This is a genomic window from Pedobacter rhizosphaerae (assembly GCF_900111155.1).
GTDB classification, from domain to species: Bacteria; Bacteroidota; Bacteroidia; order Sphingobacteriales; family Sphingobacteriaceae; genus Pedobacter; species Pedobacter rhizosphaerae.
Genome location: NZ_FOGG01000041.1, coordinates 1 through 43322, shown reverse-complemented (window position 1 = coordinate 43322; position 43322 = coordinate 1). Strand labels below are relative to the sequence as shown.

General features: G+C 40.2%; 33 protein-coding genes and 1 tRNA gene. 9 read left to right on the top strand and 25 right to left on the bottom strand.

The features are described from left to right. Window positions 1-854: 854 nt before the first annotated feature. The 3 genes from BMX11_RS21310 to BMX11_RS21300 form a co-directional block, all read right to left on the bottom strand. The gene (locus tag BMX11_RS21310; protein WP_090888627.1) at window positions 855-2066 is read right to left on the bottom strand and encodes a bifunctional 3,4-dihydroxy-2-butanone-4-phosphate synthase/GTP cyclohydrolase II; all 1212 of its coding nucleotides are present in this window, start codon (window positions 2064-2066) and stop codon (window positions 855-857) included. A gap of 127 nt (window positions 2067-2193) precedes the next feature. Continuing rightward, the gene (locus tag BMX11_RS21305; RefSeq protein WP_245738734.1) at window positions 2194-3564 is read right to left on the bottom strand and encodes an LptF/LptG family permease; all 1371 of its coding nucleotides are present in this window, start codon (window positions 3562-3564) and stop codon (window positions 2194-2196) included. Window positions 3565-3663: 99 nt separating this feature from the next. Beyond that, entirely contained in the window at window positions 3664-4044 is a 381-nt protein-coding gene (locus tag BMX11_RS21300; protein ID WP_090888623.1) for an START-like domain-containing protein, read from the bottom strand. 619 nt (window positions 4045-4663) lie between these two features. Here BMX11_RS21300 and BMX11_RS21295 point away from each other — a divergent pair. Next, window positions 4664-4737: transfer RNA gene (locus tag BMX11_RS21295), tRNA-Met, on the top strand. A 344-nt stretch (window positions 4738-5081) separates the two neighbouring features. After that, window positions 5082-6134 carry a DUF5694 domain-containing protein gene (locus tag BMX11_RS21290; RefSeq protein ID WP_090888621.1) on the top strand — a complete coding sequence of 351 codons (1053 nt, stop codon included), beginning with the start codon at window positions 5082-5084 and terminating at the stop codon, window positions 6132-6134. Window positions 6135-6898: 764 nt separating this feature from the next. Here the strand turns inward: BMX11_RS21290 and BMX11_RS24435 are convergent. Beyond that, window positions 6899-7162 carry a hypothetical protein gene (locus BMX11_RS24435; RefSeq protein WP_090888619.1) on the bottom strand — a complete coding sequence of 88 codons (264 nt, stop codon included), beginning with the start codon at window positions 7160-7162 and terminating at the stop codon, window positions 6899-6901. 1008 nt (window positions 7163-8170) lie between these two features. Beyond that, a complete protein-coding gene (locus tag BMX11_RS21275; protein WP_090888618.1) occupies window positions 8171-9157 on the bottom strand; it encodes a 2-hydroxyacid dehydrogenase in 987 nt (328 codons plus the stop codon). Window positions 9158-9584: 427 nt separating this feature from the next. On the opposite strand from BMX11_RS21275, the gene BMX11_RS21270 reads away from it, so the two are divergent. Further along, entirely contained in the window at window positions 9585-9809 is a 225-nt protein-coding gene (locus tag BMX11_RS21270; RefSeq protein ID WP_090888617.1) for a hypothetical protein, read from the top strand. A gap of 89 nt (window positions 9810-9898) precedes the next feature. Here the strand turns inward: BMX11_RS21270 and BMX11_RS21265 are convergent, their stop codons facing one another. The 15 genes from BMX11_RS21265 to BMX11_RS21195 all read right to left on the bottom strand — a co-directional run bounded on the left by BMX11_RS21265 (window position 9899) and on the right by BMX11_RS21195 (window position 26439). Next, window positions 9899-12100: a response regulator gene (locus BMX11_RS21265; RefSeq protein ID WP_090888616.1), complete on the bottom strand. Its 2202-nt coding sequence runs from the start codon at window positions 12098-12100 to the stop codon at window positions 9899-9901. 29 nt (window positions 12101-12129) lie between these two features. Then, complete coding sequence (locus BMX11_RS21260; protein ID WP_217643893.1) at window positions 12130-12846, bottom strand: LytR/AlgR family response regulator transcription factor; 717 nt, start codon at window positions 12844-12846, stop codon at window positions 12130-12132. Between the two features lie 166 nt (window positions 12847-13012). Continuing rightward, on the bottom strand, window positions 13013-14686 hold the full coding sequence (locus BMX11_RS21255; RefSeq protein ID WP_090888614.1) for a sigma-54-dependent transcriptional regulator: 1674 nt from the start codon (window positions 14684-14686) through the stop codon (window positions 13013-13015). A 365-nt stretch (window positions 14687-15051) separates the two neighbouring features. After that, on the bottom strand, window positions 15052-15681 hold the full coding sequence (locus BMX11_RS21250) for a TMEM175 family protein (RefSeq protein ID WP_090888612.1): 630 nt from the start codon (window positions 15679-15681) through the stop codon (window positions 15052-15054). Between the two features lie 7 nt (window positions 15682-15688). Further along, window positions 15689-16303: an alpha/beta hydrolase gene (locus BMX11_RS21245; RefSeq protein ID WP_090888610.1), complete on the bottom strand. Its 615-nt coding sequence runs from the start codon at window positions 16301-16303 to the stop codon at window positions 15689-15691. Window positions 16304-16312: 9 nt separating this feature from the next. After that, complete coding sequence (locus BMX11_RS21240) at window positions 16313-16615, bottom strand: GNAT family N-acetyltransferase (RefSeq protein ID WP_090888608.1); 303 nt, start codon at window positions 16613-16615, stop codon at window positions 16313-16315. A gap of 5 nt (window positions 16616-16620) precedes the next feature. Continuing rightward, window positions 16621-17556 (bottom strand): ring-cleaving dioxygenase, encoded by a 936-nt coding sequence (locus BMX11_RS21235; protein WP_090888605.1) that lies wholly within the window; start codon window positions 17554-17556, stop codon window positions 16621-16623. A gap of 251 nt (window positions 17557-17807) precedes the next feature. Beyond that, window positions 17808-20093, bottom strand: coding sequence for a tetratricopeptide repeat-containing sensor histidine kinase (locus BMX11_RS21230; protein ID WP_090888602.1), 2286 nt, complete (start codon window positions 20091-20093; stop codon window positions 17808-17810). A gap of 2 nt (window positions 20094-20095) precedes the next feature. Then, on the bottom strand, window positions 20096-20785 hold the full coding sequence (locus BMX11_RS21225; RefSeq protein WP_090888598.1) for a YoaK family protein: 690 nt from the start codon (window positions 20783-20785) through the stop codon (window positions 20096-20098). Window positions 20786-20796: 11 nt separating this feature from the next. After that, window positions 20797-21270, bottom strand: a complete 474-nt coding sequence (locus BMX11_RS21220; RefSeq protein WP_090888595.1) for a Dps family protein — start codon at window positions 21268-21270, stop codon at window positions 20797-20799. Window positions 21271-21296: 26 nt separating this feature from the next. Beyond that, the gene (locus BMX11_RS21215; protein WP_090888592.1) at window positions 21297-21731 is read right to left on the bottom strand and encodes a DoxX family protein; all 435 of its coding nucleotides are present in this window, start codon (window positions 21729-21731) and stop codon (window positions 21297-21299) included. Window positions 21732-21733: 2 nt separating this feature from the next. Beyond that, the gene (locus BMX11_RS21210) at window positions 21734-23626 is read right to left on the bottom strand and encodes an amidohydrolase (protein ID WP_090888589.1); all 1893 of its coding nucleotides are present in this window, start codon (window positions 23624-23626) and stop codon (window positions 21734-21736) included. A gap of 28 nt (window positions 23627-23654) precedes the next feature. After that, window positions 23655-24398 (bottom strand): M17 family peptidase N-terminal domain-containing protein, encoded by a 744-nt coding sequence (locus BMX11_RS21205; RefSeq protein ID WP_090888587.1) that lies wholly within the window; start codon window positions 24396-24398, stop codon window positions 23655-23657. A gap of 11 nt (window positions 24399-24409) precedes the next feature. Next, window positions 24410-25789, bottom strand: a complete 1380-nt coding sequence (locus BMX11_RS21200; RefSeq protein WP_090888584.1) for an alginate export family protein — start codon at window positions 25787-25789, stop codon at window positions 24410-24412. Window positions 25790-25806: 17 nt separating this feature from the next. Further along, window positions 25807-26439, bottom strand: coding sequence for a hydrolase (locus BMX11_RS21195; protein ID WP_090888629.1), 633 nt, complete (start codon window positions 26437-26439; stop codon window positions 25807-25809). Window positions 26440-26889: 450 nt separating this feature from the next. Here BMX11_RS21195 and BMX11_RS21190 point away from each other — a divergent pair, with 450 nt between their 5' ends. The 4 genes from BMX11_RS21190 to BMX11_RS21175 all read left to right on the top strand — a co-directional run bounded on the left by BMX11_RS21190 (window position 26890) and on the right by BMX11_RS21175 (window position 35323). Next, the gene (locus BMX11_RS21190; protein WP_090888581.1) at window positions 26890-28575 is read left to right on the top strand and encodes a sigma-54 interaction domain-containing protein; all 1686 of its coding nucleotides are present in this window, start codon (window positions 26890-26892) and stop codon (window positions 28573-28575) included. An 87-nt stretch (window positions 28576-28662) separates the two neighbouring features. Then, complete coding sequence (locus tag BMX11_RS21185) at window positions 28663-30579, top strand: sigma 54-interacting transcriptional regulator (RefSeq protein WP_090888578.1); 1917 nt, start codon at window positions 28663-28665, stop codon at window positions 30577-30579. A 229-nt stretch (window positions 30580-30808) separates the two neighbouring features. Further along, entirely contained in the window at window positions 30809-32761 is a 1953-nt protein-coding gene (locus tag BMX11_RS21180; RefSeq protein ID WP_090888575.1) for a sigma 54-interacting response regulator, read from the top strand. A 93-nt stretch (window positions 32762-32854) separates the two neighbouring features. Continuing rightward, window positions 32855-35323, top strand: a complete 2469-nt coding sequence (locus tag BMX11_RS21175; RefSeq protein ID WP_090888572.1) for a sensor histidine kinase — start codon at window positions 32855-32857, stop codon at window positions 35321-35323. A 17-nt stretch (window positions 35324-35340) separates the two neighbouring features. Here the strand turns inward: BMX11_RS21175 and BMX11_RS21170 are convergent, their stop codons facing one another. The 3 genes from BMX11_RS21170 to BMX11_RS21160 all read right to left on the bottom strand — a co-directional run bounded on the left by BMX11_RS21170 (window position 35341) and on the right by BMX11_RS21160 (window position 39095). After that, entirely contained in the window at window positions 35341-36060 is a 720-nt protein-coding gene (locus tag BMX11_RS21170) for a YoaK family protein (protein ID WP_090888569.1), read from the bottom strand. Between the two features lie 714 nt (window positions 36061-36774). Then, on the bottom strand, window positions 36775-37818 hold the full coding sequence (locus BMX11_RS21165) for a cupin domain-containing protein (RefSeq protein WP_175474637.1): 1044 nt from the start codon (window positions 37816-37818) through the stop codon (window positions 36775-36777). Between the two features lie 107 nt (window positions 37819-37925). Then, window positions 37926-39095, bottom strand: coding sequence for a sensor histidine kinase (locus tag BMX11_RS21160; protein WP_090888563.1), 1170 nt, complete (start codon window positions 39093-39095; stop codon window positions 37926-37928). Window positions 39096-39489: 394 nt separating this feature from the next. Here BMX11_RS21160 and BMX11_RS21155 point away from each other — a divergent pair, with 394 nt between their 5' ends. Beyond that, window positions 39490-40308: an alpha/beta fold hydrolase gene (locus BMX11_RS21155; RefSeq protein ID WP_090888559.1), complete on the top strand. Its 819-nt coding sequence runs from the start codon at window positions 39490-39492 to the stop codon at window positions 40306-40308. Between the two features lie 522 nt (window positions 40309-40830). Then, a complete protein-coding gene (locus BMX11_RS21145; protein ID WP_090888553.1) occupies window positions 40831-41421 on the top strand; it encodes a GIN domain-containing protein in 591 nt (196 codons plus the stop codon). A 147-nt stretch (window positions 41422-41568) separates the two neighbouring features. Here BMX11_RS21145 and BMX11_RS21140 read toward each other — a convergent pair whose 3' ends face one another. Both BMX11_RS21140 and BMX11_RS21135 read right to left on the bottom strand, forming a co-directional pair. Then, window positions 41569-42420: a hypothetical protein gene (locus BMX11_RS21140; RefSeq protein ID WP_090888550.1), complete on the bottom strand. Its 852-nt coding sequence runs from the start codon at window positions 42418-42420 to the stop codon at window positions 41569-41571. Window positions 42421-42437: 17 nt separating this feature from the next. Continuing rightward, window positions 42438-42830: a hypothetical protein gene (locus tag BMX11_RS21135; RefSeq protein WP_139180246.1), complete on the bottom strand. Its 393-nt coding sequence runs from the start codon at window positions 42828-42830 to the stop codon at window positions 42438-42440. Window positions 42831-43322: the final 492 nt, after the last annotated feature.

The following is a 43322-nucleotide window of genomic DNA, read 5'->3' as shown; positions in this document are numbered from 1 at the left end:
GAGTCTTGGGCGCATAATAGTTTGGAGTTGAGAGCTTGGAGTTAGGAGTCCTCTCGCCTAACCTATTCCAACGTCACCCTGAACTTGTTTCAGGGCCTTTACATCAAACCATTCGAAATTTATACTCAGAAGGCTGTTGATTTAGTCCTCAGTCTGGAGTCGTTAGTCTGGAGTCCTCTCGCATATCCTATAGATCCGTCACCCTGAACTTGTTTCAGGACCATTACCTGCCCTGTCCGTAGAGTTAAGCGCAGCGTCTCTACGGATTACAACATACCGTTGAGTTTCATAACTCAACATTACTTAAACCGAGTCAAAGACTCTCCTCCATTAAACAATCCGTAGAACTCCTGCGGAACTCGACGGACAGGATTGAAAAAGCTCTGTTTGGATACAAAGAATACAGACCACAATACCAAATGACATTGTTTAAAACATAGAGCAGGGGGGCTTACTTTTATCTAACGGGAAAAATATGCCTTGAAAATTCTAGGATGAACTTTTTTAACTAATTCAGAATTTTACCGGACAACACTGATTCTGGAGTCGTTAGTCTGGAGTCTTGGGCGCATAATAGTTTGGAGTTGAGAGCTTGGAGTTAGGAGTCTTCTCGCATATCCTATTGATCCGTCACCCTGAACTTGTTTCAGGGCCTTTAACAATAGATTCGTGGTCTGGCTAACCACCTAACCCCTAACCAACTCGACACTTTCGTGATCGCAACAAAAAAGGAGTTTCAAATTCGGACGCACTGCGTTCCAAACTCAAAATTCCTTATTGTTAACCGAGTAAGTAAAACTTATAGCTTAGTACGGATCAACACCCGTAACCACAACTCGTAACTTGCAACCTTATTAGCCTTTCATAATCGAATGCCCCATCTTATCCCTTTTGGTTTTCAGATAGCGTTCGTTATGTACGTTACTTTCTATTTCAATCGGAATGTTTTCTACTACCTCTAAGCCATAGCCAATTAGGCCTGCTCTTTTGGTAGGGTTGTTACTCATTAAGCGCATTTTGGTTACACCTTCTGATCTTAAGATCTGTGCACCTACTCCATAGTCGCGTTCATCGCCTTTAAAGCCCAACTTAATATTCGCTTCAACGGTATCAAAGCCAGCATCTTGTAAGTTGTAAGAACGAAGTTTATTAATCAATCCAATGCCGCGGCCTTCCTGATTCATGTAAACCACTACGCCTTTTCCTTCTTTCTGGATCATTTCTAAAGCTTTATGCAACTGCGGTCCGCAATCGCATCGGCAAGAACCAAAAATATCGCCGGTAACGCAAGAACTATGAACCCTGGCTAAAATAGGTTCATCTGCATTCCATTCGCCTTTAGAAATGGCTAAATGAGTGGCATTATTATCCAGCTGGGTATAGGCGGTCATTTTAAAATCGCCCCATGCTGTTGGTAAATCAATGGTAACTTCTTGTTTAATTAAGCTATCGATTTTTAACCGGTATGCGATTAAATCCTCGATAGAAATAATTTTCAATTGATGCTGTTCTGCGATTTTCAATAAATCAGGGAGTCTGGCCATTTCACCATCCTCTTTTAAAATCTCTACTAGCAATCCTGCAGGTTTCATTCCAGCTAATCGGGCTAAATCTACTGCGGCTTCTGTATGACCTGCACGACGGATAACTCCGCCATCTTTAGCAATTAAAGGAAAAATATGGCCTGGTCTGCCCAACTCTTCCGGATTAGTCTTAGGGTCTACCAGCGCCAACATGGTTTTTGATCTATCGCTAGCAGAAATACCCGTTGTACAGCCATGCCCTACTAAATCTACCGAAACGGTAAAATTGGTTTCGTAAGCGGCGGTATTTTTACCAACCATCAAATCCAAGTTAAGCTCTTTGCAGCGCTCTTCTGTTAATGGAGCGCAGATTAAACCGCGACCATAAGTAGCCATAAAATTGATTACCTCTGGTGTGGCGTTCTCTGCAGCTGTTAAAAAATCGCCTTCGTTCTCTCTGTTTTCATCATCTACTACGATAATTACTTTTCCGGCTTTTATATCAGCTATTGCTTCCTCTATGGTATTTAACTTTGTTTGCATTTGTTATGAACAATATTTTTGTTGCTAAAAAGGGATTTATCTCCAAAACCATGCCTTTTCAGCTATACAAAGGTACGACCTATTTTAAGCATTATGGAGCTCCAAATATCATTTGGAAGTTAAATGATTATGATCCGACGGCCTTCTCTTTTTTCTTGAATAATTTATTAAAAAACAGCTTATAGGCATTAATATCAAATAATGCAGAATCTACAGTCGCCTTATAAGTTAAGAATACTGCCAGGGGCGATAACACAATGACGGCAATCCACATGGCAAATATCGGGTTCAAATTTCCTTCCCGTGCCGATTTCTCTGCTACAGTAGTAATAATGTGATAAACCAGGAAGAAGGAGATAGCCATTACTACCGGAAGTCCCATCCCGCCCTTGCGGATAATAGCTCCCAATGGTGCTCCAATAAAAAACAACAGGATACAGGAGGCTGCCAGTGTAAACTTACGCTGATACTCAATACGGGTAAAAATAATCTCACCCTTCACATCCTTATCTCTGGGTACCCAATTAGGTAAGTGTTGCATAATGCCCGCCACCGTATTGGCGGCATTCTCCAGGCTGGTTTTACGCGACCCATTGGGAATATCTCTCAATATCACATCATGTATTTTCTTAGGCTGTATTTTTTTTACTTTAGAATAGCCTGCAACTGCATTATACTGCCTGAAATTGCTTTTTAGGTTTAACATGGTATTGCGCTGAATGGTATCTAACTGCCGGCGCAGTGAATCGCCTTTTCTTTCAATCCCTTTCAGGTTAAGCATGGGTGTACTGTTCCCAAAGGCATTTTCGTCGGTACGGTTTAACTTAAACGATGATAGATCAAAGCGTGGGGCTGTTGCCTTAAAACGTCTTCTGGAAAAGGTTTGCCTCGGGTTGTACGTACCACTATTGCTTGATCCTTCTTCATATTGCACACCGTTTTTTAACTGCAGCACTAAAAATTCTCCATCATCTGTTTTCTCCATCTTCCCTTCCTTGGCGATGATAATTTTCGGGATCCCATTGCTGTTCTTCCGGTCGTAAATCATAATGCCATGTAACATCCCATCATTATCCTTACTATCTACCCGGATAGAATATTCGGGAATGCTGTTGTTAAATACTCCGGGTTTAATTAAAAAGGCCAGCTTTTTATTTCGGATATCGTAAAGCAGGGAGTTAAATTTAAGGTTGGCTTTGGGGAGCATATAGTTCGAAAATAGAAACGAACCTATGGTGAGCATGATAATCACCACAAATAAGGGCCGCATGGCTCTTTGTAAGGAAATACCTGCAGATTTGATGGCTACCAGCTCATAGTTTTCGCCGAGCGTACCGAAAGTCATGATAGAAGACAGCAGTACCGATAGCGGTAAGGCCATAGATACATTTGCCGCAGATGCATAGGCCATCAGTTCTAAAATGGTATACCATTCAAACCCCTTGCCTATTAAATCATCGATCCATTTAAACAGGAAAAACATTAAAAGAATAAACATTACCACAAAAAATGTGGCAACGAATGGCTTTACAAATGCTTTTATTAATAGAAAATGTATTTTTTTCACCCTACAAAGGTACGCAAAAGCGCAAGATTTTTAGGCACCCAAAACACTGATCAGATAATCGATCTGATTATCCCAAATCTGCTTTTTCTCTGCCAACAAATCGTCTGTAGTAAAATCGGTAATGGCCAGAGCCACATCGTTGGTTAATTCATCCTGCACAATTTCCATTTCGAAATAGCATTGTGGCTCGTCATCAATCCACTTAAATTTAACCGATTTATATTCTTTTATGGCTACCAGCTTTGCCTTTTGCTGTTCATCATCCCAAGTGAAGGTATATACCTGATCACGGAAATTTACGTCATCGGCAAACCATTGCGATAAACCATTAGGTTCACTAATAAAACTATATAATATTCTTGGCGACGATTTCACCTCGTACTCAAGCGTAAATTTCTTCTTTTCTGCCATGTCTAGTCGCTCCCAGAGCCCCTCTGGATTAATTTATTTGGTTTTTCTTTTTCTAAAGAAAGGTAATTTATTCTAAATCTGCAACTCTTCCAAATATCCACGATTATTTTTCCTGTTTCTTATTGAAACCTTAGTGCAAAAACCGCATTTCTGGCTCGCCTATAGGGTTTTTAGCGGTAATAATATTTGTTGGTAGAAAGGAGAAAAGGAAGCTGAAAGCTAAAACACGAAAGCTATACGCAGAAAGCAGGAAGAGGGTAAAGCCATCGCCATAAAATCAAAAGCCTGAAAGTTAAAAATTGAAAAGATCGTGCTATGCTAAACCTCGACTTTGGGTTAGGCAAAATAAGTAAGCTAAATGATAAAGAATAGCGAGAAGCATTGTGGAGTTAAAAAGATCGAGAGGCCAAATCAGAATACGGGCTTGATGTCTCTTGTTTAAAATAGCATGAATTATTTTAAGAATTGAGCCAGCCATTACCTGCTAGTGTTTATCTACCATAATTTATTTTCATTGATATTGAATGGCTTATGTTATTTTTTAAATTTCTTTTTTAAAAAACAATTTTAGTTATATCTTTGCAGTCCGAAATAACCAGTGTCGCTTTGACACACCCTTGGCGGGGTAGCTCAGATGGTTAGAGCGCAGGATTCATAACCCTGAGGTCGGCAGTTCGATCCTGCTCCCCGCTACATCAAAAGCCTCGAGAAATCAAGGCTTTTTTCGTTGTAAGGTATTTTGGGTGGGGTCTTAACGAGATGCATCTAGCGCAAGCGTCTCGCTTGTGTGTTTTTAAACTAAAGGCCGGCTATTATAAAAACGTATTTAGCTTTCTATTTACAATATTAAAGTTATCCAAATAATTCAGTTACTCACAAGCGGGGCGCTTGCGCCAGTGTGGGCGGCATCAGCCTACAGATCGCAAGAATATCAACAACCTCTTCTCTTTTAATTTTGCATGGCAAATTAATTTTTGTTCTTTTTTGTGCAAGCCAATGCTTAAATTGGCAGGTATCCAATAACATAATCTACCAATATGAGGTACGCTTTATTTCTCATTTTTTTCTTTCCCATTATTGTTAATGCCCAAAAGGTAGAAGTGTTGCTGATCGGTGTGTCACATAATTATGGTAACTACCCACAGCAGGATTTTTCAGGCATCCACAACAAAATCAAAAAATTTAAACCGACTGCTTTTTTTGGCGAATTTCTGAGCAAGAAGGATGAGCAGAATGTTATGGACTATTGGTGTAAAAAGGAAAATCTCAGGCGCATCGAAATCCTTAAAAAAAACAGAGCTATAGCTGAAGAAGCACTACCCAAAACAATAGACAGCTTAAAAAAACTGGCAATCTACAATCCAAAAGATTATCGGTTGAAAACAGATCTGGCCCATGTCTATTACCTCAATCAGGATGTTGCAAATGGCCATTATCAATATTGGCAGGTGTTTGATTACCTTCAAAAATCAGCAGACATTAAACTGGAAGATTATGTAAATAAAATACTAAGCCCGAAACTAGATACCGTTGGGAGAAGTATGAAAAGATTAAAAACCTCCGAATATGCCTTTATTGCATTCCCAATGATGAAGGAGCTGGGAATAGGCGAATTGATTGCCATGGACTGCCAGGATTATGATTTAAATTGGGGAGCGTCTTGGGGAGCTTTCGATGCAAAGTTCAATGTATTCAAAAAAGATACTTCAGCTATTTTCAGGAATGAACTGAAAGCAAATCTAAATGCCATTCAAAAAGGTTTCGAAAAATATGATAGTATAGAAAAAACTTCAAAAAATGTTACCGAATGGCTAAATACCGACGAAGCAGCCAAGATTTCCGCATCTGGAGATTTCTATCTGCCGGAAATGTATACCATGAAGAATTTCCCGAAACAAGAGATGCTTTCGAAAATCCACTGGTGGATGATGAGAAATATAGCCATGTGCAACAATGTAGTCAATCACGCCAGGGCCCAGAGGGCAGAAAAAGTTGTTGTTATAGCGGGAGCCAACCACAGAAAGTATATGCAGGATCTTTTCGAGAAAATGCCGCATGTAACCGTCAGAAATATAAACGAGATTAAATAACCATTTGACATATCCACTTCTTGTGCAGGCGTGTAGATTGTGTTTTTTAAACTGCGCATCAAATTAAGCTTTAGTCGCAAGCGGGACGCTTGCGCCGGAGGCGGAAGATGAAGGCTTGGATAAGTTATGGGATCGATTAATTATGAAAGGTGGAACTGAAGGTAAAACTTTCTTAGAGACATTTGGGCGCATAACTCCGGTTCAAAAACAAAAACAAGATATGCTAGATGCATTTCGTTATCGTTTAATCTCATAATAATTTGTTCTATAACTTTAAAATGAAAATACTCCACGAATTTTACTTTTATGCAATTTATAAGATCTATGGTAAAATATTTGGCATACGATGGGCATACGTAAAAAGTCCAAGTATTGTGCGAATAACTGATAGTATAGCAATTCTAAACTTGGCGTTTATTTTCTTGATCGTTCGAAAAATCACACCAAAAATATCTATAGTAGAGATTATAATTTGGGTTATATTATTGTTTTTAGAATTTTTTTATGCGGACAAAAACATACGAGGCGATAAGCATTTACAAGTAATCAATGAAATTGATTCAATACGAAGAAATAAGAATTACTTTCCTTTTATAATGATTTACTCAATTACTCCAATTCTAGTTTTAAGCTATTTTTTATTGCCAAGATATTTCTAATTAGACAGCATTTTTTTCAGCTTAATATTCCACTCTTTTTGCTTAGCTTGATTAAGGCTATGATTGGTCTCATCATCATACTTTAATTCAAATAACTTAAATTCATCAAATATTTTTTGAAATATTTTTTTTTGCCTCGATAATATAGTTTCCGTAATAAACTTTGCTCATTTTTTCTTCCAATTTTTTAGCAAGAATATTCGCAATTACTACATGACCTCTTTCATGTTCTGATATTTGTGATAATCGTTTCTTATCATTAAAAGACGTTTGTCTTGCCATGATCTTTCTTTCCGCATATCGCTTGTAATTTATACTTAACCATACCCCCCCTCCTGCTAACGGCTTAGTATTTTCAACATCATACAAGACGCTACAAGTAGTATGAGCTAGGATAGATTGGATTTATCTGGAGCATTGCCTTTAAAATCAGCTATGATAAGAGCTGGGATTCCGTGGCAAATTAATACCAATTCTATCCATGAAGTTTCCCCACCTGCGCGGGAATGATGGTTGGCAGAGAGTGTATAAAAATAAAACCACCCCCGCCTACGCACTGGCTAGCTCACCCCCTCCTTGAAAAGTAGGGGAGCTGGATTTATGATACGGGCGAGATGCAAAATGGTTGTGGCTTGCGTGTTGTGGGACTGGGTGCGCTAAACCGCTCTCCTTTCTCTGTGTAAATCTTGGTGATCTTTGTGGTAAAGTTTTTTATCACATCTAGCGCAAGCCCCCTCGATTGTGTTTTTTTAAACAACGCTTTGGTCACAAGCAGGACGCTTGCGCCAGAGAGGGGATTTACCACATTTTTTTCACCATGTAAGACATTTAAGCGATGGAAATTCACGCTTCCTGACACATAACTTATAACACTCAAATTATTTTTACCATATAAGCCAAATAAGAAAGATAAGTGCAGGCGGCTATGCTCCAAGCACATCTAACACAGAAGGCGTGCACTAAACCGCTCTCCTTTCTCTGTGTAAATCTTGGTGATCTTTGTGGTAAAGTTTCTACCAAACTAGCCACTAGGATTTTCCGTGCTTTCAGTGGTTCCGTGGCAAATTAATACCAATTCTATGTATGAAGTTCCCCGCCTGCGCGGGAATGATGGTTGGCAGAGAGTGTATAAAAATAAAACCACCCCCGCCTACGCACTGGCTAGCTCACCCCCTCCTTGAAAAGTAGGGGAGCAGGATTTGCGATACATGCATGAACCAAAAATGGTTATGGGTTGCGTGTTGTGGGACTGGGTGCACCGAACCTCTCCTTTCTCTGTGTAAATCTTGGTGATCTTTGTGGTAAAATTTCTAATCACATCTGGCGCAAACCCCTCGATTTAGTCACAAGCAGGACGCTTGCGCCAGAGGCACCACTTTAGGGTTTGATTTCATTAGGCATAGGTTTTCCATTGGCAAAAGCATCTGCATTTGAAAAGGTGATTTCGGCAATTTGTTGCATGGCCTCACGGGTGAAGAAGCCCTGATGGGAAGTAATGAGCACATTAGGAAAGGATATAAGACGGGCGATTAAATCATCCTGAATAACTTTTTCTGAAAGATCATGAAAGAATAGTGCCGATTCCTGCTCATAAACATCGAGCCCGAGATAACCCAGTTGCCCTGATTTAAGCGAATTAATCACATCTGCGGTGTTAATCAGTGCACCTCTACTGGTGTTGATCAGCATAGCGCCTTTTTTAAAATATTTAAGGGTTTGCTCGTTAATTACATGGAAAGATTGGTCTGTTAATGGGCAATGTAAGGAAACGATCTCTGCATCGCATAGCACCTCCTTTAAACTGGCATAAACAAGGCCTTCAGCACGTAATGTATCATCAGGGTAGGGATCATAAGCCAATATGCTACACCCAAATCCCTTCAAAATTTTATACAAAGCTTTTCCGATATTACCGGTACCAATCAAGGCCACCTTAGCATGGTTCAAATTAAACCCCATTAAAGATGCCAAAGAAAAGTTACCATCTCTAACCCGGTTATAGGCTTTATGGGTTTTACGGTTCAGCGTTAAAATCATGGCCATGGCATGTTCTGCTACTGCTTCTGGTGAATAGGCCGGAACGCGAAGGATTTTAATCCCGAGTTTGGCTGCGGCCTCCAGATCAACATTGTTAAATCCGGCACAACGAAGTAGGATAAGCTTTACACCGTTTTCTACTAAGGCGGAAAGTACCTTTTCATCTGCGCGATCATTTACAAAAAGGCATACGGCATCAAACGCTTTCGTCAATGCTACATTGTCAAAATTCAATGCCTGCTCAAAGAAAACAAGCTGATGGTTAGTATTATATTTTTCGAGAAATTCCTGATCATAGACACAGGCACTAAAAACAGCAATTTTCATATGGAGTTGAGATTTAATGTAAGATAGTGATAATTAAGTTGGAATTTGGATGGGTTATGTGTTGCGGGGCCTGGGTGCACCAAACCTCTCCTTTCTCTGTGTATAGCTTTTGGCCTTTGTGGTAAAGATGGATAAAAGAATGGATATCAATAGAAACCACCCCCGCCTACACACTGGCTGGCACACCCCCTCCTTGAAAAGTAGGGGAGCTGGATTTGCGATACAGGCGAGATGCAAAATGGTTGTGGGTTACGTGTTACGTGTTGTGGGACTGGGTGCGCTAAACCGCTCTCCTTTCTCTGTGTAAATCTTAGTGGCCTTTGTGGTAAAACTTTTTAATCGCTTTAGTCACAAGCGGGACGCTTGCACCAGAAGGGAGCATCTGGATTAAAAAATGATATTTTTTTAACCAAATGATCGATAAAAAATGCCTTTCACATTTGATAAATGGCTATCTTTAAATAAAAAAAACATGATCATAGACCCGAATAAAGAAGAACTTTCTGATGATAAGGAAGATGCATTAACCAGTGAGGAAGATGCACTGAATCAAACTGAAATCATCAGCGACAAAATGGCTAGCGAACACGATGTTGATTTGTTAGACCAGGCAGACAAGGCCTCCAGATCATCGTTCGAACTGGACATTTAGGCCAATTGTTATTTTAAGAGAAGGGCGCAACCGCTGAACCAGATTCAGCAGTTGCGCCTTTTTGATATACGCTAAGGTATGATGCGAATTTACTTACCTTTTAAAGTTTTTAAATAGCCATCTGCTTCTGCAACGGCTCCTTTACAAACCATTTCTAAGGCCGAAATCAATTGTTCAAAGTTTCGCCTGTCATTTTGAGGAAACTCCAATTCATCTAAGATCTGAACCGTCCTTTCTAAAACCCCCATAATGGCTAATGTGGTGCGTAAGCTATGGGCCACTTCTCTAATTTTTTGATAATCTTCAGCCTTCAATGCACTTTGCAAAGCAATCATATCTTCAGGTATCCGTTTGATAAAATGGCCAGTCACCTTCCTTTCGTAAGCCACATTGCCTTTGCCCATATCTTTAAGATAATCCAAATCCAGATATACAAAAGCTGAGGATGTATTTCCTACCACTGGATTTGGAACGGTTACTTTTTCAATAAGTCGTAAAAGTTCCTGCTCATTAACTGGCTTCGAAATATAATCGTTCATACCTAAAGTGATACATTTTTCGCGTTCTCCAGACATGGCATGGGCAGTCATGGCTATAATTGGAATATCAGATTTCAGCTCCTTCCGAATTTGGATTGTTGCCGAATATCCATCCATTTCAGGCATTTGAATATCCATCATCACCAAATCAAAATGCCCGGTTTTAATTTGCTCAACGGCCTCTTTCCCGTTTGATGCAATGGAGAATGAAAAGCCCCAATAGGCCAAAATATTAGCCATTAAATCCTGGTTCATCATATTATCATCTACAATGAGGATATGAATGGAGCGGCCAATCCATTCTGGCTCTACCACCTTGTAACGCACCACTTCACCTGCTGTCTGATCATTCGAAATGAGATAAGGAATTTCGAAGGTAAATGTAGTACCTAAACCTACATTACTGCTTACCTCAATGGTTCCCTTTTGAATTTCCAATAAATCTTTTACTATTGACAGCCCTAAGCCAGTACCGCCATAATTCCTGGTAATGGAATCATCGGCCTGATTAAACCGCTCGAAAATGCGTTCGAGTTTTTCAGCACTAATCCCAATACCCTCATCAGATACGATAAACTTTACCCTTATCGAATTATTATTTACCGAGGCAACAGAAACACCAACTTTAAGCCAGCCTTTCTCACTAAATTTTAATGCATTGCCTAATAAATTAACCATAATTTGAGTTAAACGGGTGGCATCTCCAATAAGTGTATCGGGAACATTGTCGTCTATTTCAGTCAGATAATTTAACCCTTTAGCTCGTACCCTTTCCGAAAAAAGCACTTCTACCGAATGTAACAAACCGCGCATACTGAAAGGTTTATTCACTATGCGCATCATACCGGCTTCAATTTTAGAAATGTCGAGAATATCATTGATAATAGCCAATAGGTTTTCTCCTGCCTGTTGTATGGAGGTAATGAAGTGCTGCGATTGGCGGTCTACCTCTTGCCGCTGCAAAAGGGTTGTAAAACCGAGTATAGAGTTAAGTGGTGTTCTAATTTCATGGCTCATATTGGCCAGAAAATTCTCCTTAATTCCCAGTGCCGCTCTTGATTTTTTTTCCGAATCATTTAATTGATCAATTAAAAGCGTTCTATGCCTAAATTGACGGGTAATAAACCAGCAAAGCGTTCCGCCACTTAAAAGAAGCAGGACAATTAGGGCATTTCCGTAGGCCCTGGCTTTTTGTCCACTCTCACTGATTTTTTGGGTAAGCGCCTGCATGCGTTGTTCCCGGCTATTGTAAATCTTGTGGGTGGTACCTGTAATTTCATCAGATGTAATTCTGGCCTGCGGATTTCCAATGGAAGTGGTATCATTCATCCTTCCCGTTCGGCGATAGAGATCCATCAGGTGATTTTTGGTTTTTACCTTTTCCTGAGCAAGAAAGTTTAGCCGGTCCAGATATTTTTTAATGGCCGGCTCCTCGCTACCATCATCTAAAGAATCAAGATACATACTCACAGCCTGGATTTTACCTTCTACCCCTTCCAGGTGGGTGGTATCGTCTGTTGCAATGGCCGCCCTAATTCTGCTTTCCACACCCAAAATGTCGCGATCTATTTCACGCAAATGGTTACTGGTACGCAACTCATCTAAAAGTTCCTTATTTCCCTCTATGAGGGTATTCATATTTCTCGATGAACTATATTGAACCAGAATCAGCAATCCCATACCAACCACAAAGGCCGAAAAAATAAGGTAATTGAAACTGCTGTCGGGCATTAGCGATTTATTTTTTTCCATAAATAACTGGTAGAATCTTTTCCTCGTTTTTAAATAATGTTCATCATTCGGTACAGATTTTTACGATAGCTATCGGCAATAGGCAGAAAACAACCATTAATTACCATGCCCCCCTCTTGTAGCGTACTAATGTGTTGAAGTGATACAATGTAAGATCGGTGGATCCTTATAAATTTATTTTTAGGAAGCCGTTCCTCCACAGATTTCAATCGGGTATGGATGGCAAAAAGTTTATCACTGGTATGAAACTTCACATAATCGCCCATCGCTTCGGCGTATAAAATATCATCAATACGTAAACGGCGAACAATATTACCATCCCGAACGAAAATAAACTCATCGTTTGCCAGCTCAACTTCTTCCGTTTTACTGCATAAAATATCGCGGGCTTTATCAATGGCCTGCAGAAAACGTTGAGAAGAAAATGGTTTAACCAGATAATCGGCTACGTTAAGGTCAAATGCCTCAATGGCGTAATCTTTATTGGAGGTGGTGAAAATGATGAGATTCTTTTTTCCGTTAAGGTTCCTGGTAAGTTCAATTCCCGTCATTTCGGGCATTTCGATATCCAGCAGAATCAGATCTACCTCGTTATTTTGCAAATAATTGTAAGCTTCGAAAGCATTTTCGCAATCGTTTAATACTTCTAAATCATCAATTTGTTGGGCAAGCATCATCAGGCTTTCCCTTGCAATTGGATTATCATCAACAATGATGCATGTTATTTTCTGCCCGTTTGGTGCCATTTGAGATTGCGGTAAATTTATTCGGTAACTATCTGAATTTTATGGTAATCAAAAACAATACCTTTAATCAAAACGCTAAAAAACAATGCATTACATCAAATCCCTGAAAATTCAATTACGTTATATCGTCAATTTACGCTCGAAGAAGGCACGAATATCGTTTAATTTAAAAAACGTGCCTTTTAGCTAAGCCCAATCTTTTAATTTTAGAATTGAGCGTTGTTGCAGGAACCCCCAATAATTTTGCAGCGCCATTAGCTCCTGATATTTTCCCATTGCATAATTCTAACACTGCAAAAATGTGATCTCTTTCGTTCTCGAAAATGGTTTTTACGGGCGCAATGACTGATAAAGATTGCTCAGTGTTTCCAGGGATTTCCACCTCTTTAATGATCGCTCCTTGCGCCATTACCACGTGTCTTTCTACAAGATGCTCAAGTTCCCGTACATTGCCAGGCCAGCTGTAAGCCATCATGGTGGAGATAGCCTTCTTAGAAAAGCCCTCTAAAGTTCTGTTCGATTTTTGGGCAAATTTCTTCAGGAAAAAAGTTGCGAGCAGGGCGATGTCGGTTTTCCTATCTCTCAATGCCGGCAGAGACACCGGAAAAACATTCAGTCTGTAAAATAAATCACGTCTGAATCTCCCCGCTTCAACTTCTGCCAATAGATTCCTGTTGGTGGCAGAAATAATGCGCACATCGGTTGAAATCGTAGTTTTACCACCAACCCGCTCTATTTCCTTCTCTTGCAAAACACGCAACAACTTTACCTGTAAATCGAGCGGCAGTTCACCAATCTCATCCAAAAAAATTGTACCCTTATGCGCTTGTTCAAACTTGCCAATTCGTCTTTCTGTAGCTCCAGTAAAACTTCCTTTTTCATGACCAAAAAGCTCTGACTCTATCAGGTTTGGCGGAATAGCCGCACAATTCACCTTAACCATCGCCTTCTGGCTCCTACCAGAACTATCGTGTATCGATTTGGCAATCAGTTCTTTTCCTGTTCCGGTTTCCCCTAAAATTAAAACAGTAGTTTCTGAATTGGAAATCCGATTAAGCAATTTGTAAACCTGCTGCATTTCGGGGCTACTGCCAACAATGTGCGTATGATTGTGTATTTCTGAAGCTTCTTCCGGCTTAAAAACCTGGAACTCGGCCAGTTGTTCCTTTAATGCTTCAATTTCATTTTCCAAAAGCCTCGTTTTCTCTTCAAAAATGGATGCCGATTGTAAAGCAATTATATTTTCTGCTGCATGATGCTTTGCAGGTGCCGGATCTGCCATATTTTTATCGGCCATTACAGCGAGCAATCCGGCAAGGAAATCGGCCATGTTACAGCAAAAGGTTAACCCTTCTGCACTTAATTCGCGATTATGGTTGTGCAGCTCGAAAGTTCCCCATATGCGGCCATTATGTTCTAAGGGAATATAACAATGAAAATGGTATTCGATAGGATGATTGGTTAAGCAATGATTCTCTCCAAAATCATCTATCCAGTCTTGTCGCGATTTGAGGACTGGAAAATCAAACCCAGAAATTTCTTTGGTAATAAGCGAAAGGCTAACCGGATCAGAAATGGTTTCGACACAAGAAATTTTACCCGAAACTAATTCCGAAAGATAAGCTCTTGTAATGTGGTTCATTTCTTCATTGTAAAGAACCAAGGCAGCGCAATCTATAGAAAACAATGGGCCTAACTTAGCAAGAACGCCTTCAAATAGCGCTCTTAAACTTATCTTTTTTTCAACTTCTGCTGTTGCTCCCGCTTGTTCTTCGAAATAAGAATTGGCCTTTGCATCAACATTCACGCTGGAAGTAAAATCGGATTCCTGTTGTCTCATTCTTTTTCAAAATTGATCTTCCACGAATAACTTACCCGGGGATGAGGGTGATTAAATCCACAGAAATCCTCATAAATATCAATTCGGCAATGAGGGTAATCATTACGGAGCGGCAGTGAATTGATTGAATAGGGATGACCTGCTTATTAAAATCCGCAATTTCAAAGAACATGCCAAAGGCAGGAATATGGCTTCAATCTTGGTTCAAGCGACTTTCTAAAACAAATCACTCACGATATTTCGCCAAAGAACGATTTCTTGATACGAAATATAGTAGTGCAATGAGATAATAATTGATTGAGTGAATTATTGAATTATTGAATGGTTAATTATTGACTGAATGAATCAATGAGGGGATGAATAATTTATATTAAATCCGAAACTTCAGTAAAATTTATTTTTCTGGAAGAAACTGCCCAGAAAATCCAAAGCAATACACAGATTACTAAAGCGAAATCCGGATAAAAGAATGAGAGTATAAAAGCGGCTAAATAAGTAGGGAAACCATAAAGATAATTGTTCCTCAATTGCCTGATGGCCTTGTTACTTATTCCTGGCCGCAATAAACGCTTATCTCTGCTGGCTTGCTCCCAGAGCAAGTTAAACGCCAGGTTAATTAAAACGAACAGCCCGGTGTAAATGGTTACGGAAAGCTGCCTGGAGTCGCTGAGAAAAAACCGGGCCAGCAGGGCACTTGGGTACGAAACAAGCGAAACCAGGAACAGAATGAGGCCATTGGCAAACATGAGCCCTGTATTTCGCTTGTAAATTTGTTTAAAAATTTTATGGTGATTTACCCATATTATGAAGATGCTGAAAAAGGAAATGATAAAGGCAATATAACCGGGCCACTGAAGTTGCAACTCCTGAAGCAACTGAGTAGGATTTTCTCCATTCTTCAATTCTGGAATATGAAGTTCTAGAACCAATAGCGTAACCCCTATTGAAAATACGCCATCACTAAAAGCTTCAATTCTGCCTGTTTCCTTTTCCATCTTATCGTTAATCTTTAAAAATCAACTTATTTACCTGGGCTATTTCTGCATGACTGATGGTATGTCCCATATTTTGGTAAATAATCTCGGTTACTTCTGCTCCCATCTCTTCTAACAAAATGGTCGATTCTTTTACCCTTGATACGGGAACATGCATATCGGGATCGCTACTACCTATGAAAACAGGTGTTCCGTCAAAGTTACCCTGATAGTTTCTATGGTCTACCCGGTCGCCAATTAGCCCTCCGGTAAAGGCTACCACCCCTCCATAACGGGCAGCATTAGCCGCCACGAAATCGAGCGTTAAACAAGCACCCTGCGAAAAGCCCAGAAAATAAATCTGTTCTTTTGAAAAGCCTTGCTTCTCTACATAAAGAACCGTATCCTTTAGGGTTGTTAAAGCTTTGGAAAGTGCCGGTTCATTATCGGTACGCGGTGCTAAAAATGAATGTGGATACCAGGTATTGCCCGAAACCTGTGGCGCTAGCAGTGCATAATCGGCAACATGTAGATGTTCGGCCAAGCTCAAAATATCTTGTGCAGTGCCCCCTCGGCCGTGAATCATGATCAGCACTTTTTCTGCCTGATCAAAGTTTTTTCCTGCTTTTATAATCTCTTCCATAATTTCCCCTTATTTTTTATCTCCCTTATTCCAGATATCTCCATATAAATCTTCGTGGCGGGTAAATTGCATATGTACATAAGGACACATGGCAATAACCATTAAATTATTTTCACGAACATGGGCTACCATCGCGTCGAGCAGCATTTTCGCGTACCCTTTTCCCTCTTTTTCAGGATCAACCTCGGTATGATAGACGGTTAAGTCCGAACCCTTGATATCAAAAATCATTTCACCAACTTTACCGTCTTCATCATAAATATCGAATGAATTAGGTTCGCCTTCCTGAATGTTTAATTTTACTTGTGCCATCTTTTTTAATTTAATTTTGGAAGCAATTTGTCTAAATCTTCACGTAAATGTTCATGCTGATGAGGCAATTTTAAATGCGTTCCCAACTCATTTAGCGGTTCATCTACCGTAAAACCTGGATTTTCGGTAGCAATTTCAAAAAGTACGCCTCCAGGTTCACGGAAATACAGGGAGTAGAAATAATCACGATCAATTTTTGGGGTGATCTGTAAATTTTTACTCAGAATCTGCTCCCTCAGTTCCATTTGAATTTCCTCGTTTTTAACACGGAAAGCCACATGGTGATTTGTACCCGCAGCATTTCTGCCTCTCTGCCCCGATGGATCTTCCAGTAAATCTACAATGGCCGCATTTTCCACCGTATCGGTAATGAAACGATAGCGGTTTCCCTCTTGCGCAAGCAATCTATAACCAAACAAATCGGTTAATACCTTAGCCGTTTCATCAATACTTTGCAAGGTTAAGGTAGTGCTGTGAAAGCCTCTTGTTGCTGTATCTTTTTTAATTTCGCTCGTTTCCCATGGTGTTCTGGCATCCGCGATTGTTGGCACAATTAAACTCAGTGATAGTCCATCAGGATCTTTAAAAGCCAGCACCTGTTCTCCAAAGCGTTCTGTAAGGGCACCCGATTGAACATTCGTTGCGCTAAATCTTTCTATCCAGAATTCATGACTGCCAGCAGGCACTGCATAACCGATTTCAGTGGCCATTCCAACACCTTCCGTTCCTTTCCCAATTCCATCCCAGGGGAAAAAAGTAAGAATTGTTCCAGCCGATCCGCTTTCATCGCCATAATACAGGTGATAAGTACCCGGGTCATCAAAGTTTACGGTCTTTTTAACCAATCTTAACCCCAGTTGTTGAGTATAAAAATTGAAGTTTTCTTTTGCATTTCCTGCTATCGCCGTAATGTGATGCAAGCCTAAAATATTATTTTTCATATCGTTCGATATTTATAGTTAACGATTATTTATTTAACTAAAATTGGTCCTCAGTCTAAAGTCCTGATTTTTTAGTCCTTATTTTATAGTCCTGAGTCTGAAGTCCTGAGTCTGGAGTCGCCACCGACAATAAACTTTTCATCGATTTATGCGCCCAGTCTTTGTTCCTTGCTCTTTGTATCTCAATACTTGATACTTATATCTTGCTACTTGCGTCTTGATACTAAATACTAAATACTTGATACTAAATACTAAACACCAGCATCCTGATACTCCCCATGTCTCACAAAGGAAACCTCCAGGGTCAAACCATCATCATTCCACATATCAATCTTTCCGTTAAGCTGATCTGTTAGCCCGGTCATTAAGCTCATCCCCAACGATTCTGTATCCTCGGGATTAAAATTTTCAGGTAGTCCTATCCCATCATCAGAAATACTGAGTTTGCAGGCATTGTTTTCCATCTCAACAAAGGCAATTCGCACATTCCCTTTTCTATCGTCGGGAAAAGCATATTTAATGGCATTGCTAATGGCTTCATTCAGTATTAACCCCAGTGGAACAGCCTGTGCTACATCTAGTTTAACTTCATCAGTAATTAATTCGAACTTGATTTTACGCGCTGTTCCAAAACATTCAATCATGTATTCTACCAATTCCTTGATGTACCATTTCATATCAATTTCGGCCAGGTTATCCGATTGATAAAGCTTTTGGTGTATGAGCGACATGGCATGCATCCGGTTCTGACTATTTCTAATGGCCACCAAAGCATCTTCATTGTCCAAATATGCCGACTGGGTATTGAGCAGGCTGATCACAATTTGCAGGTTATTTTTCACCCGGTGATGTATTTCGCGCAGGAGCCACTCCTTTTCTTCGAGAATTTTCCTCAGCAGCTCGTTCTGGCTATTAATTTCCGCTTGCTTTTGCTCCAAAACTAAATTACTCTGCTTTTTTAAGCGATAGCGGTTATAAATTAAACCAACCACCAAAACAGCGATAAAAAGACCAGCAATAAACATGTATCTCAGCCGGCCTTCGTTTTCAATCCGCACCTTTTGCAATTGATTTTTCTGGTTTAGCAGCGCAATGTCTTTATCTTTTTTCTCCGTTTGAAATTCAATTTCTAAACCCGCAATCTGCTTGTTCTTTTCATTGTTCCAAATAGAATCGGTTAGTCTTTTGTAGGTTTTATAGTGTGCTACGGCCGACCAGGGTTTATTCAGAGCAGAATCAACATCAAACCAAAGCCGGTGTAACTGAGAAAGGGCAAGTAAGTTTTTCTGTTCTATGCTCTGTTTTTCATGAGCCTTTAAATACCCGTCAGCAGCTACATACTGCTTATCGTGAATCAGCTTCCTGATAATACTTCGGTATAGATAAATTTGGTTCGGATCTTCATTGGGTAAATCACGATGAAATTTCATTAACACCTTAAAATACGGCGCAGCCTTGGCGTATTGTCCAATATCATAGTAAGTATTAAACAAAATATAGGGTATACGAAGTTTCATTTGAACATCCGTAGGCGGATATTTACTCACCATTTCTTTTAAAACGGTTATACCCTCGTCAAACCTTTTCATCCTCACCAAAATGGTAGCAACATTGGCAATAACCGTTTGCATGTAACCAGGATCTTTATATTTCTCTGCTATAGTTTTAGCTTCTAACCAATAATCCAATGCTTTCTGATCATTGCGTAAATAGTAATAAGTAAGGCCCAGATGGTTGCATATCGAACTTCTTTGCAAACTGGTATCACTCAGCTGCGCTGCGGTTTTCTCGGCCAACAAGCCATATTTTAATGCGTTAGAGAAGTTACCCAGGCTAATATTGGTAATACACATATTGTTGTAAACACCCTGCAACTCCTTAAATCCAATCGCCTTGTAAACAGAAAGGGAAGTATCCATTAATTTGATGGCATAAGCAGCTTGTCCCTTTATGTTGTAGTAGTCGCCCAGGTTTTTAAGTGAATTCCCTTCCTCTAGTTTGTTGCCTGTTTGGCGATATAATGCCAACGATTTTTCATTATAACTGATCTTCCTATCCAGATCTTTGCCTTCATTACCAAACAGATAGCCCATAGCCGAATAAGCTTCGGCCAACTCATCTTTTAGCCCCATCTTAGTGGCATAAGCAATGGCTTGTTCGTACATTTTTGTACTCTTAGGCTTATCGCCCGATTCGCGAACAATATTACCCTGAAGCACCATACTTTTAGCTATTCCTTTGGGGTATTCGATTTTTCCGGCAAGTGCAAAAGCTTGTTCGCGGATATTCATCGCTGTGGCTAAATCGGTTTTCAGTTCACCAGGCAGGTTCAGGTAATAAGTACCCAAATCAATCAATACATCTACCTTCCGCTCTGTTTGTCCTAGCCTTCTAAGCTGTTTATCTGCCTCTTCTGCCTCCAATTTAGTCCTAATGCCCTGTCCTTTGCTAAGAACAGGGCTTATTAGAATGACAATGATAAACAAGAATCGAAGATTCATACTTAAAATACTAATGGGGCTATTTCTGTTTAACATGCTTAAAGTTTAATCTCACTTTTACTTGAGTAGGTACTGTAGTAGCAAATAATCATGGCTATGCCGGGCAATACAATGCCCACCAATCCGAAAAGTTGCCCTACCCACGCACCAAGTACACAGCCAAGTAAAAAGCCGCCCAGCGTAATTAATCCTTTATTTACCCCAGAAAGGAAATCGGTATTTTTAAATCCAGAATTGCAGTAAGACCTGATGTCGAGTGCAAACTGGGTTACATTTCCGGTCATCATGGTTGTTGGCCCATAGGTTTCTTTAGCAAACAGTTTCCCGAAAGCATTTTGTAAGCCCATAGCAAAAACTACGATCATGGTAACCAGGTACATGGGCCAGGTAATTTCTCCATTATCAATGTAGCCTAGCGAATATGCTATTGCTCCACCAACCAACAGGATAATTCCCTCGCATAAAAGCAGAAAATGCCTGTTCGAAAATCTCGCCGATATCCAGCCACCAGCCATTACTGAGAGCATAAATATGGGAAAAGTTAGCAGCTTGATCCATGCATCACCACTAGAGCCTTTAATAATTTGATAGGCAAATACAATAAAGTTTCCTGTAACATGTGCCGAGAAAATTTTATCGGCAGCTACAAAGGTTATACTATCGCAATAGCCTGCAATAATGGTTAATACGAGGGTTACAAACCAGATATTGTTCTGTTTTTCTTCCATTTTTATGTTGATTATGATAAGTGAGCCCTTAGCATCCACGCCATTGTTTCATGCGTTTCCATTAAACCTGTAATGTAATCGCTGGTTCCGGCATCTTTTAATGTAGCCGCAAAAGTGTCGATATTTTCCCTTAAATGAATTAAAATACTTTCATGATCGGCAAGGAGGATTTTGATATAAGTTTGGGCATCATTTTTTCCTCGATCATCTTCAGTTAAGTGCGTTAATTCTAAGAATTGCTTAAGCGATGCAGGTGCATAATGTCCTAGCTTACGGATACGTTCGGCTACCGCATCAACAATATCTTCCAATTGTGTATACTGCTCTTCGAAAAATTTGTGTTTATTATAAAAATCTGGCCCTTCTACGTTCCAGTGTGCTTTTCTTGTTTTAGTATATAAAACGTATTCATCTGCAAGAATTTTGCTTAATGAATGTGCAACCTCGGCAAGGTTGTCTGAGCTGATTCCAATTTTAGCTTCCATGATATTGTTATTTTGATGTTTATGTATTAATTAAAAATTGTGTTGATTAAATAATGATCTACGGAATAAGTTCCGGGGCCAATTACCCACAAAAAAAGCATCGCCAGGGTGTACATATAGGGTACATCGCGAACTTCTATTGAATCTTTTCGGTGAACAACGAAGTAACCAATTGCTGTTACCCCAATGGAGGGCAAAAGGAACAACCTGGTTCCGAAACCTAAAGCCACCAGAAAAGGCACAACAGTATCTGAAAAAGTTGCTACAAAGCCATTTAACTTATCGGGTAAACCCAAAGGATTAGGCACATGTTCTTTCTCTCCGTTTTGAACGCGAAACTTTTTTAAACCATGAACCCTGAAAAGTTCGAGCATGAGCAGTACCCTGAAAACAAGAACAGCCCAGTTATTAATTGCTGATCCCAGATCAGAATAAAGCAGGTATTTGATAATGTTTTCCATGATTAAAAAGCAAAGCATGAGCAACCCAGCGCTCCCCAGAATGCGGTATAATTGTTTACAGGCAGGTTACTTGTTCGCACAGCATCGTGATTATGGTTGTGTACGTTACAGCTCCCTACACAAGAATGCACCATGGCCAGCACCGAACTGGCACCATTTGCACCTTTGGTTTTTCCTTGTTGATTGCTTTTATGACTGGCTGCAGAGTAATAACCATTGTAGCTATTGGTTGGCGACCAATCGGGTAAAATCGGAATCTTGGGTGGCGAGAATGAAGAAAAATCGCCCTTGGCATAAACAATTTTACCATCCACAAGGGTCAAATCAGATTCAATACCTTTCAGCTGTTCATCAGATACTTCAAAGTAATCATGGTTCAGAACTGCCAAATCGGCAAGCATCCCCACTTCAATATCGCCCTTTTTCTGCTGTTCATTCGAAAACCAGGCACTCCCCCTGGTATAAAGTTCTAAGGCTGTTTCACGCGATAAAACAGTTTCTTCATTATAGATCTTTAAACCACCAACGGTTTTACCTGCAGTGAGCCAAAACATAGAAACCCAGGGATTGTAGCTGCTTACTCGGGTAGCATCAGAACCTCCGCCAACCGGCACTTCCATTTCGAGCATCTTTTTAATGGGTGGCGTTTGTAGAGCCGCCTTTGCACCATAACGTTCGGTAAAATACTCGCCCTGATAGGCCATTCTACTTTGAATAGCTATACCACCACCCAATGCTTTTACCCGTTCAATGTTTCGCTCATCAATGGTTTCAGCATGGTCAAAAATCCAGGGTAAACCGGCAAAGGGAATATCTTTGTTTACTTTTTCAAAAACATTTAAAAACCTGCCAATACTTTCATTGTAGGTAGCATGAAGCCTGAATGGCCATCTTTTTTCTACCAGTAAACGCACAACACGTTCCAATTCCGGCTCCATATTATCAGAAAGATCTGGTCTTGGTTGCAGGAAATCTTCGAAATCTGCTGCCGAGAATACCAGCATTTCGCCTGCACCATTATGGCGGTACATATCATCGCCCTGGTAAAGTTTAACCGAGTTAGTCCAGTTTTCAAAATCTTCAAATTCTTGCTTTGGCCGTTGGGTAAACAGGTTATACGCAATGCGAACGGTCAATAGTTTTTGTTCGTTAAGTTCATTCACCACCTTATAATCGTCAGGAAAATTCTGGAAGCCTCCACCTGCATCAATTACGCTGGTAATCCCAAAACGGTTCAATTCTGTCATAAAATGACGGGTAGAATTCACCTGATGTTCGTAAGAAAGTTTCGGTCCTTTGGCCAATGTAGAGTATAAGATCATGGCGTTCGGACTGGCAATAATTAGTCCTGTTGGCTCACCGTTAGCATCCCGCTGAATTTCCCCTCCCGGAGGCGCGGGTGTATCCCTTGTATAGCCTACGGCCTTCAGGGCAGCACGGTTCATAAAGGCACGATCGTATAAATGAAGAATAAATACGGGTGTTTCTGGTGCAATGGCATTGATTTCTTCCAAAGTAGGCATGCGTCTTTCGGCAAATTGAAATTCAGACCAGCCCCCAACAACGCGTACCCATTGTGGCGAAGGCGTAATATCCACCTGCTCCTTCAGCATCCGCAATGCATCGGCAAGCGAAGGAACACCATCCCAGCGTAACTCCAGGTTAAAATTTAATCCGCCACGAATCAAGTGAATGTGGGAATCGTTAATCCCGGGAACTACGCGCTTTTTATTTAAATCTATAATTTTTGTCGATGAACCCGAAAAGGCCAGAATATCACTATCATTTCCTACGGCTATAAATTTGCCATCTTTAATAGCAACGGCGGTAATTTTCTCTTTACGCTGCGCAATGGTATGTATTTTACCATTGAACAAAATCATGTCTGCAGTCATTTTTTTCTATATTTAAATTGAAATAGCATTAATTTTTGATGGCACTAAGGGCTTCTTGTATACCTTCTCCCGCAGTAGTAAAAAATGCAGGGCCAGCCAAAAGAATTACTTTCGAAATGGGCTTAACAGTAGCCATTTGCTTGTCTTTTAACCACATCTGTGCGCGGTAAGCCTCAAAAACCCCTTTAACTACATTGCCGGCAACCAATGCTGTTGGCGAATCAATTCCGGCATCCTTCAGGTCGCTCGCAAAAGAAAAATTGCTAACCCCCAATTTTAATGCTTCTCGCATCGCCACACTGCCTACACCTGTCATCAGGTCGGGCGTAAATTTATTTCTGTCGCCAAGGCCGATTAATAACAAGCGCTTACCGCCGATGGTACCTTTTGGGGGTGTAATTAATAATGTTTCGTTAGCGTGCCCCAGAAATTTACCGCTTTTACGGATTTCGGTTAGCAAGCCTTTCATGTCGTGATCTAAATGAACCAGGCCATTTAATGCCGCTGGAAGTGCCGGTGGAGCGTTAAAAATATCTCCCTCAGTATATTCAAAAACGCAGGCTACCTGTAAATCGCTAACCTGTGCCGATGGCCCCTGAACAACGCCCTCAATAGAAACGCCATCTACTGTACCCCAAACCTTTGCGGTGCCAATGGCGGTAGTTTGTTGCGCAAATGCCGCTGTTCCTGTAATCCATACAGAAAATACAACCATGGCTATCCTTATACCTCGAATAACAGCTGATGATTGCTTAGTAAAGTGCTTTTTCATATTCCTATTGTTTAAAATTTGTATGATACCTGAGCATTAAAAAATTGTGAATCATCCCAGAGCGGAACAATGTCCTTAATAAAATTCCCAACCCTGAAATATTGACCTCCACAACTAAATGAAAGGTTATTGTTAAATTTATAATCTGCGCTTAACAGATATGTGGTACCGATAAACCGGTGATCGGATATGGAGCCCGCTGTGTTAAAGTTTCCTCCCGGCCGATAAATTCCATCGCCTGGCGCATACCTCCAGTTAAAAACCACATCGGCCTGCATACTTAATTTATCTGTTAAAGAAAGGGTTAAGTATGGATGTAGGTCAATTAAGTTAGCCGGACCAATGAGGGGATTAAATCCGAAATAACCACCTTTTGGATACAAAGGATTAAATGTTTGCAGCTTTCCGTCTCCAGCCTTTTGATCTCCGGAGATGTAATCATTGCGAAGGTTAATGGATGGTTTGAATTTGATTTGCTCAAAGGTATACCCCAACTCAATGGCCATGGTCCAGGCATCAATATTCCCCTTTCCAAATTTTCCGAATTGGTACGCCGCCTCTAAATTGTAAATAAAACCACCACCACTTTTCCAGTATCGGGTAGCTAAGGTATGTCTGATTTCCTTTTCTATACCCTCTTCAAACTCCGCACCATCTCGTCTTATTCCCAGATAATAGAAATCGAAGTTACCCCCTTTTTGGATATTGAGATTTGAATAAGCACCCCAAAGGTTTGCCTGGTGGCTGGGACGATTATCGAATACCCCAAAATTAACTTCATCGGCTTCTAAAACAAATGCGTCCAATGTAAACCGGGGTGTAGCATACATTAATTTAGCACCTGTAAAATATTGCCTAACCGTAGTGCCTTCTCTTACAGAAATGAGCCTGCCCGATCCATAGTTAATCTCCTGCCGCCCTATCCGGATAGCCAGTTGATGGGTGGTATCTTTAAGTATCCGATATTCGGCAAAGAGATTTTGAACTGCAAGCTGGTCTTCATCAACCGGAGCCGGACCATATTTACTCCCATTTTCCAGTCCACTGTTTAACTGGGCAAAAAACCTAAGCCTGTCGCCCATATGTATATCGGTGTAAATCGAGTAACGCTGTAAAAAAGAATAATTAAACCCCTGATCTTTAATCCAATCTTCGTTTATTTTCCCGCCATACTCCGCTCGAAGTTCCCCACCAAACGTGATGTACATCTTTTTATTAGCCGAAAGCGGCAGGAACTTTAGTGTGTTGTAGAAGTTCCTGCTCGAATCTTTCAGTTGGCTATAATCCTCATCGTAGCGCATAAGCTTGATGCCCTGGCCAAATACCGTTGCCGTTAAAAGGCAAAAACAAGTGGTCAATAAAATCGCCGAATGGGGATAATTAAGGCTCATTTTATTGCAAATGGAAATTAGTGTTTTACCATTTTATGTGCGTATTGGATACCAATTCCATATCCAGCACCATATTTTTTCATCAGGTTGGTTACCGGAACATAAGTTTCTGTTCTGGCCCAGTCTCTTTGAAGTTCGAGAATGTATTGAACAGAAGTTACGGGTTTTACACCTGCATGTACCATTCGCTGCACTGCACGTTCATGCGCTTCATCGCTAACATCACCGCAAGCATCGGTAATTACAAAAACGTCAAAACCTTCTGCCAATGCAGATAAAGCAGGGCCAACAATACATACACCTGTCCAAAGTCCAGCTAAAACAATTTTTTTCTTTCCAGTTCCGGTGATTGCCTTGTAAGCAGGTTCGTCTTCCCAGGTATTCATCGAAGTTCTATCGATATAATTTGAAGTGGCCTGAGGATAAAATTCTTCAATCTCTGGAAAAACGGGGCCAGCAAATGATTCTTCAGCAACTGTAGTTACAATAGTTGGAACATTGAAGATTTTAGATGCGCCACAAACAATGGCTACATTGGTACGAAGTTCGGTAATGGAGATGCTTTTCGTTGCAAAAGCCATTTGTCCTTCAAAATCAATTAATACTAATGCATGATTTTCTGGAGATAATAAGTCTGGTGATGGTTTCATAATTAAATTATTTTTTGTTTCCCCCACTGTTCCAAGAAACATACCATCCGTCAAAATCCTAACAACCAATTACTTAACACAAATTCAGAAAAATAACATTAACCATATATCGTTGATTTACGAATTGAGCCTGCTCCTGCCTTTACGAAACCGACTCGAAACCACCTTAGGCTTATTAGGCACCTCAGTTTACCTTCTGCCAAATTCGGCAATAGAAAGGTTACAGGCCAAGCCACCAAGCCAATAGCTCCTAACGCATAACAACCTAATTTCCTTCATCCTGGCTATTTTTTCTTTTCTAGTAACGAATTTAAATCAGCTACTACACTCAGCCAAAAACTATTCAAAACACTAATAATGAGACAAATAAATATCCAATTAACGAAATTTCGTGATCTATTTATTTCATCTAAAGTGATTTTTTAAAATTATAAACCCTACTTTTGCTGCATGGAAAGCAATGGCAATTTATCTGAAATTGAAAATCAAGAACATGCCTGCCTGGAGGATAAAGAAGAGAAGGGCTTAAACAAGAAAGAATTAATAGAAAAACTTGAGCAAAAAGAAAGAGAGAACAAAGTACTGCTTTCTTTAAGCAACTCTATTGCCTCCATACGAAACAAACTCGACCTCTTTGATGTAATAGACCAGAAACTCAAAAAGTTATTCGATTTTGATGATTTCGTGATTTGCCTCATCAACGATGATCAGCAAACACACAGCGCCTTCATTTACAACCAAAAAGAAGATTTCCTTAAAACAGCGGGCATTGCACCAGCATCTTCAGAAAAGTACACCCTTAACGATGGCATGTGCAGGGCAATGATCTCTTCCGAAAAGCCAATTGTTTTCAATGTAGAGGCTGTTTTAACCTGGCATGATGCGCCAGCCTGGCTCGGGTTTTGGCACAACAAAGGAATCAAAGAAATGATAGGGTTAAAAATGGTCGATCGTTCCAGCTGCATTGGCTTCTTCTACCTTTACACCAAAAATACCAATTCCGTTTCCAATGTTTATTTTGATTTACTTCATGGTATATCCCTGCAAATTTCTGTAGCTATATCCAACATTAAGGCCAACGAAAAAATCGAACAACAACTACAGGAAATCAATACTTATAAACAGAAACTCGAAGATGAAAAAACTTATCTTCAGGAAGAGGTATTACATAAATACAACCACTCAGAAATTATAGGCCAGAGCCATTCTCTAAAGGGAGTTTTCCATCTCATTGATCATGTAGCCAGTTCAGATAGTACCGTACTTATTTTAGGAGAAACCGGCACCGGAAAAGAATTAATTGCCCGGGCTTTGCACAATGCCTCTCCGCGCCACAAGGAGTTAATGGTTAAGATAAATTGTGCCGCATTACCACCAACCCTGGCCGAAAGTGAGCTTTTCGGTCATGAAAAGGGAAGTTTTACAGGAGCAACCGAACGCCGGATTGGCAAGTTTGAACTGGCACATAATGGCACGCTTTTTCTGGATGAGATTGGCGAACTATCGTTGGATTTGCAGGTAAAATTACTCCGGGCACTGCAAGAAAAGGAAATCGAGCGCATAGGTGGCAAAACAGTAATCAAAACCAACGTTAGAATTGTAGCGGCCACCAATAGAAACCTGTTAAAAGAAGTAGAAAAAGGAAATTTCAGAAGCGATTTATACTACAGAATAAACGTTTTCCCAATTTCTATTCCTCCATTAAGAGAGCGTATAGATGATATTCCTTATTTAGTATCTCATTTTATAGCCCGAATATCAAAAAAAACAGGGCGACAGGTAAATGCAATTTCAAAAAGTGCTGTTAATAAATTAATGGCCTATACCTGGCCCGGAAACATCAGGGAGCTGGAACATTTAATAGAGCGGAGTATTTTACTAAACCAGGGCAACATACTCAAAGATATTCATTTACCTAAAATAGACCGAACAGAATCGGTAGTTAATGGTACCGAACAAAAAATCAAAACCATACATGAGAATGAGCGCGATCACATCTTATCCATATTGAAACGTTGCAATGGCAAAATATCTGGCATTGGTGGCGCAGCAGAGGTTTTAAATATCCCGGCTACAACACTCAATTCCAAAATCAAGAAATTTAATATTAAACGAGAACATATGCTCAATAAGTAGCAAGAGGATACGATTAATAAAAGTTCCAGGCTCAAGAATTAACCTCCCAAAATACCTTTGTTTCTGCTAAATAATTAATAAATAATAATGACGGAGAAAATTCTAATCGTTGAAGATGAATTTATAGTTGCCCACGATTTGCAAATGATTTTGCAACGTGCCGGTTATCAGGTAGTAGGCATTGCAGATTCGGTAAAGCAGGCAGAAGCTATACTGGAAAAGCAGGCGGTTGATCTGGTACTGTTAGACATTTATCTTAAAGGCAGGCTTACCGGAATTGATTTGGCCCGGCACCTGATGAAAATCCAGATTCCCTTTATTTATATCTCTGCAAATTCTAACGAAAAAGTACTTGAAGCCGCAAAATCTACCAGTCCGTACGGCTTTATTGTTAAACCTTACCGAGACCGCGATATTTTATTAAGCATTGATATTGCAAGGTACCGCAAGGAAAACAGCCATAATATGAAAACAAGTAGTGAGCGCTTTATGCAGGATTTTATTGTCGATATTTCAATGAAATCCCTCACCTGGCAAAAGAAAATCATCGCTATGGCAAGTGCCTTTCAACCCTATATTCCTTTTGATTTTATTGTACTTTCTGGTATTGAAAAAGATGGGAAACGATACCGCGAAATTGGAATCACGAGAGAAAACTTCGATCAGTATGGCCTGCTATCCGTGTCAGAATTTATGGAACTTACCCATTTAAGCAGTACCCAATATGCCAATATTAACCAGCTATTACCCGAAACAACAACAGACTGTATTTACATAGGCGATGATTTTGAGAACGTAAAAAAGAGCGTTCCGATGAAAAATCTAATTGCCAATACCTACCAGCTTAACGCCAATCTCGTTAAAACCTTCTACCTGGAAAATGGCGATCAAATTAGCTTTTCCTTTTACAGCAGAACCCAAAACATCTATCAACAGGCACACATGGAGCTGTTAAGTTCCTTATCGGCTACGCTGGAGAAAAAATTGGCTCACATCATCGATCTCGAAAAGGTTGGAGCAGAGCCTGTCAATAAAAAGCCAGATAACATCCTACCCCCGGCTAAAACGGAATTCGAAAATATTATCGGCAAAAGCACGGCCATTTTAAGTGTCTTAGATAAAATTAAAATAGTAGCCCCCACCAATACATCGGTGCTCATAACAGGTGAAAGTGGAACGGGAAAGGAAGAAATCGCCAAAAGCCTGCACCGCCTCTCGCAGAGAAATACCAAACCAATGGTAGCCGTAAACTGCGCAGCCCTACCTTTCGATTTAATTGAATCCATTCTGTTTGGTCACGAAAAGGGAGCCTTTACAGGCGCAGTAAATACCAGAATAGGAAAATTTGAAGAGGCCAATGGAGGCACTATTTTTCTAGATGAAATAGGCGAAATGCCCTTCGACCTGCAGGCCAAGCTGCTTAGGGCATTGCAAGAGAAAGAGATTGAGCGAATTGGAGGCAAACAACCCATCGCTGTTGATTTAAGGATAATTGCGGCAACAAACCTCCATCTGGAAAAGGAAATTGCTAAAGGCAGATTCAGACTTGATCTTTTTTATCGTTTGAATGTTTTCCCTATTCATATCCCTCCACTTTGGCAGCGAAAAACCGATATCCCTTTATTGGCAGAGTATTTTGTAAACAAACATGCCAAAGTTATCGGAAAAAGTATTCCGTCAATACCTTCCGATTTTTTAGACCGCCTATTACAATACGATTGGCCAGGCAATATCAGAGAATTAGAACACATTATTTTAAGAAGTATCCTCCTGGCTTCAAATGGCAAATTAAATCCCAACGATTTAGAACTTGGAATGAAACATGAGGAGCCCGGCTTACCGCATGAAATTAAAACCATTAACGATAACGAAAGAGATCATATTATCAGGGTTCTAGCGCTGTGTAAAGGCAGGGTAGCCGGTAGCGGTGGTGCAGCAGAATTACTGGGCGTACCTGCAACAACTTTAAACTCAAAAATTAAAAAACTCGACATAAAAAGATAATGCTATTTGGTAAATCAACGATATATCATGAATTTACACACATAGAAATTAAAACAAAACACTAATAACCAGCAGCTTAACTATTGGTATTTTTCTTGAACAGATAAGACTGTATTAATCTGCTAAAACGATTTGTTGGCCTAAAATGATTTCCCTTTAAAAGATGTTATTCTTTACCAATAGCAATGTGGCTTTGCCGGTTTTTATATCACTCTCGGTTGAATAGAAAATGAAACAAAAAATCTTAATTGTAGAAGATGAATTTATTGTAGCTAACGATTTACGGATCATGCTGGAAAAGGCAGGCTACAAGGTATGCGGCATCGCTCCATCTGTAGTAAAAGCACTCGAGTTAATCGGTACAAAAGAACCCGATTGGATATTGCTGGATATCTTTTTGCAGGGCGATAAAACAGGGATCGATTTAGCCGGACAGCTTACCGAAATGGGTATTCCGTTTATCTATATCTCTGCAAATACCAACCAGGGTATTCTGGAGGCTGCAAAAGCAACCCTACCCTATGGCTTTTTGGTAAAACCCTTCAGGGAAAAAGATTTGATGGTGATGCTGGATATTGCCCGTTACCGGCATGAGCAAAACTTAAAATACAACCAGCACGAGGAACCTTCTCTACAGAAACAAATTGAACACATTACAGAAAAGAAAGAATCAAGCGCTGACCGATTAAAACAGGTGGCTGCGGCATTATATCCTGTGGTACCTTTTCAGTTCCTTTGGATTACCAAATCAAACCCACGGGTAACAACTAAAGAAACTTATATTATCCGCAGGGATGATGGAAAATTCAACACCCCGAATAATGAATCTCTATTAAAAGAAGCCAATATTTCTAGTCGCGATTTTAAAGCCTGGAATGCCACGGCCATCGTTCACAACGGAAAATCGATATTTAATGGATATGATTTTAGAAAACTGCGAATGGAAAACCCATGGATACAGGCCCTCTCTGATCATTACAAATTAGAATCGGCCATAGTTTGCGAAATCGAAAGAGATGGAGAAACCTTCCAGTTTGTTTTCTTCCACCATTTATCCGATTTATACACCAAAGTACATACCGGAATAGTTAATCAGTTTAAAAAAAGCTGGGAGCAGGTGTTAGATAAAATCATTTACAGCAAAGACGCGGTTACCGAAACCCCTTTGGCAATTGAAATCAGTTTAGAAAAACCCTTTATCAAAACAGAACAGCCACCAGAACCCAAAGATTTTAATGGTATTGTAGGCAACAGTAAATTATTGCATGCCGCTTTTAAAAAACTGGAATTGGTTGCCCCCGATGACACCTCCGTACTTATTTTAGGAGAAAGTGGTACAGGAAAGGAGAAAATCGCTCAAACCATTCACAAGTTATCGCCGCGCAAAAACAAGCCATTAATTACGGTAAACTGCGCAGCATTACCATTAACACTAATAGAATCAGAGCTTTTCGGGCATGAAAAAGGATCTTTTACAGGTGCAAACGAAAAGCGAATCGGTAAGTTTGAACAAGCAGATGGTGGCTCCATTTTTCTCGATGAAATTGGAGAACTTCCCTTAGAGGCGCAGGTTAAACTGCTGCGGGTATTGCAGGAAAAAGAAATTGAACGTTTAGGAGGGAACTATACCAAAAAAATAAATGTCAGAATTATTACCGCTACCAACCGAAACCTTGAAAAAGAAGTGGCAGAAGGCAGGTTCCGTCTCGATTTATATTATCGCTTAAATGTATTTCCTATCGAGTTGCCCGCATTAAGGCAACGAAAAGAAGATATCCCTGTGTTAACGCAATATTTCATCGATAAATATGGCAAAAAAGGTTCTTCTAATGTTTCCGCAATTTCTACTGCCGCACTAAACGAATTACAGGATTATGATTGGCCGGGAAACATACGCGAACTCGAACACCTCATTGAAAGAACCATGGTGTTAACTGAAGGAGATACAATAACGGCAATTGAACTGCCCGGTGTAACTACGCCTGCGGTATTTAACCAGGATAACCAGTTTAAAATTAAAACGATGGAAGAAATGGAAAGAGAACATATACTCAGCATTTTAAAAATGTGTAAGGGTAAGATTTTTGGTCCCGGAGGAGCAGCTGAAATTCTAAATATTCCATCAACTACCCTGAATTCGAAAATTAAGAAGTTGGGAATAAAGTTCGAATTTGTTAAATAGGTCCATTTGCTTGGGCATAGCCTTATAATTTGCTAGTTTCGGAACTTAAATACCTGTCGGAAAATCCCTGGGGCTGATATAGAGGAAAAGATTATGTTGAAGTATTTGAAAGTATTTTTGGTACTATGCTTGGTATGCTCATCCTTCCAAAGGCTTTTTGCGCAAACTGAGCTAAAATATACTTTACCAGAACTTCGTCAGCTACTTAAAAGTAGTAAAACCACTGCCGACCGCATTAACTACCAGATCCGCATTAGCAATTTCTATACCTTTAACAAGCTCTACAGCCGCAAAAACATAGATAGTGCAGTTTATTTTGCACATGCAGCACTTCAGGAAAGTGCAAGAGAACCAGCAGGCATCTGGTACGGCCGAAGTCAGTTGGCCATGGCCAAAGCCAAACTGGTAACCAATGAAATTCCTTTCATCTTAAATCAAATAAAAGCAAGGCGGAATGATATAAAAATCCAGTTGCTTATAGAAGTGGGCACCTATTACTTGTATAAACCTAAAGAAGCCAGGAAAGATTTAGACAGTGCACTGCTTCTGCTCAACCAGGCCATTAAACTTTCAAAATCAGCTTCACTACCCAATCTTGGGCATTTAGCCGAACTCTACATAAGCGATGTTTACCAGGAAAGGGGCGAAAATATCCGTGCCAAAATTGCCTTTGCCACCTTAATTGAAAAATGCAGCAAAGCAGGCGATTTTAAAACCGCAGCAGCAGCCAATTCCAGATGGGGAGATCACCAACCACTTACCCAGGAGAAAATCAATTATTATCAATCTGCCTCCCGCTTATACAAACAAATTGGCGATACCCAAGCATACATCGGCATGGAAAAGGCCATTGCCGATGTTCAGTTAAATATGGGTATGCTCAAAGAAGCAGAAAGGGGTTTAATTTCGGTCATTCAGCAATACCAGGCGTTAGGATATAAAAACCTTCAGTATACTTACGATTTGCTTTCAGTAGTAAATCGCCTGCAGGGCAACCTTAAAGAATCACTTTTCAACACCATCTTGGCTATCAAGTACATGGAAATTACCGAAAGTGATGTTTCCAAGGGTTATTTTCTCAGCAATTTGGGTAGCGCCTATGCAGAACTGGGAAATACGGCTGCCAGCGTAAAAGCCTACCAACAATCTTTAGAGGCCATGCAGTATCAGAATTCCGAAGCAAGAGCCACCAGTTTAAAGATGTTATCTGATGGCTTAATTAGAGAAGGCCACATTCGCGAAGTACTTTCCCTTACTAACATTTACGCTGCCGACAGTAAAACGCCGCTCGCCAGGGTAATTTTCGCAACCATAAGAGGCAACGCTTACAAAAGCTTAAAAAAATACAACCTGGCAGAGAAATACTACCTGCAAATGATTTACTGGGAATCGAAAATGCAATCTAACCTTTTCCACTCCGCAGAAAGCTTTTATACCATTGCGCAGTTTTATGCCATGAGAAAGGACTTCGCAAAATCCAATTATTACTACAACAAGGTTTTGGCACTTCCTAAAGGGGTTATGCCCCTCTCCAGCATCCGTAACATTTATTATAACCTTTATCAGGCAGATTCTGCCCAAAACAACCTCCAGTCGGCTATCGAAAATTACAAAAACTATAAGCGCATTAACGATTCCCTGGTTAATGCAAGAAGTAATCGTGATATGCAGGAGTTGCTTATTCAATATCAGGCCAATCAAAAAGAACAAGACAACGAGCTGCTACGCAAAGAAAGTATCTTACAAAATAACAGGCTGCAACGCGCCGAATGGTTAGCCAGGGTTACGGTTGTAGGTTTATTTGCCCTATTGGTTATCGTGGGCCTTTCCCTTTATGGCTATCGTAACCGCAGAAAGGCCAATTTCCTGCTCATCTCCCATCAACAGGAAATTGAGATCAAAAACAATTCCTTACAAAACCTTATCGATAAACAGGCCAAGCTTCTGTTAGAAAAAGAATGGCTAATAAAAGAAATTCATCACCGCATTAAAAATAACCTCCAGGTAATTACCAGTTTGCTCAACGCACAAAGCAATTACTTACAAAATGATGCGGCACTGGCTGCAATAAAAGATAGCCAGAACCGCATTCAATCTATCTCCTTAATCCATCAAAAACTCTTTCAGTCAGACAGTGTAGCTTTGATCAATATCCACAGCTATATAGTAGAGCTGATGAAATTTCTTTGCGATACCTTCCACGTAAACCAGCGCATTCAATTTGAATTTAATGTGCCCGAAATAGAATTAGATATTATACAGGCTATGCCACTCGGCTTAATCATTAACGAGGCGATAACCAATATTATCAAATATGCATTCCCAAACCATACAAAAGGAAAAGTGATCATATCATTTGATGATTTGGAGAATGGATTTTATCTTTTTAGCATAGCAGATAATGGCGTGGGCTTACCAGCAAACAGTACTACAAATACTTCAACCCTGGGCTTAACCTTAATAAAGGGTTTGGGTAACCAGCTTGGTGGAGAAATTGAGATCAAGTCTGATCAGGGTTTAAAAATTAGCCTGAAATTCCCGGCTTTAGAAAAAGAAGCATAAATTGACAATATGGAGTATCATCTATCCTTAACCACACTGGCATTTCTAAAACCATTAAGGGTTAATATGATCAAAACCAATACGGGAATCAGCAATGACCAGTTTACCCAATATTGAAAAACCAATGTATTGATTATAGCACCACCAATAAAGCTTGCCCATACCAGAAACAGTAAAATATAGCGCCTGGTATGCGTATCCCAAATGGCCTCAGTATCCGATGGGTATCGATTAAAAAGAGATAAAGCCAAATGCTTCGCCATGTTATTTAATGTCCCGGTTACAAAATCCGGGTTAATTGATTGTCGACCCACCTTTGAAGCGGCTGTATTCATATAGCCCATAACAGTCCCAATAATTACAATAGAAACCCAACTCCCCATAGCTAAAAAATGAGCCAGCAGCAAAAATAAAACTAAACCTCCAATAACCGGCACAAAGGGCATCCACTGCATTTTATAGTTTTTAATCTGACTGGCAACAGTCCCTAGAAAAACACCCATAAAAAAAGAAAAAATTGCCGTTAAAGGCAGTACAGCATGCGTAAAATTCCCTTTAGCCAAAAGGTTTCCGCTTTGTGTGGTATTTCCACTCATAAATGACAGGTAAATTTTGAATTTGATTAATCCAAACGCATCAATATAACCCGCGGTGGCCCCCAGGCACATTTGCAGCAGCTCCTGTTTCCGGGTCTCTATCAAATCTGATGGTAGAGGTGATTTATCAAGATTATTCATTTTATCGATTTTAATTTAGCGTTTCATCCTAATCATTCAGGCCATATTTATCAGGTATAAGCATACTGATCCACAACACATTTAACCACGAAGGACACAAAGTTTTTCACAGAGAAAATGAGATAAACCATATAAGCCATTCCAGAAAACATAAGTGGTATCAAGGTTTAAGCACCCTGACACACAACTCATAACACACAACCCGCAACAGATCAAACCCTGTGCTGGTCCGTGAGTCACGGACCAGGGGGTTACCAAAATTCTGTTTGTAGCTTATCAGGCCTAAGCACCCTGACACACAACACGTAACTCATAACCCACAACACATTAAACCCTGGTTGTAGCGTCTCCAATGCTATTAAGTTAAGGAGAAAACTAAAATGTATTGTCATCCTGAGCCTGTCGAAGGGCAATCTATTTTAGTTTTCTCCTTATTAGGAAGGTCTTCGACAGGCTCAGACAGGATAGGGTTTAGCTTAACTTAATAGCATTGGTAGCGTCTCGCTACGACCCTCTATTAATCATGTGCCGGCCCGTGAGTAACAGAGCAGAGGCTCTAAGCTGTTTGTCATTCTGAACGTAGTGAAGAATCTCCAAGCGATGAAACGCTAATGCGAATTTAGCACAGCTCTGGTATTTAGCCTATTACACCTTATCAGGCATAGACATCCTGACTCACAACCCACAACCCACACCCCGCAACACATTTCATTTTCACTTCCCTTCAGCCGGCCTGATAAATAATTTATTTTGCGGTAGCTTTGCTATAACCTCTTTAGCAACACCCATATTAGTAATCAATACATCATCAGGGTTAGAAGCCAGCCATTCGCTCAAATCAATGGCTTCGTAATTACCAGCGTTAAAGCCAATTAAGATTCGACAAACCTCGTTCCCAGTATTTTTAATGTAATGGCCGGCCCCCATGGGTACATAGCCTACATCGCCCGCACTAAAATTCTCGGTAACAGCAGTAGCTTCGGCCAGGAAAACGGTCATTTCTGCCTGACCAGAAATATAATATTGCCATTCATCAGCATTGGGGTGCCAGTGCATTTCACGTAAGGCTCCGGGCTCCAGTTCAAGCAAAGAGCCGGTTATGGTTTCACTAATCGGGAATTCTTTTTGAGAAACCACCCTTTGTTTACCCGCTCCTGGAATTACCCGGGGGGCTTGTGCATGTAGCGGATAGCGATGTTTAGAAATAAGTTCGGGCACTAAGCGGGGCTGCGCAAGGGCAGAACTATCATCAGGCACCTCGCCTAAGGCAAAATAAGCCTCGCCTTTAGGCAGAAGGTCTACTTCAGCTAAACTCAAGCCCAGGTTTTGTGCAACAATCTCTTTGGGCGTGTGGGCAATAAAGTCGGTAACACTAAATGTATGGTCTTCAGAAAAATTTCCATTGTCAAAAATCAAGATAAAATGGCATTCCGTTGTTCCGGTGGCCTGTAACGCATGGCCATAACCTTTCGGGAAGTACCAAACATCTCCAGGCTCAAAATTATCAATGTAGCTCGTTCCGTCAGGATGAACAAGGGTATTTCTCATGCTTCCCGTAATTACGTAACCCCATTCCGCAGCATTTGCATGCCAGTGCAATTCCCGCATACCACCAGGTGCCAGGCGCATAGATACACCAGCCAAACCTACAGATGCAGGGAAATCTTTTACAGAAGCCCCTCTGGTTATTCCTCCCGGTGCCAGTCTTGGTGCTTTTTTCTCTAATTCGTATTTGAAACTTAATTTTTCCTCGTTCATGATATTTGATTTTTAGATTTAATATAAATTTATAGATCGCCCCCAGCTTGTTCATGTCGCAATCGTTAGAACCAACACATCGATCGTTGAAAAGGCAAAATCTATCTTTAGTTATGGGCTTGATGGGGAATAACAAAACCGAAAATAGAACCTATCCCTAACTCGCTTTCGCAAAACACCGAGCCTTTATGCGATTCGATAATTTCTTTAGATAGGTATAACCCCAATCCATGACCTTTAACAGCGCCCATCCGCGGGTTATTAGCCCTATAATGTTTGGTAAAAAGATGTTGTAGATCTACCTGGGCAATGCCATCTCCCTGATCCATTACAGAAAATTCAACCCCGTTTTTTGCTTTCTTACAATTCACCTTGATAAAACAATTCCTGGGCGAAAACTTAATCGCATTACCAATGAAATTATTCATCACCTGGGTAATTTTATCACGGTCTCCATTAATAAAGATGGAGCCATTCAGTTCCATTTTGAAAACATGGTCAGGGTCTACCTCCGCATAATGAGAAACGGTTTCATAAACCAGTGCCGAAAAATCAAACCATTCACTTTGGATACAAAGACCTGTATGCGCAGTCATCGAAAGCTGTAAATAATTATCTATCAATTTGTTCATCGCCCAAACCTGTTCATCAGCTTTGCTCAGCTGGCTTTTCAAAAAATCCTCGCCTTTAAGATTCATAAATTTTGCGGCCGATTGAACATATAATCTCATCGTACTCAATGGCGTTTTCAACTCGTGGCTCATAAAAGCCATCAAATTCGCCTTCCTAATTTCCGCCATTTTAAATGCGGTAATATCAACCATAGTTCCCACTACCCGATGCAATCCATCCTTGTTCTGTTCTAAAACTCCGGTAAGCCTAAACCAGCGCGATTCGCCATCAGGCAATACCACATGCGCCTCCTGCTCAAAAGCCTGTTCTGCTTTTAATAAGCCTGTTATATTCAGGAAAAAGTCTTTTCGATTTAAGGGATGTAGCTGTTTAATCAAAGCAGATAGCCCCTCCATATTGCGAAGTTGGGTCATGCGGCAAGCAACTTTACAAAGTTCCAGTAAATTGCCACAACAATAAAAACTCCAGAAACCTACCCCTGCCAGGGCTAGCCGGTCATGAACATGATCTATCTCTTCATGTGCAGGCCATTCGTGCTGTAGCGTTTCATACTTTTTTATTTCAGGACTACCACCTTCAACAAACAACATGTGTTTTTCCGGCCATTTAAAATTTTGCAGCTGTAGAGAATATTTTTTCATCATCGGGGTTCTTTTGGTTACCCGAAATTAGGCCACCAAAGGACCTATCCACATAAATAATCGGCGAAATCAACTTTGCTATCGTTCAGCTGGGCAAATGTTCAGGTGAGTTAAAACCCAATTGGTTTTTACCTGTTTAATGATGATAATCTTACCTTAAGCCAAGGTTAGTATAGTTTACGTAAATTAACGAAATAAAGCGAAAAAAATCAGGACCTTAAACAACATAAATCATTAAAAAACAATAACTTAAGCAAGTGGTTCGTAAATTGCAATACAACATTTATAACAATTAACTAAAGCTGCGTAAGCAAGTTCGAAACCATTAAACTGGTTTAGAATAAGCCAAACCAAAGCCGATTTAAATAATCCATATTTTTAATCTAACAAAAAAACTATGAGTACTATTAAAGTAAAAGACGGAACAGAAATTTATTACAAAGATTGGGGTACAGGACAACCAATTGTTTTTCACCACGGTTGGCCATTATCTGGCGATGACTGGGATAACCAAATGATGTTTTTCCTGCAACAGGGATACCGGGTAATTGCACATGATCGTCGTGGCCATGGCCGCTCGGGCCAAAGTGCCAATGGCAACGATATGGATACCTACGTAGCCGATGTGGCCGAATTAACTGCAGCACTCGATTTAAAAGATGCTATCCACGTTGGCCACTCTACAGGTGGTGGCGAGGTAATTCGCTATGTAGCCAAACATGGTAAGGGCCGTGTAGCAAAGGCGGTATTAATAAGTGCCGTTCCCCCTATTATGGTTCAAAATGAAAGTAATCCCGAAGGTGTTCCCCTTTCTATTTTCGATGAAATCCGTCAAGGTACTGGCTTTACCCGTGCACAGTATTTCTACGATTTCCCGGTAGCATTTTACGGATGGAACCGCGAAGGCAAAACAGTTCAGGAAGGCATAAAACACAACTGGTGGAGACAAGGTATGATGGGCTCGGTACTCGCACATTACCAAGGCATTAAAGCTTTCTCCGAAACCGATTTCAGAGAAGACCTTAAAAGTGTAGAAATCCCAGTACTGGTTTTACACGGTGAAGACGACCAAATTGTACCTTTTAACCAGGCGCCTAAATCAGCAGCATTGTTAAAAAACGGAACCCTCATTTCTTATCCGGGTTTCCCACACGGAATGCCAACTACCGAGGCCGAAACCATCAATAAAGATATATTAGCATTTATTAAATCCTAATCCATCATATCTGGTTAGTTAACAAAAAGGCTCATAGCAATATGGGCCTTTTTCGTGTAACCGCCTTACGCTCAATCAGCAATACACGGCATTCTCCACAGTCATTTTTCTTGCTTAACCAAGCAAGAGAACGCAAGCATCCGGCCCACATCTCCCCCAATGCTATTAACTTAAGGAGAAAACTAAAATGGATTGTCAATCCTGAGCCTGTCGAAGGGTAGTCCATTTTAGTATTCGACTTATTAAGAAGCTCTTCGATTACTTGTCCAGATTTCATATCAAGAAGCTCAGGACAGCATTTAGCTTAAGTTAACAGCATTGACATCCCCCCTTTCCACTTCCATTAGCCAACCCATGTGCAGCCCGCTGTAAATATTTTGGTCTTTAAATATCACCCGTTCGTCGATTAGCTTTCCCCGCTGGTATAATACCCCCATCAGGCATGCAACATTTCTTTCCGCACAGCATCTTATTATCAGAACATTCAATAAAAATATTATAAAAATTTAAACCTAAAAGGATATGAAAACTTTATTCAAAACATTAATCGCCTCTTCTTTAGCATTAGTATTTACCACTTCAACAGCTTTGGTAAGCACAGCATCAGAAATTGTTAAACCCATTAACGCCGAGAAAAAAATCGCCTTCAAACGCATCCTCGTAAAAGGAAATGTAGAAGTAACTATCGTGCAGGGTAAACGTACGGGCATCAGCTATGCAGAAGAAAATAGTGGCAAGGTAAGGGCCACCCAAAATGGCGACGGCTTAGAAATTGTATCTCTAGATAATGCCCCTGCAAAAATTACCGTTTATGTAAACGATATCTACAGAATCCACGCCCTTAACAATGCCAAAATTAAAACACAAGGCAAAATTAAAGCACAATACTTGCAGGTTTTCTTAAGCGATAACGCTTCACTAGATTTAGATTTACAATCTGAAGGCTTATATACCGTAATAGAAAATGAGGCTAAACTTAACCTCAGTGGTTCTACTAACGATCATATGCTGGTAATGGGCAGAAACCAGAAACTAACTATGGATAAGTTTGCCGCTGCTAAAACCCAAACCAGGTATACGCCAGAAAACGGATTGGCTTTATTAAGTAAATAAACACAATATACGCCCGTGGTCCGTAACCCACGCACCATCACAATATTACACTTTTGGCTGCCGATACAAAAATATCCGCAGCCAAATCTATCTATACACCCATGGTCCGTGACTCACGGACCATTACAACCAACCAACCAACTAACCTTACTTAAAACTATATCCATAACCCAAAGTAGCGGTCATGTCATAACTTGTCCCTTTCGTAACTTGGTTTCTATTTTGATTCATCACACAAAAAGTCAAATTGTGTTTCTTCAGCACAGTATAAGTTGCATTTAACCGTACATTTAGCACACTACTTTGCCTGATACCTAACGAATTACTCAGGCTATAAGCAGTAGAAAGACCGGTTGATAAGGTTTTATTTAATAGTTTGGTATTTATGGATAAAATTGGCCCCATGGTAAAAAAGTTATTTTTCCCTATCGTGTTGTAACTGGAATTATAACCCAGGGTAACTCCCATCCCTTGCTTAATGAAGGCCAAATGATAGGAACCAGTCAAATTATAAAATTGAGAAGCGCTACCATTAACTACTACACCTCCTTGTTGATCACTAGCATCTTGAAAGCTCAGATTTAGGTTAAGCATTTGTGTTTGTTTTTCATTCTTCAATGTTAACCAATTAATACTTGCATTGGCATTTTGAGCAATCTGAACATAGTTAAGTGTATCGATATTTTCAAACATTGAAGTTTGATTGATATAATCGGATTGAGGTTTCATATTCATATAAGTTTGGAAACTAGAATAATTCAATGTAGCCTGAATCCTTTCTGTAGGAATATAATTTAGATTTACTGCCCCAACAAATCTTCTGGTAGCTGATGCTTTAGAATGATCCAGATCATCTCGTTGTAAACCAGTATTAATTGTTATAGTTACTTTATCCTTCAAAATGGCCTGAGAAACATTAACTGTTATATTCTCTAAGTCGCTGTTAAAATAGTAGGCTCCCAGCGTTTTATAGCCAGGAGCTACCCTCTCATAACCCAACCCGAGCGTGCTTTTTTTTAAGTGTAATTCATTTGCATTTTAAATGCAGTATAAAACGATGTAGTATGATTAGCTTTCGACAACCATCCCAGAAAATTTGTATGCCTTGGCTTTGGAGTCGAATCTCTTGAATCGCGAGTTAAAGCACTTGTAGCTAGTTCTGAAGAAAGTTCCAGACCTTTCAATGGTCTAATTCTCACCTCGGCACCTATTACCAAATTTTCCTGGGGGCTAATCATAAGACTATCAAGGCTTTTTGGGAAAGAATTTAGGTTATCCTTTGCTTGAAACAAATTCAAACCCAACATATATTTTGCTTTCTCAAAATTGAGTTTAACCCCGTATCCCATTTTCTTATAGCTTGGTAATACATTATTAACTTCTGAATGTTGCTCAACAGCCTTACTCAATCGGCCAAGCATTGCACTCAACCTCCATGATCCTTTCGGACTTAGGTCGAATCCAAACCCTCTAAACTGATGTCCATTTAAGCTGTAAGGTGAAAAAGTCATAGAGACATCCCCAAAGGTCAAGGGGCCTAAAAACCTTTACTTTTCTTAACCCCTTAATGTTAACCAAAAGTGTAAGGTAGAATGGAGGGCGCAATGGCTGGGTGTGGATAGTGCAGAAATGCTTATATTTTTTTAGGACCGATTTGGGCCATGGCATCCACCTTTAATAGCCCTATCCTCTCCGTAGAGTTAAGCGTAGCGCCTCTGCGGATTACAACATACCGTTGAGTTTCATAACTCAACATTAATTAAACCGAGTCTAAGACTCTCTTCCATTAAACAATCCGTAGAACTCCTGCGGAACTCGACGGACAGGATTGGAGGTAAAAGGCATAGTACGTAGGCCCTGGTTATAAAGGCTGGATGTAGGTAGCAGGATGGCAAGGGGTA

Bases quoted from the DNA above. Each gene is read 5' to 3' on its own strand.
- BMX11_RS21260 (WP_217643893.1), bottom strand. From the start codon at position 12,846: ATGGCACCAAACGGGCAGAAAATAACATGCATCATTGTTGATGATAAT.
- BMX11_RS21210 (WP_090888589.1), bottom strand. From the start codon at position 23,626: ATGACTGCAGACATGATTTTGTTCAATGGTAAAATACATACCATTGCG.
- BMX11_RS21205 (WP_090888587.1), bottom strand. From the start codon at position 24,398: ATGAAAAAGCACTTTACTAAGCAATCATCAGCTGTTATTCGAGGTATA.
- BMX11_RS21245 (WP_090888610.1), bottom strand. From the start codon at position 16,303: ATGGAAGAGATTATAAAAGCAGGAAAAAACTTTGATCAGGCAGAAAAA.
- BMX11_RS21225 (WP_090888598.1), bottom strand. From the start codon at position 20,785: ATGGAAGAAAAACAGAACAATATCTGGTTTGTAACCCTCGTATTAACC.
- BMX11_RS21155 (WP_090888559.1), top strand. From the start codon at position 39,490: ATGAGTACTATTAAAGTAAAAGACGGAACAGAAATTTATTACAAAGAT.
- BMX11_RS21230 (WP_090888602.1), bottom strand. From the start codon at position 20,093: ATGTTAAACAGAAATAGCCCCATTAGTATTTTAAGTATGAATCTTCGA.
- BMX11_RS21175 (WP_090888572.1), top strand. From the start codon at position 32,855: ATGTTGAAGTATTTGAAAGTATTTTTGGTACTATGCTTGGTATGCTCA.
- BMX11_RS21270 (WP_090888617.1), top strand. From the start codon at position 9,585: ATGCCTTTCACATTTGATAAATGGCTATCTTTAAATAAAAAAAACATG.
- BMX11_RS21145 (WP_090888553.1), top strand. From the start codon at position 40,831: ATGAAAACTTTATTCAAAACATTAATCGCCTCTTCTTTAGCATTAGTA.
- BMX11_RS21275 (WP_090888618.1), bottom strand. From the start codon at position 9,157: ATGAAAATTGCTGTTTTTAGTGCCTGTGTCTATGATCAGGAATTTCTC.
- BMX11_RS21165 (WP_175474637.1), bottom strand. From the start codon at position 37,818: ATGAACGAGGAAAAATTAAGTTTCAAATACGAATTAGAGAAAAAAGCA.
- BMX11_RS21290 (WP_090888621.1), top strand. From the start codon at position 5,082: ATGAGGTACGCTTTATTTCTCATTTTTTTCTTTCCCATTATTGTTAAT.
- BMX11_RS21220 (WP_090888595.1), bottom strand. From the start codon at position 21,270: ATGGAAGCTAAAATTGGAATCAGCTCAGACAACCTTGCCGAGGTTGCA.
- BMX11_RS21195 (WP_090888629.1), bottom strand. From the start codon at position 26,439: ATGAAACCATCACCAGACTTATTATCTCCAGAAAATCATGCATTAGTA.
- BMX11_RS21255 (WP_090888614.1), bottom strand. From the start codon at position 14,686: ATGAGACAACAGGAATCCGATTTTACTTCCAGCGTGAATGTTGATGCA.
- BMX11_RS21215 (WP_090888592.1), bottom strand. From the start codon at position 21,731: ATGGAAAACATTATCAAATACCTGCTTTATTCTGATCTGGGATCAGCA.
- BMX11_RS21170 (WP_090888569.1), bottom strand. From the start codon at position 36,060: ATGAATAATCTTGATAAATCACCTCTACCATCAGATTTGATAGAGACC.
- BMX11_RS21180 (WP_090888575.1), top strand. From the start codon at position 30,809: ATGAAACAAAAAATCTTAATTGTAGAAGATGAATTTATTGTAGCTAAC.
- BMX11_RS21265 (WP_090888616.1), bottom strand. From the start codon at position 12,100: ATGGAAAAAAATAAATCGCTAATGCCCGACAGCAGTTTCAATTACCTT.
- BMX11_RS21250 (WP_090888612.1), bottom strand. From the start codon at position 15,681: ATGGAAAAGGAAACAGGCAGAATTGAAGCTTTTAGTGATGGCGTATTT.
- BMX11_RS21305 (WP_245738734.1), bottom strand. From the start codon at position 3,564: ATGTTTATTCTTTTAATGTTTTTCCTGTTTAAATGGATCGATGATTTA.
- BMX11_RS21300 (WP_090888623.1), bottom strand. From the start codon at position 4,044: ATGGCAGAAAAGAAGAAATTTACGCTTGAGTACGAGGTGAAATCGTCG.
- BMX11_RS21235 (WP_090888605.1), bottom strand. From the start codon at position 17,556: ATGAAAAATAATATTTTAGGCTTGCATCACATTACGGCGATAGCAGGA.
- BMX11_RS21160 (WP_090888563.1), bottom strand. From the start codon at position 39,095: ATGATGAAAAAATATTCTCTACAGCTGCAAAATTTTAAATGGCCGGAA.
- BMX11_RS21185 (WP_090888578.1), top strand. From the start codon at position 28,663: ATGACGGAGAAAATTCTAATCGTTGAAGATGAATTTATAGTTGCCCAC.
- BMX11_RS21190 (WP_090888581.1), top strand. From the start codon at position 26,890: ATGGAAAGCAATGGCAATTTATCTGAAATTGAAAATCAAGAACATGCC.
- BMX11_RS21310 (WP_090888627.1), bottom strand. From the start codon at position 2,066: ATGCAAACAAAGTTAAATACCATAGAGGAAGCAATAGCTGATATAAAA.
- BMX11_RS21240 (WP_090888608.1), bottom strand. From the start codon at position 16,615: ATGGCACAAGTAAAATTAAACATTCAGGAAGGCGAACCTAATTCATTC.
- BMX11_RS21200 (WP_090888584.1), bottom strand. From the start codon at position 25,789: ATGAGCCTTAATTATCCCCATTCGGCGATTTTATTGACCACTTGTTTT.